This is a genomic window from Kitasatospora sp. MAP12-44, from assembly GCF_029892095.1.
Lineage (GTDB): Bacteria > Actinomycetota > Actinomycetes > Streptomycetales > Streptomycetaceae > Kitasatospora.
In genome coordinates this window covers 7,252,353-7,310,023 of sequence record NZ_JARZAE010000004.1, presented here as the reverse complement: position 1 = coordinate 7,310,023, position 57,671 = coordinate 7,252,353, and the positions used below count along the sequence as shown (strand labels likewise).

Genomic DNA, 57,671 nt, shown 5'->3' with positions numbered 1-57,671 from the left:
TGGAACCCCACCGCGCTGTTCGGTGACGGCGGGCAGGACGACGTACTCCCGCAGCTGCTCCCCCGGCTGACCGGCGAACTGCCCGCCGACGAGTACCGCCTCGCCGCCGTCCTGCACCCGAACATCTGGCTGGGCCACGGCCCGGGGCAGATACGGCTCTGGCTGGACCGCGCCGCCCGCTGCGGCCTGACCCTGGTCGATCCGCTGGACGGCTGGCGGCAGGCGCTGATCGCCGCCGATGCCGTCATCGGGGACTTCGGCTCGGTGTCCTACTACGCGGCGGCCCTGGGCACCCCGGTGCTGCTCGGCGCGGCGCCACTGGACGGACTCGACCCCGGCTCGCCGGTGGCCGCGTTCGTCCGGCAGGCGCCCCGGCTGGACCCGTTCGGCGCGCTGCTGCCGCAGATCGAGCGGGCTCTGGGCGAGCATCGGCCGCTGCCGGGCCCGGCGGAGCTGACCAGTTCGGACCCGGGGAAGTCCGCCGCGCTGCTGCGCGAGCTCTTCTACCGGCTGCTCGGCCTCCCCGAACCCGCCGGTCCGGCGCTGCTCGACCCGCTGCCGCTGCCGCCGCACCAGCCCGCGCGGATCGCCGCGCCACTGCGGGTCCTGACCCAACTGGCGCACGACGGCAGCGAGATCAGCGTCCGCCGGTACGCCGACCCGTGCTATGAGCCGGACGGCCCCGGCGAGAGCCTGCTGGCCGTGCCCGAGGACACCCTCGACCCGGGCGAACTGGCCCTGGCCGACCTCGTCTTCCGCCACGGCCCGGCCCACGACCCGCGGTTGGGCCGACCGCAGGAGTGGGCCGCCGAGGTGCTCGCCCGGCACCGCTCGTGCTCGCTGGCCGCCTATCTCACCGAGCCGGGCCGGTGCACCGCACTGCACCGCGACGGGACGCTGATCCGGCTGGCGGCCGACCGCGAGGCCGCCGACCCCGCCGCGCACGCCGCCGCGCTGCTCGCCTGGCTGGATGCCGGGCGGAGCATAACTCCCGGGCTGGTGCTGACCGTTCGCACCGGTGACAGCAGCGACCTGGTGCGGGTCACTGCTGTCCGGCGGCCAGGCAGCGCAGGCGCAGCCCGTCGAGGGTGATCAGGTGGGCCCGTGCCTTCTCCAGAGTGAGGATCGCCGCCGCCCGGTCGATCAGCGCCAGCGCGTCAGCGGGCCGGCCGGCCAGCAGGTGGGTCTCGGCGAGGTCGCTCATCACCCGGGCGGCGTTGTACCGCTCCCTGCCCCCGCCGTCCTCGAAGAACTCCAGTGCGCGGGTGAGCAGTTCGACGGCTCGCGCCGACTCGCCCAGCCCGCGCAGGGCCCGGCCGCGGTGGCGCTCCAGCAGCGCCCGGGCTCGTGGCAGGTCGGCGAAGCCCACCTCGCCCTCGCGGATGCCGTCGAGGATCCGGCCGGCCTCCTCGAAGCAGTCGAGAGCCGGCTGGAACCGCCACTGCCGCAGCCGCAGCAGTCCCAGCGTCTCGACGGCGGTGGCCCGGCCCCGGAGATGGCCGACCGTCCGCTCGGCCTCCGCGGCCGCGATCAGCTCGACCTCGGCCTCCTCGTAGTGCTGGAAGTCCATCAGCCCCAGGGCGAGTTGGGTGTGCATCCGGCCGGCCATCCGGGGGTCGAGGCCGCGCAGCTGCGAGGCCGCCCGGGCACCGGCCCGCAGGGCGGGGAGCAGGACGTCGGCCCGGCCGACTTTCAGCTGCCAGGCCCAGAGCGCCTCGACCAACTGGCAGACGAAGTCCGGCTCACCGAGCCCCTCGGCGGTGCGCACGGCTTCGAGCAGGTTGCCGATCTCCTCGCCGAGCGCGGCCAGCGCCCGGCCGACGCCCTCGTCCGGGGCGGGGCCCTGCTCCCGGTACGGCGCGTAGAGCGGGCCGAGCTGCCAACGCCCGCTCAGGGCCGCGTAGTCGTGGCGAACAGCGAAGCGCAGATACCACCCGACCAGCTCGGCGGTCGCGGCGTCGCAGGCCGCCTTGCCGTCCACCCTGGCGGCTGCCGCCTCGGCATGGCGCCGCACGGCCGGCCGATAGCGGTAGCGGCCGGCCGCGGTCTGTTCGAGCAGGCCCCGATCGGCGAGTTCGGCGAGCAGTCGCGCCGCCTCCCCCGCGCCCGTGCCGGCGACCACCGCGGCCGAATCGGCGCTGATGGCGGGCCAGGGGCGCAGCGCGCAGAGCCGGTAGAGCGCGGCGGCCTCGGTGTCGAGGTCCTGGTAGAGGTCCTCGATCGCGTCGGCCACCGGATCGGCCGCACCGGCGCCGCCACGCGGCGCGAGCCCGGTCGTGAGGCGTTGGGCCGCGGCCTGCAGCGCGAACGGTGAACCGGCGCAGCGGGCCAGCACGGAGGGCAGCGCGGCTCGGGCCGCCGTGACGGCCTGCTTGCCGGCCAGGTCGATCAGCAGGCGCTTGGCGTCCTTCTCGGGCAGCGGCCCGACCGGGACGCGCACCGCGTCGAGGCCGGTCAGTGGACGGCGCGCGACGACCACCGTGAAGACCCCGGGGGCGGTGGTGATCAGCGGCAGGACCTGGGCGGCGGACTGGGCGTGGTCGAGCACCACCAGCAGGCGCCGGTCGGCGAGCAGGGTCCGGTAGAGGTCGGTCCGGTCCGCCGGGCCGGGCGGGATCTCCTCGTCGGGCACGCCGAGCCGGCTGAGGAAGTACCGCAGCACGGTGGCCGGTTCGGGCGCGGAGCCCACCGACCCGCCGCGCAGGTCTACATAGAGCTGTCCGTCCGGGAACCTGGCGGCCTCACGGTGCCCGAAGTACAGCGCGAGCGCGGTGGTGCCGATCAACTCGGGCCCGGCCAGCACCGCGAGGCGGGTGCGCCCGTCCGCCTTGCGCGCGGCCTCCTTCTGCAGGGCGGCCAGCTGATCGGCCCGGTCGGTGAAGAACCGCGCCGAGGGCGGCAGCAGCGCCGGCACGCGGTGGGCGAGACCCGGCGCCGCGCCCTGGGTGGCCAGCCAGGCCGCCAAGGCCCTTGCCCGCTCCGGCTCCTGACCGGCCAGCTCGACCAACTGGGCTGCCAGGGCCGCCCGTTCCTCGGCCCCGCGGGGCGCCGGCACCTCCCGGCCGAACACCCGGCGCACCGCTCCGCCGAACGACTCGAAGGCCAACTTGCCCGCCTCCGTGGCCATGCTGGCGCTCATCGCACTCATGACTCCCGTGACCGCCGTGACCGACAGCGGATCCACCACGCCATACCCCCTGGTCCGGCGGCGCAGCCGACTGCCGCCGCTTCCGGCTCCCACCGTAGTCTTCCCGTCCGCCGGTGTCCGGCAACCGGCGCTTGTCACCCGTGCGGCCGGGCGCGCGCGCAGCCGTGCGCGCGCCGGCTCAGGGCACCGGCTCAGGGCACCGGCTCAGGGCACCGGCTCAGGGCACCGGCTCAGGGTGCCAGGTCGCGGCGGGCCAGCAGCGGCAGGGCAGCGGCGATCCCGGCCGCTCCGACGGCGAGCAGCACCACCGCCGGGAACCAGGCGAGGGTGCCGTGGGCGAGGGCGTCGCCGGGCGTGTAGTAGTGGAACGGGCTGACGAAGCGCAGCGGCGCCGCCGGACTCCAGGCCAGCGCGATGAAGTTGACGGCGAACCCGACCGCGCCGAACGCGATGGTGGCGCCGATCACCTGGGAGCGGTGCCGGGCGGCGGCCGAGACGGCCAAGGCCGGCCCGGCCAGGCAGATGCTGAAGCACCAGCCCAGCACCCCGGCCGCGAACACCCCGCGCAGCGGCACCGCGTGGTGCAGCTGCGGCGAGAGCGCGATCCCGGCGGCCGTCGTCAGAGTGGCGGCGGCGTTGAGCACCAGCGTGGCGGCCAGCAGGGCCGCCGTGCGCTCGGCCAGCAGCCGGATCCGGGTCACCGGGCGGACCATCAGGAGTTCGATGGTGCCGCCCTCCACGTCGGCCGCGACCGCCGCGCCGGCCAGCGATCCGATGGCGGTGAGCTGCATCGCGATCCAGAACGGGTGGACCAGACCGGCGCCGAGCAGCCCGGGGTAGCTGGCCAGCGAGACGTCCCCGGTCGAGCCGGAGAACGCCTTGAGCGCGCCGGCCGGCCCACCGCCCGTGCCGCCGAACAGCTGCGTCGGCGGCACGGCGTGCGTGACCAGCACCATCAGCGCCTCGAAGAGGACCATGCCCACGGTGAGGAAGACCAGCATGCGCCGGCGCCGGGTCAGCGCGAGGCGGAACAACGGGAACCGGGTGCTGCTCACTGCTGGGCCTCCGTCCTGCGGTAGAGCGCGAGAAACGCCTCGTCCAGTCCGGCTTCCTCCACCGCCAGGTCGGCGACGGGCAGCGTGGCCAGCAGCTCCCGCAGGCCGTCGACGATCTCCTCCGGTGGGACCAGCAGCCGCAGTTCGGCGCCGTTCCAGACCGGCGACCAGGCCTCGGCCCGCCCCAGGGAGCGCGGCCCGAGCCCGTCGGCGAGGACGAGCCGGACCCGGCGGGCGCGGGTCTCGCGCAGTTCGGCCACCGCCTGGACGGTGACCAGGCGCCCGTCCCGCACGATCGCCACCCGCCCGCAGGTGCGCTGGACCTCGGGCAGCACATGGCTGGAGAGCAGCACGGTGTGCCCGGCCGCGGCCGTCTCGGCCAGCAGGACGAAGAAGCTCTCCTGCACCAGCGGGTCGAGCCCCTCGCTGGGTTCGTCCAGCACGAGCAGCTCCGGGTCGTGCTGAAAGGCCTGCACCAGGCCGAGTTTCTGCTTCATGCCACGCGAGTACGCGCGCACCGGCCGGGCGAGGTCGGCGGCCAGCAGGCCCAGGCGCTCGCAGAGTTCGGCCCGGCGCGGCGTCGGGACGCCCTGCAGGTCGCCCAGCAGGCGCAGCGTCTGGTGTCCGGTCAGCTCCGGGTAGAGGCGCAGCTCGCCGGGGAGGTAGCCGAGCCGCGGGGCGAGCCGGCGGTGGTCGGCGACCGGGTCGAGGCCGAGCACCGTGACCCGGCCTCCGGTCGGGCGCAGCAGGCCGACCAGGCAGCGGATGGTGGTGGTCTTGCCGGCGCCGTTCGGCCCCAGGAAGCCGAAGACCTCGCCGCGCTGGACGGTGAGGTCCAGCCGGTCGATGCCGAGCTTGCGTCCGTAGCTCTTGGTCAGCGCTTCCAGTTCGATCGCTGCCGCAGTCTGGTTCAACCATGCCTCCCCGGCCCAGCGGTGCTGTGCAGGGTCCAGCATGGGACCGTTTCGGCGCCGGGAACAGGGGTCGGGCGGGACCGTCGCCCTCGGGGTCTGCGATGCGCGGACGGCCGCGAGCGGTGGGCGGACGGTCTACCCGGCTTCGGCGGCCACCCGTCCGGTCCGGATGGCGTCGAGCAGCGCCTGGTGGTCGCGCTCGTTCTGGTCGGCGTAGCTCTCGGCGAACCGCACCAGCGCCCGGTCGAACGTGTCGCCGCGGCCCAGGTAGGCCGCGATGGCGATCCGGTCGCCGGATCTGGCGTGCGCGCGGGCGAGCGTGGCACCGCACAGCTCGCCGAAGAGCGTCAGGCCGCGGGGCACCATCAGCGAGGGATCGGCGATGCCCTTCCAGTCGCGCAGCTGGCGCACGTAGAAGTCCCGGTCGACGCCGTCGGGCGCGTGGACGCGCTCCCAGCCGAGGAAGATGTCGCTGGCGGCCTGCATCAACCGCTGTCCGGCGACCACGCGTTCGCCCTGGGTCGAGAACCGGCTGGCCCCGACGTAGGTGGCGAGCACCGAGGTGTCGGCCTCCTTGGCCTGCAGGAAGAGCGGGTCCTCACCGTCCTTGCCGAGCAGGAGCACGATCCAGCAGCGGGTGCCGACGCTGCCGACGCCCACCACCTTGCGCGCCATGTCCACCAGGGTGAACTGGCTGAGCAGCTGGCGCCGGTCCGACTGGAGGCTCTTCCCGTAGCGGGAGATCAGGTCGCGGAGCGTGTCCTGGATCGCCGCGGCCGGGATCGCCCCGCTCCCGGCGCCGGGCAGCAGGTCGGCGGCCCGGATGATCCCGGGCGGCTGGGAGACGATCCGCCGCTCGCCGTCGACCAGTTCGGTGAGCTTCTCGAAGGCCTGCAGGCTGTCGCGGGTCCGCGCCTTTTCCAGGGCCTTGCTCAGCTGGGTGCGGCCACGCTTGTGCAGGCGGCCGGACGCGACGGCCTGCAGTTGCGCGGCGTCGGACTTCGCGTACCAGACGTCGAGGTTGCCCATCCCGGCGAAGCCGCGCATCCGTTCGCGGTAGGAGCGCACGGTCGACTGCACGATCACGGCGCGCTCCGCATCGGTGAAGCCGTTCTCGCGTCCCGCGATGACCATGCTGGCGGCCAGCCGTTTGACGTCCCACTCCCAGGGGCCGGGCAGCGTCTCGTCGAAGTCGTTGATGTCGAAGAGCAGGTTGCGCTCCGGCGAGGCCAGCAACCGGAAGTTCAACAGGTGTGCGTCACCGCACAGTTGGGCACGCAGGCCGCTGTTGGGGGTGGTCGCCAGATCGCCGGCCATGATGGCGGCGGCGCCCCGGTAGAAGCGGAACGGCGACTCCGACATCCGTCCGTAGCGGATCGGCACGAGCTCCCGCACCCTGGTGGCGGACTGCTTCTCGATCACGTCCACCGGGTCCATCCGGTGCGGGCCCGGCTCGTACTCGGCGTGGCCGGAGCGTGGCGTGTGCGCGCGGGCCGCCCTACCGTAATCGGCGCGCTCCCGAGCGGAACGCCAGGACGTACCGCGTGCGGCGATGGCGGAACTCCGAGTCATCACAACCTCCGGGTGTGTACGGCCGGGCTCACGACCGCGGCCTCCCCTTCCATGCTGCTCGCACCCGACGTGATCCGCACGGCCCCGGCCGCGCCCGGCCGCACCCCGGCCGCACTCTGGCTCACCCGAGGTGCGGAGCCGCCCCCGCAGCCCGAGGCTGGGATCGACTCCGGGCATGCCCGCCCGCACGTGCATCGCACATGTCATATTTTTCAGTCACTGAACACCGAGGGGACAACGAGCTGGAGATCGCGGTCACGCCCGGCAACCCCAAGAAGGTCACCACGCTGCAGGACCTGAGCAACCCGGGCACCAAGGTCGTCCTGTGCGCCAAGGAGGTGCCGTGCGGAGCAGCCGCCGCCACCGCCCTCGCGGCCGGCCACGTGAACCTCACCCCGGTCAGCTACGAAGCGGACGTCAAGAGCGCGCTCACCAAGGTCGAGCTCAACGAGGCCGACGCGGCACTCGTCTACCAGACGGACGTGAAGGCCGCCGCGGGCAAGGTCGACGGCGTCAACTTCCCCGAGGCCGCGTCAGCCATCAACGACTACCCCATCGCCCCGCTGACCCACGCCCCGAACCCCAACGGTGCCCAGGCGTTCGTGGCGCTGGTCCAGTCCCCCACCGGCCAGCAGGTGATGACCGCCGCGGGCTTCCAGAAGCCCTGAGCCTGATTCAGTAGCCGCCGCCCGACGTGCTGCTCGGCGTGGTGGCTGCGGCGGAGGGCGGGCTGGTGATCGCATTGCCGCTGGGGCTGACGACGTACCACTTCCCGCCGAACGCCGTGACGCCCTGCCCGTTGACGTCACCGGCCTTGGAGTCGTCGACGAAGGTGTACAGCGGGTGGCCCTTGTAGGTGACCTGGGTCGTGTGGTCCGCTCGCATGCTCGTGCCGACCAGCGACGCCGTGAGTCCGCTGGAGTTCGGCGTTCCGGTCGTGGTGAGCGGTGGCCACGCCGCAGCGCACGCGCCGTTGCAGGTCGAGGTCGAGGTGGTGTCCGACGCGAACACGTACAGGGTCCGGCCGGACCCGTCGACCAGGATCTGCCCGTCGGCCGAGTTGGCGGTCTTCAGCGAGGCAACTCCGCTGGCCGGCGCGGCCGATGCGCTCGTCGAAGGCGCGGACGCGGACGCGGAGCTCGACGTGGCGGCGGCACTCGACCTGGACGTGGAGCTGGAACTGGAGCTGGATCCTGGGCTGCTGGAACAGCCGACCACCAGGGCCGCCAGGGCAGCCGCACCCGCAGTTGCTGCGATAACAGGCTTCATGACGGACTTCTTCCGCTGGAATCATCTGGAATCATCGCAGCGCCTGACGCGCCGCGGCCGGTCCACCGGCCCACCTAGGGCGGGTCCCGAGGGTGGGTCCGCAAACGCCACCTCAGCGGGCAGGCCGACAGCGGTCCACCCACGGCGAGGGGCACACGACCAGTGTCCGCGCCCGCACCCGCGCCCACCACCCGGGCCGAGCTGCGGACCCGGCCGGGCTGTCAGTGCCCGTCGGAGAAGATCTCCCTGACCTCACGCACCGCGTAGTAGACGAGCACGTACCCGGCCAGCGGGTCGGCCCACCAGAGGCCGGCGAGTGAGTTGAGGACCAGGCCGATCAGCACGGCGGCGGCCAGCAGGCCGTCGATCAGGGTCACCCGGCCCTCGGTCTTCAGCACCGGGTTGTCCAGGGCCGCGCCGGTGCGGGCCTTGCCCGCAGCGAGGGCGAACATCACTGCGGCGGTGACGGCGGTCCAGGCGATGCCCAGCGGCGAGTGGTGCGGGCGGAAACCGGCGGCCAGCACCCAGGTGGACTGCACCAGCAGGTAGAGGGCCAGCAGCGCGAAGCCGACGCCGATGAGCTTGAGCGCGCGCTTCTGGCGCGCCTCGCCGCTGCCGGACAGCTCCCAGACGACCACCGTGGAGGCACCGATCTCGATCAGCGAGTCCAGACCGAACCCGGCCAGCGCCACCGACCTCGCCGAGATCGCGGCGACGGCGAGCACCACGATGCCGACCACGTTCCAGCCGAGCGTGGCGTACTCCAGCGCGAAGCCGCAGCGGAGCAGGGTCTTGCGGGCGGTGTCATCGGTACTGTTCACCGCGCGATTCTCCCAGACTGCCTGCCGCACCGGCGCCCGGCAGGTGCGGCAGGCCCTCATGGGGCGGCGTGGTTCACGAGGCGTTGAGTGCGGTGTCGTCGATGACGAAGCTGGTCTGCAGGGACGCGTTCTCGGTGCCGGTGAACTTCAGGGTGACGGTCTGCCCGGCGTAGCCGGACAGGTCGAAGGAGTGCAGCTGGTAGCCGGCAGCCGCGTTGAGGTTCGAGTAGGTGGCCAGGGTGCCGAGCACGGTGCCGCCGCTGTTCAGGACCTGGACCTTGAGGGTGTCGTGGGCCGCGGTCGTGGTGGTCTCGGCGGTGTCGATGTGCAGATAGAAGCTGAAGGCGGCGCTGCACCCGGCCGGGATGGTCACCGCCTGGGAGAGGGTGTCGGTGTGGGTGCTGCCGTAGCCGTCGAGCCACGCGTCCCAGTTACCGGAGTGGGACGGCTCGGAGACCAGGTCGCTGTTGAGCACGCCCGCGGTCGCTTTCCAGGGCGAAGCGCTGCCGGTCTCGAAGCCGGGGTTGCCGAGTTTCTGGCCGGGGCTGGGGCAGCCGCCGCCACCGGTGGGGTTGACGGTCCAGGTGAAGGACGCCTGGCCAGAGGCGGTGCCGGAGGAGGCGGTGACCGTGACGTTCGAGCTGCCGGCGGTGGTCGGGGTGCCGGAGATCTGACCCGAGGTGGAGATCGACAGGCCGGCCGGCAGACCGGTGGCGGAGTAGGTGAGGCCGGCGCCACCGGAGTCGGTGCCACTGATCTGCAGGGAGACCGCAGTGCCGGCGGTGCCGGTCTGGTTGCCCGGGTTGGTCACGGTGACGGTGTCGCCCGTTGCCTGGCCGATGGGCAGGCCGCCGGTCGGTGCGTACATCGCCACGTCGAACGTGCTGCCGCTGGGGGCGTGGGCGACCGGGATCACGGGGACGGCGTTGCCGCCGGCCAGGACGGAGGTGGCGATGTAGTCGCCGAACATCCGGCCCTGGCTGGTGTTCGGCAGCCAGGCCAGCGTCATCGGGCCGGCCAGCTGGACGGGTGCGGTCCAGGTGGCCCCGCCGTCGGCGGAGGAGACGTAGCCCGCATCCAGCTGGCAGGTCGTGTCCGTGCACGAGGCATTCGGGTAGTAGTAGTACGTCAGACCGAGGCGGGTGGTGCTCCCCGAGCTGCTCGGGTCCACGCCGATGCCCGGCGTGAAGTGGTCCACCGTACTGGTGGCCGCGTCGATCGGCACCCGCACCGGCGTGCTCCACGACGTGCCGTTCGTGGAGGTCGACATGATGATGTCGTTGCTCGTGCAGCCGCTGCGGAAGCGGCAGTCGGACCAGACCGCGTAGACCGTGCCCGCGGCGTCGATCTCGGCCGACGGCAGCGAGCTCTCGCGCAGGGTGTCGTGCGGGGTGCGCGTGGCCGTGGCGGCAGCGGCGTCGTCCTCCAGCCCGGAGACCGTGTGGTGCGAGACGGTGGCGATCTGCACACTGGAGCCCCAGCTCGCACCGCCGTTGGTGGACGTGAAGGCGTCCTCGGCGCTCTGGGTGCCCGAGGAGAACGGCACGACGACGGTGCCGTTGGGCTGCACGACCGGCTGGCCGCCCAGCCCGCTGGGGCTGTCGGCCGGGCTCTCCTCGGCTCCCCAGCTCGCGCCGCCGTCGGTGGACGTGCGCATGTGCTCGGCGTCGCCGGAGTTGGCGTCGTCGTACTCGGTGTAGCAGTGGCCGTAGTACGGGCTGGCGGCGTGGTCGTCGCAGACCGTCCAGTTCTTGTCGTCGAACGTGCCGGTGGAGACGCCGACCGGGCTGCTCCAGGTGTGTCCGCCGTCCGTGGAGCGGCTGAGCTCCACGTCGACCTCGCTGCCGGCGGTGATGCCCAGCCAGGAGACCATCCAGACGCCGTCCTTGGCGTCGTAGGCCACCGAGGCGTCGCTGGCCGAAGCGTACGGGCCACTGGTGTTCGCCGTGGAGGCGGGCATGAACCCGTGCGTCCAGCTCTGGCCGCCGTCGGTCGACGTCGCCCACCCGATGTTGGACGCGCCGCCGCCGGAGACCCGGCCGACCTGGAACGCGGAGACGACGGTGCTGCCGTAGCTGAAGGTGTCCGGCTCGACCTCGGTGGCGTGCTGGGCCTGCGCGTCGGAGTACGGATCACTGCTGACCTGGGCGAGGGCGAGGGCGGGGGCGGTGGCGGCGACTTGGGCGGTGGTGCCGAACGCGGGAGCGGTGAACGCCGTCGCAGCGGCCAGCACACCGGCAAGGAGGAAGGAGCCTTTTCTAGCCAGTCCGGACATGTCTCTCCTGACATACCGAGCGGTACCGGATGGGTGTCGGCTGTCACCGACACGGGGCAGACGGATGCTGGCGCCCCCACCGGCCGCGGGGAAGGCGAACAGCCTGGCGAGAACATGACATGTCACCTTCACGACAGGCCCGCCGCAAGGGTTGCGGCGGGCCCACGGGAGCTGCCTGTCCGGGCCCCTACAGCTGGCTCAGGATCGTCGGGTCCGTGATCTTCGTGTCGTCGGCCAGCATCATCGCCTTACTGAGGATCACGGCCAGCATGCGGTCGCCCTCGAAGGGGAGGTAACCAGCCTGCGGCGCGGCCGGGTCGGACTTCGGGACGATGCACAGGTACCGGTCGTCCGGCGTCATCAGGATGTTCCCCGAGCCGAGGTGGATCTTGTACGTGTGGCGCTCACCCTTCACGTGCAGGAAGCGGCCTTCGATGGTGCAGCGGTCGGCGATCGCCAGCCGGGGTACGAGCCGCTCCAGCAACACGCGGCGCGTCTCAGCGCTCTGGTTGAGCTCCCCGAAGCCGTAGGACGTCCAGTACTCCCCGAAGCGGCCCTCGGGTCCGCCGTCCTGCCAGGTCGGGTCGTTGCCGACGCTGGCCACGCCCACGAACAGGTCGACGTCGCGCAGGACTTCGGACAGCACCAGCGGCGGGACATCGGCGATCGGGACGGGCTCCACCGGGTCGGCACCGGCCCTCAGCCACATGCCGTACTCACCGCCGTAGCAGCTTGCCGAGTTCTCCGGCGCGCCGATCGGGTAGAAGCGGACCTGGTCGGTGGTCAGGCGCAGATAACTGCCGGACTCGGTGGTGTCGACGCCGTAGTCGTCGCCCTCCCCCTGGATCCAGTACTCGGCGCGCAGCCCCCACTGCGGCATCCCCCGGGTGGCGGGCGGGGCCGTGTCGTCGACCATCAAGCGCAGCTTGTTGCGCCAACCCCGGATCGCAGCAAGGGAGTTGAACTGGTGCTGGCGCAGGATGTGCGCGGCGAAACGGTTGGAGTACGTTCCCGTCGCGCGCTCGGCGTCGGTCAGCAGATACACCTCGCGGTGGGCCTGCTTGAACGGCTGCGTGATCCCGTGCCGCTCCAGCCAGTCGCGCCAGGCCACGATCTCGGCGCTCTCGTGGCCCACCGGGTGCCAGAGCCGGACCTCAACCCCTTCGCGCGCCGGGTCGTCGGTGAGGGTGCGCAGCTCGCCGTCGGCGAATCCGACGGTCGTGCCGTCGACCGTCCACAACAAGCGGCGGGCCAGGGTGCCGACCAGGGGATGGTCGAGATACCGCTCGCGCCAGGTGGTGTAGGACCAGCTGCGGCGGGCGAGGAACTGCCGGTCCAGGCGCTCGCTCTGGGCGGAGAGCATCTTGTCGATGTCCTTGACCGCCGCCTTGAGGTCCTTGAGCTCCTCGGCGTGGTCGCGCTTGACGGCGGCGGGCACGCTCTTGACCGCCTTGCCCGCGGAGTTGCGCCAGCCGAGGACCACCTTGGTGCCCCGGACCTCCAGGACTGCGGTGACCTCGCCCAGTTGCTGCTCGGCGCGGCCGACCTCGGTCAGTCCGTAGGCGGGGACGGCGAGTTCCTCGATCTCCTCGCGGGACAGGCCCAGCGCCGCGGCCCGGGTCTGCAGCGCGGTGTCGAGCAGCTTGAGCGTGCCCTTGTAGGTCACGCGGGTGGCCAGGCGGGCGAGTTCGGCGAGGGCGGGTTCGCCGTCGATGCGGGAGAGCGCGCCGACAGCGGCGTTGGCGACCTTGGGGTTGCGCGGGCCGAGCCCGGAGACCTTCCTGAGCGACGTCTCGACCAGCGTGCCGAGGGCGCGGGCGGTGTCCGGGTGGGCGGGCAGCAGGGCGAGCGCCCAGGTCAGTCCGCGCAGGGCGTTGGCGTTGTAGGGGTCGTAGCTGCTGTTGACGTCGGGCTCGTACGTCTGGCGGTCCAACTCGAAGGTGCGGCGGCCGACGAGGGCGAGCCAGGGCAGCAGGGTGGTCCGGACGCGGTCGGCGCCGAGGGGGTGGATCAGGATGCGGGCCCGCTGCTCCCACTGGCGGGTGGGCTTGGCGGTCGTGGCGGTCGTCGCGTGCCGGAGGAGGGCCTGCCAGTCGGGGCTGTCCTGGGCGTCCCGCAGGGCTTGCTCGGCCCACTCCTCGCCGACGTTCAGGACGGGCTCGGTGAGCTTGTCGGCGAGCGCGGGGAGCGACTCGTCGCGGTAGGCCTGCAGGGCCGAGCGCCGGAAGACGGCCACGACCTCGGGTGCGAGGGGGCGGCCGGCGTCGAGTTCGGCCTCGGCGAGGACCTCGTGACGCTCGCCGTACCACAAGGTGTACCGGCGGCTGAGTTCGTCGAGCCGCCTCAGGCGCTCCACCGAGAGCCGGTCCCCGGGCAGGCCGCGCGCGATGACACCGATCAGGGTCAGCGCGTTGCCTCGGGCGACCGCGCCCGCCTCGGCCGCGTGGTACTGCGTCACCAGGGCGTCGGCGAGCGCGGTGCGGGTCTCCGACGGCAGCGCGCGCACCTCGGCGAGCATGCCGTCCCACGGCCTGGTCCAGTTGCCCCGGTTGCCGGCCGCCAGCTTCAGCAGTTCGACGGCGAGTTCATCCGCCTCCCCTGCGGCGGCTGCGCGCTGCCGGAGCAGCTCCTTGATCCTCTGGATGTCCGTCATCGTCATCCCCCCACCAGCGGCACGAGCTTCAGGAACGTGACCTCGGTACCGAGCACGAGCTCGATCTCCTCACCCGGGTCGGTGACCTGGCGGTCCCCCACCAGGACGAGGAAGCCGTTGCCCGCGAAGGCCTTGAGCGCCAGCTCGGTCTGCGCCTCGGGGTCGATCCGGCGGGGGGTGCGCAGCGCGTACCCGTTCAGCACGCGCTCGGTGTCCTGCGGCTGTATGAGCCCCTGGAACACCTGCGGTGTGCGCGCGTTGTACTCGGCGACCTCCTGGAAGACCCGGCGCCGGATCAGCTCACGCACGGTGAGCCTCTCCTCGGCGATCTCCAGGCCCCACCCGTCGCTCCGGTCCCCCGCCGTCGTCTCGTCGACGAACATCACGATTGCCATGCCGTGGACAGTACGGGCCACCACTGACACCGAGACCGCAGGGGGCATCGCCACCGAGCCGGCCGGACGGGCACAGCGGGCCGGCGAACAAAGCCGGCTGACAGATCGTCCGCGCAGTGGCTACGATGCGGGCGATGAAGAACTTCTCCTCGTACCGAATGGGGGAATCGTTCACGCAAGGTGAGTGCTGATGGCACTTCACCTCATGAACGAGTTTCCGACCCACCTGTTGATGTGGCAGCGCGTGCGCGAGTACGCCGTGCCACCGTCCATGATCGAGACCGCGACGGCACGGCGTGCCCGGGGCGACTGGGCGGGGGCGTGCGCCGCCGCCCGGATCGACGTAGATCTCGATCTGCGCGCCGTGCGGCACCGCCACGGCGCCGATCTCGCCACCCGCCTCCGGACGGATCTGCGCCTGCTCGCGCCGGACCTGCTCCGCTGGCACCTGCCCCGGGTCGCCCCTGACGGCCGGCTCCGGCCCGGCCTCACCATCTCGCTGGCCCGCTACGGGTCCGGCGACACCGCAGCGCCACCGCACCTGGTGGTGCGGACACCGCCGGCCTGGGCGGATGCCGGACAGCGCGTCTCGCTCGCCCTGTGGGAGGGGCCGGGGAGCGGCGCTCCCCGGCACCACCCGCATCCGCATCCCGACCGGCGCTTCCGGCTCGACCTGCACCGCCACCTCTGGGATGCCGGTCGGAGCGGTGAACTGGCCGGCCGGAGCGGTGAACTGGCCGGTCGCCATGGTGCGGACGGGCCGCCGCCGGATCGGTCGCGCCCGCTGGAGCGAGCTGATCCGCGCGCCGTCCACGAGTCCTGGTGGACGGCGCGGTGGGCCGCCGAGGCGGAGTTGCTGTTGCGGGCGGAGGGACGCTCGCGCGGCGGCTTCACCGTGCGGCTCGGCAGGCGCGACCACGCCGTGTTCGAGCTCGTCGCCCCCGACGACAGCCATGCCCCGACGGTCCGGCCGCTGCGGGAGGCGCTGGGGCCGCAGGACATCGCGGCGCTTCCCGCCCTCCCGGAGGCGGCGATCCGGATCCCGCCGGATCTGGAGCTGCTGCGGGCCGGCCTGGTCACGGTCGAGCGGTTGCACCCACTCGTCGCCGCAGCACTGGCTGGAGCCGGCCCGACCGCGGCAGCCGCCCGCACACACCGGCCCGGTGATCCCCACCGGGTGGAGTGCCGCGGCGAGGTCCACCGGATCGCGCTGCGGAACGGGGTGCTGACGGCTATCGATCACGACCTGGCCCAACTGCGCCGGGAAGAGCTGCTGGTGGCACTCGGCGGCCCGGCCCTGCCCTGTCTGCGGGCGATCGACGCGGTGCACCGCAGTCCAGCGGCCCTGCCTGCGGTCCGGGAGCGGCTCACCCACGGGGACTTCGCCGGAGCGCTCACCGTGGTCGAGGGGCTGCTCGGCCCCAAGGCGGTCCTGCGTGACGGACCGCTCCGGGACGAGCTGGAGTCGGCCGTGGCCGGCCGCATCGACCACGGGGTCTTCCGTGCGGGGCTGATCGCCGTCCACCCCGCCGCCGGCGCGGCCGAGGGCGGGGGCAGGGCCGGGGGCAGGAACGACCCGGGCGAGCGGCACGCCGAGTCGGGACATCGCCCCCGTCTCGACCGCCGCACGCCGCTCGTCCTACGCCGCAAGCGGAGCAGCCGGCCCAGGCCCCGCACCGGCCTGGCCTCCTGACCGGTTCCGGTTCCGGTTCCGGTTCCGGTTCCGCACCGACGACTTTCCAGCGCGGCGCCCACCATCCGGCGCACCCACAACCTCCGGGACGGGCTGCCCCGTCCCCCTACCCCCCTCCAGGTGATACCCATGACCTCCACCGCCCTCCTGCCGGCTCCGGCCGCCGTCACGCCGTTGTCCAGTCCGTCGTTGTCCAGTCCGTCGTTGTCCAGTCCGTCGTTGTCCAGTCCGTCGTTGTCCAGTCCGTCCGAGGCTGCCGGCACCGACACCCAACTCACCCTCGCCGACGACCTCTTGACCTTGCTGCGGACGACCACGACCGAAGCGCGCCCCGACGAGCAGCTCGAAGCGCTCACCCTGGCCGTCGCCGCCGACCTGCCAGTCCTGATCTGGGGCGAGCCGGGCATCGGCAAGACTGCGGCCCTGACCCAGCTCGCCGCCTCCCTCGATCTGCCGCTGACGACCGTCATCGCCAGCGTCCACGAACCGTCCGACTTCTCCGGGCTGCCCATCGTGGGCGACGACCCGGCCGTGCAGGGGGTGCCGATGGCACCGCCGCAGTGGGCTGTGCAGCTCGTGCGGGCCGGGCGGGGGCTGCTCTTCCTGGACGAACTCTCCACCGCCACCCCGGCCGTCCAGGCCGCGCTGCTCCGGGTCGTCCTGGAGCGGCGGGTCGGTGCACTGCAACTGCCCGCTGGGGTACGGATCGTGGCCGCCGCCAACCCCCGCGCGTCGGCAGCGGACGGCTGGGAGCTGAGCCCGCCGCTGGCCAACCGCTTCGTGCATCTGTACTGGGTGCACGACCGTGAGGTGGTGGTGCGCGGCCTCGGCGGAGTCTGGCCCCGGGCCGAGCTGCCCCGGCTGGTGCCCGGCCGGCTGCCGGAGGCGGTGGCCTTCGCCCGGCACGCGGTCTGCGGGTTTCTGAAGGCCCGGCCGACCCTGATCCACCGGCTGCCGACCACGGAGACACGGCGCGGCGGCGCCTGGCCCTCGCCCCGGAGCTGGGAGGCCGCGCTCACCCTGCTGGCCTTCGGCACGGCGGCCCGCGTCTCCCGCGAGGTGCTGGCACTGCTGGTGCGGGGCGCGGTGGGGGACGGTCCGGGGTTCGAACTCCTCGCCCATCTGGACCGGATGGACCTGCCCGACCCGGAGGCGCTGCTGGCCGACCCGGCCGCCGCCGAGCTGCCGGAACGCGGCGATCTGCGTCAGGCGACGCTGGAGGCGGTGGTGGCCGCGATCGGGGCACGGCCGGAGCGAGCGCGGTGGGAGGCGGGCTGGGCGGTGCTGGTACGGGCGCTGGAGACCGGCACCCCGGACCTGCTGGTCGCCCCGGCAACGGCGTTGGCCGCGTTGCGGCGCGACGACTGGGAGGTGCCGGACGCGGTGGAGCGACTGGTCGGGGTGGTCGGTCTCGCCCGACGGGCGGACCGGTCGGTGGCGCGGGTCGCGGCGGCGGGCGGCGGCGCGTCCGCGACGGGGACCCACCGATGACGGGGGCCCCGAAGCACCCCGCGCGGCGCCCCGAGCCGTACTCCGAGCCGTACTCCGAAGGGCGCTCCGAGCCGCGGCCGCTGCCGCGCCCGCTGCCGCGCCCGATGACCCGGCCCGCGCCGCCGCTTCCGGTGCGGGCGACGGTGCCGGGGCCACCGGTCGGCTCCGGCGCGCCGGTCGGCCGACCCGGCGCACCGCTGGACACGGAGAAGCTGTTCGCCGCCCGGCTCCATGCGGTGAAGGTCCGTCCCTACCTGGCCAGCGCGCTCTTCGCGCTGCACGTGGTCGAGGACCGCTCGGTGCCGACGATGGCGGTGGACACCCACTGGCGCTGCTACGTCTCCCCCGGCTTTGTGGCGCGCACCTCGCTGGAGGACCTGGCCGGCGTCTGGGTGCACGAGGTCTCCCACCTGCTGCGGGACCACCACGGGCGGGGCGAGCGGTATGCGCGGGAGCACGAGGAAGACGGGCCGGGCGAGAGGCTGCGGCGGAACGTCGCCGCCGACTTCGAGATCAACGACGACATCTACGGCGACGGTCTGCCCGTGCCGGCCGGGGCGGTTCTGCCGTCACTGCTGGCCTTGCCCGACGGGCTGCTGATGGAGGAGTACCTGCGCCGGGCGCCGATGTCCGGGCTCGCCGCGGACCTGGCCTGGCTGGACTGCGGCAGCGGTGCCGACGGGCAGGAACGGCCGTGGGAGCTGGGGCCCGGCGGCGCAGGGGGGCTGACCAGGCTGCAACGGGACGCGGTCCGCTTCCGGGTCGCCGAGGGGATCAAGGGCCGACCGGGCGACGCGCCCCACGGATGGCGCCGGTGGGCTGACGAGGCGTTCCAACCACCGCAACCGTGGCGGCAGTTGCTGGGCGCCGCGGTCCGCTCGGCGGCGAGCGCCCCGGGGCTCGGCGAGGACCACAGCTACCGGCGGCCGTCCCGGCGCTCGGCCAGCGTCCCCGGGGCACTGCTGCCGAGCCTGCGCCGGATGCCGCCCCGGGTCTGTGTCGTGATCGACACCTCCGGCTCGGTGAGCGATGCGGAACTCGGCAGCGCGCTCCTGGAGGTGGCGGCGATCTCCCGGGCCGTCGGCGGGCGGCGCGACCTGGTGTCGGTGATCTCCTGCGACGCGGCGGCCGGGATCGCCGTCCCGCTCTGCCGCGCCGAGAACATCGAACTCGTCGGCGGCGGCGGAACGGACCTGCGCTCCGGTTTCGCCCGGGCACTGCGTTCCCGGCCCCGCCCCGACGTCATCGTCGCCCTGACCGACGGTCAGACCCCGTGGCCCTCCACAGCACCACCCTGCCGCACCGTCGTCGGCCTCTTCCCCCGCCCCGCCCGCGCCGTGAACGAGGACGACCCCGACTACCTCCCGGACGCCCCGCCGTCCTGGGCACGTGTCGTCGCGATCAACTGAGCCGGCACTCCGCGAGGCCCGCGCAAAGGTCTGGGCGACGTTGCGTTGCCCGAACGGGCAGCACGGGGTCAACTTCCGGCAGCACCACCGGGATTCCCGCACGTCGAGGTGGGACCGCCGGTGCTCCAGGAGCTCTGGTGGGACACCGCAGCACCCCGGCCGGCTGTTCCGGCCGGGGTGCCCTGCGCGCACCTTCAGGTCATGGACCGGTCGGTCTGGCTCTAGCCGGCGAGGTTGGCCAGGAAGTCGTGCGTGCCGGTCGCGTCGGTTCCGTTTCCGGCGGCGATGACCTGCCCGTCAGGCGTGCCGACGAGGGAGTTGACGGTCGGGGTCGTGGTCAGCGGCCCGGGGTACGGCGCCCAGGACGAACCGTTCCAGTCCATGACCCCTTCGTTCTGGGTGTGCGAGACGCCGGCCAGCAGGTCCGTGCCGTGGAAGGCCAACCCGGTGACGGCGCTGTAGAAGCCGTCGGCCGAGATGTGCACCGGGAGGTAGGCCGTGGTCCAGCTCTGGCCGTCCCAGTGCTCGGCGAAGATGCGGTCCGGGTTGGTGCCGCCGTTGAGGTCCGTCTCCCGTCCCGCGATCCAGACCTGGCCGTTGCGACTGATCACTGCCTGGGGCAGAGCGCTGCGAGGTGTCAGCGACGGGACGGTCACCTGCGACCACTGGGTGCCGTCCCAGTGCGCCAGGTAGGGCTGGCACCGGTCGTTGCCGGTCGACGTGCACTGCGTCCCGGTGGCCCAGGCGTCACTGGCCGACGCCGCGGACACCGCGGTCAGCATGGTGTCCTCGCCGGCGATCTGCGGCAGCTTGGTGACGGTCCACGCGCTCCCGTCCCAGTGGCCGACACCGGCGACCTCGCTGCTGCCGTAGAAGACACCGGCCGAGAACGCGCTGGTGGGCGACACCGCGGCGGCGGCCTGGACGTAGTACCCCGACACCCCGGGGCTGTGGTCGACCCAGTTCTGACCGTCCCAGTGATAGACGATTCCGGCGGTGGTCGTTCCGCCGAGGAACCAGACGTCGGTGGCGCTGGTCCCGGTGATGGCAGCGGCGCCGAAGCCGGTGGGAAGGCTGAACTGGCTCCAGGCCTGACCGTTCAGCTGCCACAGCTGACCGCACGTGCTGCTCTCTCCGCACGGCTGGTAGGTCGTCCCGAAGGCCGACGTGGTGCTGAGGGCGGTGATGGAGTGCAGCGATCCCACGGACGGGATGGGGAGCTGGTTCCAGGACGGCGTGGCGGCCGTGGCCGGCGCGGCGCCCAGGGAGAGGGCGGCACCTAGTGCCGTGATCGTGGTGAGCAGGAACTGCCGAATGCTCTTTCGTCGGGTCATGGTTCCACGGTTGCCGCGACGCCTATAGCTGTCCTATATGCGGACGCCGGTGGGACGGAGCTCGAACGCCCGCTATCCCTGGCTGGCCGCCTCGCGGTAGCCGTCCAGGACCGATCGGCCACCTCCTGGCGCACCAGCTTCAGAGCTTCGCGAGCATTGACGGCCCCCGGCGCTCTCTGTACCGTCCATGTCACGTCATTCACACATCAGTTCAGTAAGCGTCCTCGGGGTCGGACCGTCACGTACGAGTACGAGTGGAGCCAGCCCATGTCATCCGCCGGGGCGTCGCAGCCTGCCCACCTCCTCCCGAGAGTCAAGCGCGAGCACCAGGCACTGCGGCGGGCCGACGGGACGATCCAGATCGGCGGCGACATCTACGGGATCGCTTCGGTGATCGACGACCCGGACGGTTCGCTCTGGCGGATCATCCGGCTGGTCGACGGCACGCGGTCGCCGGGGCGGCTCGGCGGCGAGTCCGGGCAGCCGGCCGAGACCGTGGCGGCGGTGCTCGACGCGCTGTACCACGGCGGGTTCCTGGAGGACGCCGCCGCCCAGGGCTCGCCCGTGCTCAGTGCGCAGGAGCGGGAGCGCTACTCGCGGAACCAGGCCTTCTACCGCTGGATCGACCTGGCGCCGCGCACCTCGGCGTGGAGCGCGCAGGAGCGGATCAAGGCGGCGACGGTCGTGGTGGTCGGGCTCGGCGGCGGCGGTTCGAGTGTGGCCCTGGCGCTGGCCGCCTCCGGCGTCGGCACGCTGCATCTGGTCGACCATGACCACGTCGAACTGTCCAACCTCACACGGCAGTTCCTGTACACCGAGGCCGATATCGGAGGCTCCAAGGTGGACGCGGCCGTGGCCCGGCTGCGGGCGCTCAACTCGACGATCAGCGTCACCGGCGAGGAGGCGAAGGTCGAGGGGGTCGCGGACCTGCGCCGCCTCGCGGCCCGCTGCGACGTGCTCGCGCTCTGCGCGGACCAGCCCCAGGAGATCGGGCACTGGGCCGACACCGCGTGCCGCGAGGTCGGCATTCCGTGGGTGACCGGTGGGTACGTCGGGCCCGTGACCGTGGCCCAGACCTTCTCCCGCGGCGAAGGCGCCTGCTTCGAATGCCTGCACCTGCGCAGCGGCGAACTGTCGGACGGCGCGCCGGCCGCCGCCGTCGCGCCGGACGACTTGGTACCGCTCGGCAACGACGACGTGGCCGCGAGCACCGCCGTCTCGGCGGGCCTGGGCGGCCTGATGGTGGCTCACGCGGTGCTGGCCCACATCACCGGGGCGCCGGACTTCGGCGGCCGCAGCTTCCAGTTCGGCCTGAACCTGGTCGCGCCGCACGAACAGCGCTACCTGACGACGGAGCGCCGCCCCGACTGCCCGGTCTGCGGCGGCCAGGACTGACCACGAGCTTCGAACTCACCGGCGCGCAGCAGCACTTGCCGCGCGCACGGTGCGGAAACCGTCGGAGGGAGAGGAGGTGACAGCCATGCAGATCCGCAAGCTTGAGAAGAGCGAGACGTCCCAGAAGACCTTCGTCCAGGGGGCCCGGTTCTGATCCGCCGGCGCGCCTGCGCCGACTGACGCCGCCCCCGGCGCGGTCTCACCCTTTCGAGGACCGAAGACCGAGGACTGAGACCGCGCCGGGGCTGCTGCGGGTCGGGGCGGAGTCGGGTTCGAAGCGTGAAAGCTGTTTGCAAGCCGGCGATTCCTAGCCTCGGGGTCTGAGCGAGTCCGCTCCACCGAGGAGGAACTGTGGAACTGCTGAGCAGATGGGTGATCCGGCACCGGTTGCTGGTGCTGGCGCTCTGGCTGGTCGTCACCGTGGCCGGCGTCGCCGTGGCGCCGACCGTCTCGAGCCGGCTGCTGCCGGGAACGCACACCAACGGCTCGGCCTACGCGGCCGATGCGCAGATCGCGGCGCAGTACGGCGGCGCCACTTCGGACCCGGGCGTGCTGGTGCTCGGGCTGCCGGCGGGCGAGAGCGTGACCGCGGCGGCTGCCGCGGATCAGCTCCGGGCGGTGGACGCGGCGATCGCCGAGGCCGCCCCTCGGCTTCGGTTGGTCTCGTACGCGTCGACCGGTGCCAAAGCGCTCGTGGGCAACGGCGGCAGCAGTACCGTCGTGCTCGCCTACCCGCCGCACGACGGCGATGACATGGCGACGGATCAGGTCGACGCGCTGACCACGGCGGCCAAGGCGGCGGCGCCGTCGCTGACTGTGAACGGCACGAGCGTGCGGGCACTTGAGGCCGGAAGCACCGGCTCGGGCGGAAACTCCACGGTCACCAGCGAGCTCATCTTCGGGGCGGTCGGCGCGCTGATCGTGCTGGCCTGGGTGTTCGGGTCGCTGCTGGCCGCCCTGCCGATCATCATGGCGCTGGTCTCCGTCCTGACGATGCAGCTGCTGATCTACGGGCTGACGTACCTGATGCCGTCGTCCTCGCCGCTGAACCCTGCGGTGCAGTACATCGTGGCGCTGCTCGGTCTCGGCCTCTCGATCGACTACTCGCTGCTGGTGGTCACCCGTTGGCGGGAGGAGCGCGCAGCGGGCAGGAGCAATGAGGAGGCCGTGCGGGCGGCGGTCAGGCGGGCCGGGCACTCGGTGTGGTTCAGCGGTCTCGTCGCCTCGCTCGGCCTGTTCGCGCTGATCGTCGTGCCGAACTCGGTGGTGCGCGGGATAGGCGTCTCCGGGTTGTTCATTCCGTCGACGGCGACGCTGGTCGCGCTGACGCTGCTGCCCGCGGTCCTGTCCAAGGCCGGCGCGCGGGTGGATTGGCCGCGGCGGCGCTCGGCGGGCGCGGCGAGCCGGTTCTGGAGCTGGTGGGCTGGCAGGGTGATCCGGTTCCGGGTGCTCGCGGCGGTGCTGGGCCTCGGGATTCTCGGCACGCTCGCCGGAGTCGCAGCGACGATCAACATCGGCCTGCCGACCACCGCCAACCTGGCCGCAGGCGGCGCCTACACCGCTGGCCTGCACGCGCTGGAGGCGGACGGGTTCCCCTCCGGAACGCTCACCACCGTCCCGGTGTACATGCCGCACACGGCGGACGCCGCCTCGGTCGCCGCCTCGTTGAACACGGTGGCGAGCGTGCACGGCGCCGTCGCCCCCGCCGGCGCGCCGTGGCAGCAGGACGGGAGCGCGATGGTGTTCGTCATCCCGCAGCACGAGGTGGGCACGTCGCTGGGCGGGAGCTCGCTCGCCGACATCCAGCACACGGTGCCGCGCGGCGTGCTGGTCGGCGGCGAGGGTGCGCTCAACATCGACCTGACCCGTTCCACGTACGGGGCGTTCCCGATCCTGTTCGCCATCGTCGCGCTCGTGACGTTCCTGCTGCTCGCGCGTGGCCTGCGCTCGATCCTGCTACCCGTGAAGGCGGTGCTGCTCAACATCCTGTCGGTCGCCGCGTCCTATGGTCTGCTGGTGCTCGTCTTCCAACACGGCTTCGGGATGCAGGCGTTCTGGGGCGCGCGCAGCTACGGCGCTGTCGGCACGCTCACCCCGGTGCTGATTTTCGGGTTCCTGTTCGGGGTCTCGATGGACTACGAGGTGTTCATCCTCGCCAGGGTCCGCGAGGGCTACGAGCGCACCGGCTCCACACGGGAGGGAATCGTCGAGGGGCTCTCGCGCACGGGCCGCCTGGTCACCAGTGCCGCGCTGATCCTCTTCCTCGCGCTCGCCTCGCTCTCCACGGCCAACGACATCACCGTGCGGCAGATCGCGGCGGGCCTGGCCTGCGGGGTGCTGCTGGACGCCGTGGTCGTGCGGATGCTGCTGCTACCCGCGCTGGTCTCGCTCCTCGGCGGGCTCAACTGGTGGATGCCGCGCGGCGCCGCCCGACTGCTGAGGATCAAGGACGAAACGCCCCGGCCGACAGCCGACGGCCGACCGGGAGAGCGTATTCCACTCTCGATCGGGGATGCTGGCTAAATGCGCGTGCTGGTGGTCGAGGATGAGCAGGACATGGCCGAGTCCCTGGCGTGGGGGCTTCAGGCCGAGGGTTACGTCGTGGATGTGGCGTCCGATGGTGTGGACGGGCTGTGGAAGGCCCGCGAGACCTCGCCCGACGTGATCATCCTGGACGTGATGCTGCCCGGCATGAACGGCTACCAGGTCTGCCGGACCCTGCGCGAGCAGGGCCGGTGGACCCCGATCCTGATGCTCACCGCCATGGACGAGGACCTCGACCACGCCGAGGGCCTCGACAGCGGCGCCGACGACTACCTGGCCAAGCCCTTCTCCTATCCGGTGCTTCTCGCGCACCTCCGCTCGCTGACCCGGCGCGCGCTGGGCGCCAGGCCGACAGTGCTCACCGCTGCCGGCCTGGCGCTGGACCCGGCCAGCCGGGCGGTGACGCGCGGCGGTGAGGCGCTGGATCTGACGGCCCGCGAGGTCGCGGTCGTCGAGCACCTGCTGCGCAACGCGGGACGGGTGGTGTCCAAGACCGAACTGCTCGAGCACTGTTGGGACGTCAACTTCGAGGGCGGTCCGTCCGTGGTCGAGGTCCACGTCCACCGGTTGCGGCGCAAGCTGGAGGCGGGCGGCGGGCCCGCGGTGATCGAGACGGTGCGCGGCCAGGGGTACCTGATCCAGCAGGACGAGCAGTGAGCGGTCAGGCGGTGAGCGGTCAGGCGGTCAGCGGGCGTCCCTTCGCCGGCGCGGGCAGCGTGCGCGCGCGGGTCACCGCCGTCGCCGGGCTCGCGCTGACGCTGGCCGTGGCGCTCGGACTCGTGCTGCTCTACCTGCTCCAGGTCGGCTCGGCGCACCGGACCGCCGACGACCAGCTGCGCACCTACGCCGCCCAGATCGAACAGGCCGGCCAGGACGGCAGCTGGCCGCGGCCACTGCCGGCGTTCGCGCTGGACGCGAACGCCCAGGCCCAGGTGCTCGCCCCGGACGGCACGGTTCTGGCGGCCACCCGCGCGCTCGAAGGAATGGGCGCTGTCTACTCCCTTCCCACGGATTCGGACACGCCGGTACGGCAGAAGGCCGGCGCGGCGTTTCCCGGCGAGCTGCGCGCCGTCGGCACCAGGGCCACCGTGGACGGCCGACCGGTGAGCGTCGTGACCCTCACCAGCACCGACCTGCTCAGCCAGGTCGACGAGACCTTCGCCCGCCTGCTGCTGATCGGTCTGCCGGCCATCCTGCTGCTGGCCTGCGGCACCGTCTGGCTGGTCGTCGGCAGGGCACTGCGACCCGTCGAGCGCATCCGCCGTTCGGTCACCGAGATCACCGCCGCCGACCTGTCCAGGCGGGTCCCCGAGCCGGCCAACCACGACGAGGTCGGCCAACTCGCGCGCACCATGAACGACATGCTCGCCCGCCTCGACGACTCGGCCACCAGGCAGCGGCGGTTCGTCGCCGACGCCTCGCACGAGCTGCGCAGCCCGCTCGCGGCGATCCGCACCACGCTCGAGGTCGGTCTCGCGCACCCGGCCACGGCACCGTGGCCGCAGATCGCGCAGCGCGCGGCCCGCCAGTCCAGTCGGTTGGAGACGCTCGTCCAGGAGTTGGTGGTGCTCGCCAAGAGCGACGACCGGCAGTTGGTGGCGCACCGGTCGGCGGTCGACCTCGGCGAGCTGGCCGAGGAGATCCGCGCGACGAGCCCGTCCCCGCTCGTCGCCGTCCAAACCGCACAACACGCCCCTGGGGAGGCGGTGGTACTCGGTGACCGGGAGCACCTGGGCCGGATGGTGCGCAACCTCGTCGACAACGCGGTCCGCTTCGCCCGTCACCGAGTCCTGATCACCGTGCTGGACCTACCGCCCGGAGAGGTCGGCATCGAGGTCAGCGACGACGGGCCGGGGATTCCGGCCGAAGAGCGCGAACGTGTTTTCGGCCGGTTCGTCCGCCTGGACACGAGCCGCGAGCGCGGGAGCGGATCGAGTGGCCTGGGCCTCGCGATCGCGAAGGAGATCGCCACGGCACACGGCGGGCGCATCAGCATTGCGCAGGCTCCCGGCGGCGGAGCGCTGCTCAGGATCACCCTGCCACGCGCCGCCGGTTGACGGCGAAGTCAGGATGACCGGTTGTGTTGCCTCGCCTGACGTACCTAACTGTCACCAACGTGTTCGTCAGATCGGTGTGGACAGAGTGAGGTTCACCGCCGAGGACCGTGCTTTCCTCGCGGCGCTCCTTGCTCCACTGCGGCGCGGAGTCCTGCGTCGCATACGGCTGTTGGTCCGACCGGACATCGTTCTGCGCTGGCATCGCGACCTGATGAAGCGGCGTCACCGCGCCCGGCTGTCCGCACTGCCGTTACCGGGCCGAGCCGCCCGATCGTCCACCGATTTCACGTCGTTCCAAGGAGCTTCGCCAAACCGGTTGACTGCCAAGGGATCGTGTTGATCCAATCACCCTCAGCACATGCTGGCTTCAAGGTGGGGAACAGACCGGGTGGCGCTCGACAGTCCCAAGCTCAAGGATGTCCTCGCGGACGTCGCGTCAGGCACGCTTCAGCTGCCCGACTTCCAACGTGAGTGGAAGTGGGACGACGACCGGATCCGAGCGATCATCGCAACGGTGACACTCGACTATCCGCTCGGTGTGGTGATGACGCTGGAGACGGGTGGAGCGTCTCCGTTCCGCGCACGCACGCTCACGGGCGCCGGACTGGAACAGAGCCGAGTACCCAGCCTTCTTCTTCTTGACGGGCAGCAGCGGCTCACCTCGCTCTTCCAAGCCCTGTACCTCGATGCTCCCGTGGAGACGGTCGACGCCCGCGGCAAGGCCATCAAGCGCTGGTACTACGTCGACATCGCCAAAGCGGTGCGGGCCTCTGCCGACCGGGACGAGGCGATCGTGTCCGTACCGGAGAACAAGGTCCTCCGGACCGACTTCTCCCGCACAGTCGTCCTCGACCTGAGCACCGTCGAGAACGAGTGCGCCGCCGGCCTCTTCCCGCTCCACTTCGTCTTCGACACCCAGCGCGTCAATTCCTGGAAGAAGGCATTCGTCAAGGCGGACGAAGACCGCAACTGGGACCTGTGGGGCGAGTTCGAGGAGCGGGTGCTGGAGCAGGTCCGGTCGTTTCAGGTGCCCATGATCCGACTCTCCGCCTCGACCTCGATGGACGCTGTCTGTGCGGTGTTCGAGCGGGTCAACACCGGCGGTGTACCGCTGAACGTCTTCGAGCTGCTCACCGCGACCTACGCGGGTGACCGCACCTTCACCGAGAACTCCGGCGACTACTACCAGTTGCCCACGGTCTGGCAGACGATCAAGCAGGACCTGGCCACGCGCTTCCCCGTCTTCGGCCGACTGGACCAGGGCGTCGAGGACGGTCTGAGCAGTAGCGACTTCCTGCAGGCTGTCGCGCTGGTGCGCACCTGGGAGCGCAAGCAGGCGCGCCCCGGCACCGCTGTGTCGTGCAAGCGACGTGACCTCTTGGAGCTTCCCCTCGCCGACTTCGACCGGCTGGCCCCGCGCTTGGCGGAGGCCTTCGGCTGGGTCGGGGACTTCCTCCAGCAGCAGTGCATCGTACGCGCGGCCGATCTGCCGTACCGGACACAGCTCGTCCCGCTGGCCGCAGTCCGGGCCGTTCTCGGCGACCGGACCGACAGCCTCGCCGCAGAGGAGATGATCACCCGCTGGTACTGGTGCGGTGTGCTGGGCGAGATGTACGGCGGGTCCACCGAGACCCGTTTCACCCGCGACGTGGAGCAGCTGATCGCCTGGATAGGCAACTCCGGTGAGATGCCCGACACGGTTGGCGACGCGTACTTCTTCCCGGACCGCCTGGACACCCTGACCACCCGCAACAGCGCCGCCTACAAGGGGATCTACGCACTGCTCATCAAGCAGGGCGCAGTGGACTGGCATTTCACCGGCGCACCGCTCAGCCCCAAGCGTCTCGACGAGCACTCGGTGGGGGTCCGGCAGATCTTCCCCAAGGCATGGATCGCCAAGCAGCTCGGGTCTGAGCTTCCAGCCAATTCCATCGTGAACAAGACGCCGCTCTCCTACCGTGCCAGTCAGGACATGGGCGGACCACCGGCGTCGTACCTCACCTCTCTGGTCGCGGCCTCGGACATGCGACCTGAGTGGTTCGACGACGTGATCGCGACCCACCTCATCGACCCGGACACCTTGCACGCGAACGATTACGAACGCTTCTACCGCGACCGGTCGAGGCAACTGGTGGATCTGGTCCAGGGAGCCATGGGCAAGCGCACCGCCCTGCGTGGCGTGGCGGACGGTGACGGCCAGCGATGACTGCAAAGCCGTCCCAGCACGAGTTGCTGGCACTCAAGGACACCCGGGTTCCCGTCCTGCGCGTCCTCGACCTGTTCGGCGTCCGGGTCCGCAACCACCAGACCGTGTATCTCATCTCCCAAGCGCTGGCGGATGTCGGGCTGGCCACCCTCCCGGACTTCGCGGTCTGTGACAAGCGCGACGACGTCGACGTCGTCGCACTGGCCGCCGCCGTGGCGGCGGGCGCGCCTGAGAACGACGGCGAGCCGGAGTCGCTGCCTTCACACGCGCTGCCGCAGCGGCTTCACATCGGCGAGCTGGCAGCTGCCCGAAACGGCGTGGTGGGCGTCGGCCTCGGCGCCTCCCTGGCCCAGGCGACTTACCTGATGCGCACCAAGGGACATCCGCAGATTCCCGTGACCACAGGCATGGCCGTGCTGCACGGTGTGGTCACCTGGCGTTCAGTGGCGAAGATGTACGAGACCGGGAAGGCACCCACGCTCGAGAACGCCATGCAGAAGGACTCGCTGCCCGTCGCCGATGCGCGTCAGGAGTTCTTCAGCTGCCTCCCCACGATCAAGGAGCACGGATATCTCCTGGTCCGCGGCGACGACGGCTGCCTGTCCGGCATCGTGACCGCCGCGGACGTCACCGAGCGCTTCGAAGGAGCCGCGAGGCCCTTCTTCCTGGTCGGCGAGATCGAATCACTGCTCCGACGGTGCCTCGGCACAACGCTCGACCAGGAGGCGATCCGCGCCGTTCAGACCAACAAGAAGGCCGAGCAGCGATCCGGGTTGATCTCGGATCTGATGTTCGGCGACTACATCAGGCTCCTGGACGGGACCCAGAACAAGCAGACCATGGCCGCGAACGCCGACACCAACTGGGCGAAGCTCGGCTGGACGGCTATGGACCGGACCCAGTTCGTCCGCCATCTGGAACGGGTGAAGGACATCCGGAACCGGATCGCCCACTTCGACGAGAAGCCACTGCCGAACGAGATGCTCGCGGAGCTGACAGCCTTCGCCAAGCTGCTGCGTGATTTCGTCTCCTGACCTGTGAGGGCGCACCGGCTACCGCCGGCCTCGATCCGGTCTCCGCACGAGTCCTACACGCACGGCTACCACCCGCTACGATCGTTCGGGTGATCGGGCTGCTGACCGGCGGCGAAACCACGAGGCAACGAAGAAACGGTGATGGCGCATGCTGGACGGCCGGTGGGTGACGGTCACCGACTCGGAGTTCCCGCACGAACGCCGCGGCTTGGAGGCTGTCCGGGAGCGTCTGCCCAACGCCGATCCGTGGCGCGCGTGGTCGAACTTCACCTTCACGGCCAACACCGGGCACGTCCGCGAGGTCGACCTGCTGGTCGTGGCGCCCGGCGGGGTGTATCTGATCGAGCTGAAGGACTGGCACGGCTCGGTCGAGTCCCGCAACGGAACCTGGCTGCAGACCCAACCCAACGGCCGCCAGGTCTCCCACGGCAATCCGCTCCATCTCGCGAACAAGAAGGCGAAGGAGCTGGCCGGGCTGCTCAGCCAGAACGGCCGACGGGTCTGGGTCTCGGAAGCGGTGTGCTTCACCGACGCCTCGCTGCGGCAACGACTCGCCCCCTCCGACCAGCACGGCGTCTACACCGTCGACGAGTTGGTCACGATGCTCCAGCAGCCGCCCCGCGAGGAGCGGCGGCGTGTGGACGCCGTCGCGTCCCGTGAGATCAAGGCAGCCCTGGAACGGATCGGGATCGCGCGCAGCGATGCGGAGTACAAGGTCGGCCCGTATCTGCTGAACCGCAAGGCCTTCGACTCCGGCCCGACCTGGGCCGACTACCTGGCCCGACACAGCGAGCTCCCGGAGGCGGCCCGAGTCCGTATCTACCTGCGCGAGCGCGGCTCCGACGCCGGCCTGCGGGCCTCGGTGGAGCGTGCCGCCCTGCGCGAGGCCGCGGTACTGCGCCGGTTCAAGCACCCCGGCGTGGTGCAGCTGCGCCAGTACGACTCGTCCGGGCACTCGGCGGGCCCCGCGCTGATCTTCGACTACGACCCGCGCACCCTGCGTCTGGACGAGTACCTGGTCCAGTACGGCGCCAAGCTGGACATCCTCACCAGGATGTCGCTGGTGCGCCAGCTCGCCGAGACGATGCGCTCCGGGCACAGCAACCGCATCTTCCACCGCACTCTCGCTGCCCGGGCCATCCACGTCATTCCGCGCGGGCGCGGCCGCGCGGCGGCCACCGACGGCGAGGACTCAGGCTGGCTCAACCCGCACCTGCAGATCTCCGATTGGCAGGTCGCCGTCCAGCGCTCCTCGGGCGACACCTCGGAGGGCGCCGCCCGACTGGCACCGACCGCGCTCTCCCAGGCGGGCGCGCATCTGGCCGAGGCAGCCGACCCCTACCTCGCCCCCGAGCTCACCGCGCTCAGCCCCGACCCGATCATGCTCGACGTCTACGGACTCGGGGTGCTCACCTACCTGCTCGCAACCCTCCAGCCGCCGGCCGCCAGCCAGGCCGAGCTGGTCGCCCGCCTGGAGGCCGGCGAGGGACTGCGGCCCAGCGCGGTGGTCGACGGGCTCTCGGAGGACATCGACGAGCTGGTCCAGGCCGCGACCGCCTACAAGCCCGAGCAGCGCCTCGCCTCGGTCGACGAGTTCCTGGAGATGCTGGAGTTCGTCGAGGAGACCCTGACGGCACCGACGACGGAGAGCACGGTTGCCTCCGGTCCGGCCGAGCGGACGGAGAAAGATCCGCTCGAGGCGGTTGCGGGTGACGTGCTCGCCGGCCGCTGGGAGGTGCGGCGACGATTGGGTACCGGCTCCACCAGCCGAGCCTTCCTGGTCCGCGATCTGGCCGCCGACGCGCAAGCCCCACGTTCCAAGGCGCTGTGCGTGCTCAAGGTCGCACTGAGCGACAGCCGCGGCGAGGTACTGGCCCATGAGGCCGAGATCATGGGACGGCTGCGCGCCGACTCCCGGATCATCCGGCTGGTCGAGCCGGAACCGCTGTCCATCGCCGGCCGGACCGTGCTCGTCCTCGAGTACGTCGGTGACGAACGCGAGGACGAGGGCACGACATCGGAGACCCGGACCCGGCGACGCGAGGAGACCGTCGCCCGCCAACTGCGAGAGAACGGGCGTCTGCTGGTCGACCAGCTGGAGCTCTACGGCGACTACCTCTTCGGCGCCGTGGACTTCCTCGAGGGCGAGGGCGTCTGGCACCGGGACATCAAGCCGGACAACATCGCGATCCGGGTCCGTCCCAACCGGACCCGCCAGCTGGTGCTGATCGACTTCTCGCTGGCCGGCTACCGCGTGCAGGACACCAGCGCCGGCACCGACGGCTACCTCGACCCGTTCATCGGAACGCTCACCCGCTCGGTGTACGACGCGCACGCCGAGCGGTACGCCGTTGCCGCGACCCTGCACGAGATGGCCTCGGGCGAGCTCCCGGTCTGGGGCGGCGGCCGGGTCTCCGCACGCCAGACCGACGCGGAGAAGGAGCCCTACCCGACGATCGCCGTCGAGGCGTTCGACTCTGCGGTGCGGGAGGGCCTCACCACCTTTTTCCGCAAGGCCCTCCACCGGGATGCCGCCCAGCGGTTCACCGATCTCAAGCCCATGCAGGACGCCTGGAAGAAGATCTTCCTTCAGCTGGACACAGCGAAGCCGAGTTCGGGGCGCAGTCGGCATCCCGCCACTGACAGCGCGGCCCCTGCCGAGCAGACGCCTGCGGACGCTGCGACGGACGATGCCACGCCCGGGATCGCGGATGCGGAGCCCGAGAACGCCGACCGGGACCGCGACCGAAAGGCTGCGGAGGCCAACCGGCAGACCGTCATCTCCGCCGCCGGCCTGAGCCCGGCTGCCGAGTCCTTCGTCTTCGGCCTGGGCGTCAACACCGTCGGCGAGCTGTTGGACCTGAGCCAGCGCCGACTGGTCAACGCCAAGGGGCTCGGCCCCAAAACGCGCGGCGAGGTGCTCCGCCGGATCAAGGAGTGGCGCCGACTCCTCGCCGAGCAGCCGGCAGGCCCGCTCACCCCAGAGGGCCGCAAGGCTGCGAAGGAAGAGCTGGACGAGCTGTCAGTGGTCGAGAAGGCCGTCGTCGATGCACTGACGACGACGGGCGACACGGCAGCTGGGCTGTCCACCCGAAGGCTACGTTCCGTCAGCTTGGACACGTTGGCGACCATCTTCGTGCCAGCACTTAAGAAGGATGGCTCCAACCAGAACGACTTCGACACTGTCCGGCTTCTGCTGCGCCTGCCCGACGAGAGCGGTGTCCTGCCGGAGATCGGTGTCTGGCCCAAGCAGAAGGACGTCGCGAACATTCTCGGCCTCCCCGCCGGACGCATTCCGCAGATCCTGAAGACGCAGCGCACCCGCTGGAGCAAGCACGCGGCGGTTCAGGTGCTGCGCGGCGAGATCCTTGAGCTGCTGCACACGTTGGGCCGGGTCGCCTCGGCGGCCGAGATCGCGGACGCGCTCGCCGTCCGGCGCGGCACCCGGCTCCAGGAGCGCGGGCACCGCCGGGCCTTGGCCCTCGCCGCGGTGCGGGCCGTCCTGGAGGTCGAGCAACTCGAGCCTGCGGCAGCCCAGTTCCGGCACGTCGCCAACCGCGACGCGGCGGACGAAGGCATGGGCGCCGGACTGCTGGCTCTGGAGTTCGGCGAGGACGACTCGCCTGACACGCCATCAGCTCCCGGCCTGCTGGACTACGCTCAGCGGCTCGGCCGGGTCGCCGACCGGCTGGCGAAGCTCGACACCCTGCCGACGGCGGCGACCGTGCTGGCCGAACTCGGTGCCGTCACCCCGCCGAACGGCGTGGTGGAGTGGGACGAACGGCGGACCGTGGTGCTCGCCGCAGCGGCCTCCCGCAACGCGGCCGCCACGCCACGACTGGAGATCTACCCGCGCGACCTGTCGCTGGTCCGAGCGCTGCGGCTCACCCAGGCCGGGCTGGTCCGGATCACGCCGGGCATTCCGGAGGCCCAGCAGCCTGGCCTGACCGCGGACGACGTGCACGAGCGCGTGAGCGCCCGGTTCCCCGAACTGCTGGACGGGCGCGGCGGGCACTCGCTGCCCACCGGTGGTCCGTTGACGAAGGCACTGCGGGACGCCGGCTTCGACCTGATCTTCGCGCTGCGCGAGGGCACCCGGATCATGCGCTACCTGCCGCGCCGGGTCGACGGCGGCTCCAGCTATCTGACCTCGGGAGCCGGCCGGCGCACCACTCGGATCACGCACATCACCCGCTACGACGACGACCCGCTGCTGGCCGGCGCCATGCAGGCGGAGGAGCGGCTGCTCTCGTCGGCGCGGCGCGACGGTTTCCGGGCGCTGACCGTCCGTACCGGCCTCGCCCGGGAGGCGGCCCGCGAGCTGACCGCGAGCGGTGCCGGCAGTGATACGGGGGGCAGCAGGTTCGGGGCCGAGGCGGTGTCGGTGGCCGAACTGCTCATCGCCGCGCTGCACGAACTGGTCGACCCCCGCCCCAAGCCCACCTGGGAGACCATCCTGCGCGCCGATGCAGCCGAGCCCGGCACCCCGGCGGCGATGCGCTTCGCCGAGTACGTGCGGACGGCGTGGGGCGCGGTCGAACCGAGGATCGGCAAGCTGATCGCGACGGGCGGGCCGGGGCGACCGGTGTTGCTGGTCGACGGTGGGGTGTTCGCCCGGTACGACGCGATGGGCGTGCTCGACCGGCTGGCCGGGCGCTCACGCGACGGTGGCCGCGGCCTCTGGTTGCTCTGCCCGCAGAGCGACCCGGCGCGCGACCCCCGACTGGGGGCGACGGCCGTGCCGTACCAGTCAGGGCTCGGAGAGTGGATCGAACTTCCGGACTCGTGGGTCAACAACGCCCACCGAGCCGGCGCAACTGGAAAGGCAACCAAGTGATCGACCGCAAGGCCCTGTTGACGGATCTGATCAAGCAGGTCAAGGCGGTCGAGATCGACCTCGGCGGCCAGGCCAAGGCCGTGGAGGAGGTGCGCGTCAAGCTGCGCGGCGAGTACGACCAGGCACGGAAGCTGGGGCGCACGGCCGCGACGTGGAACTCCTGGCTCGACGAGCGCATCACGCAGGTCGCGGTGGCGTGGGTCCTGGGCACGGTCTTCGTGCGGTTCTGCGAGGACAACGAGCTGATCCCCGAGCCGTACCTGACGGGTGCGTCCGATGAGCGGCGGGACCTCGCGCTGGAGCGGTACGCGGCGTATGTCGACGAGGACGCCGATCCCACGTATCGCGGTTGGCTGGAGCGGGCGTTCGCGGAGCTGGGTGCCGGGCAGGCCGGGAAGCTGCTGTTCGACCGGCGACACAACCCGCTGTTCCAGATCCCGCTGTCGCACGACGGTGCGCGGGCGCTGGTCGAGTTCTGGCGCTATCGGGACGAGGCGGGTGTCCTGGTTCACGACTTCACGGACAAGCTGAACGAGGACGGGACCGAGGGCTGGGACACTCGCTTCCTGGGTGACCTGTACCAGGACCTGTCGGAGGCGGCGCGGAAGACGTACGCGCTCTTGCAGACACCGGAGTTCGTAGAGGAGTTCATCCTCGACCGCGCGATGGACCCGGCGGTGCGGGAGTTCGGCTACGAGGGCCTGAAGATGATCGACCCCACCTGCGGGTCGGGCCACTTCGTGCTGGGCGCGTTCCGCCGGCTGGTGAAGCTGTGGGGGGACGGTCAGCCCGGGCGGGACCGCTGGGAGCGGGTGCGGGCGGCGCTGGACTCGGTGCACGGGGTGGACATCAACCCGTTCGCGGTCGCGATCGCGCGGTTCCGGCTGCTGGTGGCAGCGATGGCAGCGGCGCAGGTGCGGACGCTGGCGGACGCGGGCAAGTACGACTGGCCGATCCACCTGGCGGTGGGCGACTCGCTGATCAAGGCGCGGCAGCTCGAACTCACGCTGCTGGGCGAGGACTCGGGCGACGAGCTGGCGGAGTTCGCGTACGCCACGGAGGACGTGCATGCGTATCCCGGGATCCTGGAGGAGGGGCGCTACCACGTGGTGGTGGGGAATCCTCCGTATATCCAAGTCCAAGACAAGAGCCTCAGCGAATTGTATCGGGATCTATATGGATCTTGCTATGGATTGTACGGACTCTCCGTACCTTTCGCAGAACGATTCTTCGAGCTTGCACGTACCGACAGCCGCGGCAAAGGGGAATACGGCTACGTAGGACAAATTACAGCCAATTCCTTCATGAAGCGCAAGTTTGGCAAGCAGCTAATCGAAGACTACTTTGCCCTTCATGTTGAGTTGACAGACATCATTGACGCTTCCGGCGCGTACATTCCCGGCCACGGCACACCGACGGTAATCCTCATTGGGCGACCCCGCAGTGGAAACGATCGCAGCGCCACCGTACGCACAATTCTCGGAATTCAGAGCGAGCCGACAACCCCACCCAACCCCGCGCAAGGGTGGGTATGGCAAGCGATCCTCAATCAAATTGACAGCCCGAGCAGCGAAACGAGGTGGGTAAGCTCCCAGGACTTTCCACGCGATCGATTCTCAACTCACCCATGGACCTTGACAGGGGGCGGAGCCCCGGAGGTCCAGGATACGATTGAGTCGGCCAGCACGACACGCTTGAAGAATTACGGAATTTTGCGCATCGGGTTCGATGGCGACACGCATGCCGATGAAGCCTTTACGCTCCCCTCGAACAGGTCCACAACGGCCAGCACATCAGATCTTCATGCTCGAGAAAGCCACAGAGGAGATCAGACGCGCGACTGGGAATTCCTGGGCCGCGACCTAATGGCGACACCATACGACGAACGGCGAAACCTCCTTAAGGCAAACCAGCTCAATTCTGGATTCATCCGCCATTTCTGGCCCATGAGATCCCTCCTTTGGTCGCGTTCCGCCGCCAGTGGGGATTCCTATGCTGCGGATGGCCGATTCTGGTGGGAGTGGCACCAGTTTCCTAAGGACGAGGGGGCTCATAGGTGGGCCATCGCTTACGGGGAGATCGCCTCCCACAATCACTTCGTCTTGAGTCGCGGCGGCCAGCTCTTCAATCGCACAGCACCTATCATCAAGCTGAAATCATCGGCTACGCCCGAAGATTACTTCAATATTCTGGCAATTCTGAACAGTTCAACTGCATGCTTCTGGCTGAAAATGAGCTGCCACAACAAGGGTGGGAGCGGTCTCGGCCGAGGATTTCAGGATGAAGCATGGGAGGATCGCTATCAGTATAACGGCGCAAATGTGGAAAAATTTCCACTCCCCACAAGCTATCCAACATCTCTGGCCACCACCCTTGATAGCTTGACTCAGGACCTTAACAATTTCAGCCCATCCGCGCTGACTACCACCCATTCGCCAACCCCAAGTGCCGCCACTCTACGCAAAGCCAAGCAAGTATGGGAAAAAACCCGCGCACGGATGATCGCACTCCAGGAAGAGCTCGATTGGCAGATCTACCATCTGTACGGCCTTCATCATGAGGATCTTCGCGCACCCCTTTCTGACGTTCCCGAAATTGCTTTCGGCGAACGATCCTTTGAGATCTCACTTGCACGCCGGATTGATCGAGGCGAAGCATCTAGCACATGGTTTCGGCGCCACAACTCGAATCCTTCCACTAGTCTTCCCGGTCATTGGTCTGACAGCTACAAAAAAGTTGTTCGACGCCGCATTGAGATCATCGAAAACTCACGAGCCATCGGTATGGTCGAGCGCCCGGAATACAAGCGCCGCTGGGAAACCGGCGGCTGGGACTTCCTCCAGCAGCAGGCGCTGCGCTCATGGCTACTGAACCGAGTCGAGGATCGCGAACATTGGTTTCAGGATGAACAACCCGTCCTCCTCACTCGGGCACAGCTCACCGATACACTCTCACGCGACCAAGACTTTGTCTCTGTCTCAGAGATCTACGCACCGCGCAAGGAACTCGCCACAGTCGTTGCCGACCTTCTCGCCGACGAGCACGTGCCCTTCCTCCCTGCTCTCCGTTACAAGCCCGCCGGCCTCAATAAGCGCGCCGACTGGGAACACGTCTGGGACCTCCAGCGTCAAGAAGATGCAGCCCCCGACGAGCTGGCCAAGCGAAAGATCAGGGACTCGATCCCCGTCCCCCCGAAGTACGCCTCGGCCGACTTCCTCAAGCCCTCCTACTGGAAGGCCCGGGGCAAGCTCGACGTGCCCAAGGAGCGGTTCATCTCCTACTCGACGACCACCTCCGGCACCCCCGACGTCTTCGGCTGGGCCGGCTGGGATCACCGCGAGCAGGCGCAGGCGCTCACCACGTACTTCACCAACAACGACTTCACCACCGAGGAACTGACTCCGTTCCTCGCGGGCCTGCTGGAGCTCCAGCCCTGGCTGAGCCAGTGGCACGGTGAGTTCGATGCGATGTACGGCAGTTCCCCCGCCGACTTCTTCGCCGGGTATCGCGCGCAGATCCAGGACGAGCACGGCCTCACCGACGACGACTTGCGGGCCTGGCGCCCTTCGCCCGCCCGACGCGGTCGCGCCGCCAAGAGCTGACACCAAGTCACATGTGGCGCAACGGCCTCCGCCCGGGCATCCGCGCGGAGGCCGTTGCATGAGTCAAAGCCGATCAGCAGTCGGCGGAGAAGCCCCCAAGCTTGATCCCAGCAACGAAGGCCGACCACGCCCCACTCGAGAAGACCAGCGCGGGGCCCGTGGGGTTCTTGGAGTCACGCACCGCCGCGTGCGCCGGCACGTTGATCGCCACCTCGACGCACTCCCCCTGCGAACCGCTATAGCTGCTCTTGTAGAAGTCGAACATTCTGCGATTGCTCACCGATACTCCTTGATCAAATTGCTTACCAGTGCGCGGGAGTCCTCAGGGGACAGTGCGGATCGTCGCACGCCATCGAACATGCCACGATGCCGGCTTGCGTCTTGGTCGCGCTCCAACCAGAGAGTTGAGCTGGCGGTCTCCAGGTACACCACATCCAGCGAGGCTGGCTCCTCAAAGCCAACGATCACGAAGGTGCCGTTCATCGACGCGTGAGCCCCCACGGCGAACGGCAGCACCTGAATCTTGACGTTCGACATAGCTGTGGCCTCGAAAATGTGCTCAAGCTGCTCCAGCATGCCGTCTCGGCCACCAACCTGCTGGCGAAGCACCGCTTCCGACAGTACGGCCCACAGCTCCAATGGCCTGCTGTCCGTCAGTCGCGCTTGTCGAGCAAGCCTCGCCTGAACGAACTGCTCGATCTCATCCGGATCCTGCCAGGCGTCGTCAGCCACAGCGATTGCACGGGCGTACTGCGGCGTTTGCAGAAGCCCTGGGACCAGCTGGTTCTGGTAGGTCCGGATCGACGCTGCGCCGTCTTCAAGCTGGATGTACTCGACCAGGTCGCCCAACTCGGTGTACTCCCGCCACCACCCCGAAGCCCGTCGACGCTCACGATCGGCTTGCGCAAGTCCCAGGAGACGGCTACGTAGCGGGTCTGTGCGCCCAACCTCGTAGAGATCGCAGAGTGCATGAATGTCCGGATCTCGAACGGGCGAGAACCCGCGCTCTATCTTGACGATCTTCGTCTGAGTAGCCGTCAACGCCGCAGCTGCCTGAGGCTGCGTCAGCCCCTTGGCGTCCCGAAGCTCCAGCAACATGCCACCCAGCTTGCGCCCGAGGACCGTGGACTTGCGCCCAGATGATTCTTGCCGAACGGCCACGCCGAGCCTCCTTGGAAGTCACACCAGTCTGCCTGTGTGCACGCGGACCATGCAAGGAGATCATTTAACCCTTGGGAATTAATTCCCTGGACCTACTTGCACCAGACCTCGGAAGCTGTCACCGTGAGTATGCAGCCGCTTACGCAATGGACCATCCCCCACGCGCAGCGGACCATCCAGCCATGCAGGGAGGCAGCCTCGCCATGCCCGAAACGCACAACGAACCCCCTACCCTCACCCCCACCACCGCCCACTGCTGGCTCCCCAACAGCCGGCGCTCCCCCGGGCTTGCGCGTCGCAAGCTGCGCGAGTTGCTGGCCAGAGTCGAGGGCGGCGCCCGCTTCACCGATGTCGGTGAACTGCTCGTCAGCGAGCTGGTCACCAACGCCTGGCAGCACGGCACCGCGCCCGGCCAGCGGATCTGGGCCGGGTTCGAAGTCGACCAGGACCGGCTCTACATCGCCGTCGAGGACGCCGGCTGCGCCAAGCCTCTCCTCCGGCCGATGACGGTCGGTCAGGAGTCAGGCCGTGGCCTCCTGATGGTCGAACAGCTCGCCCGCGAGTGGGGTTGCGGACCGCGCAATGGTGTCGGCAAACGCGTCTGGGCCGTCGTCGGCCCGATGCCCGAGGATGCGGATGTCTGCTCGTGACCACCAATCCACCCACGCCCACACCCGAAACCGAACCCGGCCCGGTCATCGTGGAGTTGACCGGTATCATGCCCCCCGCCACCTTCCCCCGCCTGCCCGAGGCTCTCGCCGCGCTCTGGCAGTCGATGCGGACGCTGCCGCTCAGCGATCTCCAGCACGACTGGTTCGGCTACTACCTCACCCGCCCCGACGCCGTCGAGCACGTCTCTCGGACCCTGGAGTGCGACGGCAAGCTCACGCTCTCCTTCTCCCTCCGCGACTCCCCCGAGCAGCACCTGCTGCGTGTGCGCCTCGCACCGCCCCGCACGCCACCCCTCCCCACCACGACCAGCTGACATCCCGAGGAAGGAAGTGCAGCCGCTCCGGGCCGGGTTGACGTCACCCGTCCAGGGCCGACCGAGCCACCTCCCTCCCCTCCGACGCCCACCCCAATGCCGCGCCTCAGCACCCAACGCCAGCTTCCTCAACCGGCCTCCGCACCTCACCGAACGCCAGTAGCATCGCTAGCCTCAACTTCCAAACCTCCCAAGGCCGGCAAGCCACCCCCCTCCAGCAGAAGCAGCGAGATGTCCACCCCGCGCGACCTCTCCCCCGCCTCCCCGATCGGCCCGTACCTGCCGCTGCACCAGATCGGCGCCGGCGGCATGGGGACCGTCTACTTCGCCTACCACCCGGCGACCGGCGACCCCATGGCAGTCAAGGTGTTGCACGCCGACCACGCTCAGGATCGCGCCTGGCGAGCCCGGTTCGCTCGCGAGGTCACTGTGTTGCAGAAGGTGCGCGGCCCCTACCTGGTTCCGCTGCTCGACGCCGACACCCAGGCAGAGACCCCGTGGCTGGCCATGCCGTACGTCGCAGGCAACACGCTGCGCACGTACGTCACCGACCACGGCCCACTCCAAGCGGAGAACCTCACCACCTTCGCTGCCGCGGTCGCCGACGCGCTGTCCTGCATTCACGCGGCCGATGTGGCGCACCGGGATCTCAAGCCGGACAACGTGATCCTCGCAGCCGACGGCCCGCGTGTGGTGGACTTCGGCATCGCGCACCACCTCGACGCGACGGCCGTCACCACCACCTCGCTGAACACCGGCACGCCGGCCTGGATGGCCCCCGAGCAGTTCACCCAGGGCACCACCACCCCGGCCTGCGACGTCTTCGCCTGGGGGTTGCTCGTCGCCTATGCCGCCGGCGGTCGGCATCCGTTCGGTGCACCTACCGGCATCGAGTACCGGATCGTCAGCGCCAAGCCCGACCTGGTCGCCGTGCCGCCGCGGCTGCGGCGGTTCGTCGAGGCCGCCCTCGCCAAGGACCCCGCCGCACGACCGTCCGCCGGGCACCTCTGTGAGCAGACCGCCGCCCTCTTCGGACCGCAGGGCACATTGGTGTTCCCGACCGTCGCCTTCACCAGAGTCACCGATCGGCAGGCGCTGACGGTACCGCTCCAGCGCTCGCACTGGGACATACCTCCTCCGCTACTCGACCTGACGCTGACCATCCCTCGCGAAACTCAGACCCCTGGGCGGGCCGCCTCGGCCGGTCCGACCTCGATGCCGCCCCCGCTCCATCGCGAACAACGCGACCAGGACACCGACTCCCTGACTGGACCGGCTGCTCAGGACCTGCTCGACCGCTGCCGAATGACCGCAGAGCAGGGATATCAGCTGATCCGCCAAGCCGAACGGCTCGGCCTGAACGTGCAGTTCGCACGTGCGGCTGTCGACGAAGTCCTCGGCAAGCTGACGGTTGCTGAGGCCGCCTTCGCGGCCGGCCACGACGTGGACGGCTTCGACCTGGCGCGCAGTGTTGAGCACGCCGCCGCCGCACTGCAGCACTTGTCCATCGCCCTTCCCCCCGCTCAGCCGCACCCGGGCGGCACTCGCTCCCGCCGTCCGGACCGCGTTCTCCAGGGCTTCCTCTGGTCACTCCCGGTCTGCGGCCTGGCCTTCTCCGTGATCGCGGCGGTCACGAACGGGACAGCCAGCCACGCCGACTCGGCTCCCCCACCCGCAGCCACAGCAACGACGACGCCCCCGGCACCCGCCACCACCCCGCCCGCTCCCCTCCTCACCAACCAAGCACTCGGCGCCGCAGCCCCACCAACGCCCCCAGCCTCTGCACCGTCCCCGACTACCACCACGGCCACGGCCAGCCCGACACCCCCACCCGGCTACGTCACAGCGCCACCCACCGACACGCAGAATCCGGCATCGCCGGGATACGACGGTCAGCAGGCGTACCAGGGTATGAACTGCATTCCGGACGAGACCGACACCCAGAGCTGCTTCCCGATGGTCATGAACTCCGACAGCAGGACCCACACCTACTACGTCACGGCCACCTGCTACTGGTACAACCAGCTCAAGCCGGGTCTGCCCTGGGAGTCCTGCGGCACCTGGCACTGGACCTACACGCTCGCGCCGAACGCGGAGCAGCCCCAGACGCGCACCACAGTCTCCTCCGACTACGGCGTCTCCTCATGGCAGGACATATCGGTCCGCTGGACGTGACTCGAACGCACAACCTCGCCCGCATCAACACCACGCCGAGAAGGTGCAGCAGCCCCAGGCATCCCGCACACCGCCCCCGTCACTCCGTGCGACCTGGTGGCACCGCGTGGTGCCACCGACATACCATGGCTGATCGTCGCCCGGCACGACCGCCGAGGACTCCCGCCACGTCATCACCGGCCCCGTGCGGCTGCGAACGACCAGCAGGGCGCCCTCGCCGCCGCGCCATCGACGCGGCCCGGCGACCGATCCCCGCCTTGGGCCATCGCAGGACGATGTAGACGGAAACGACGGAACGGACGAAAGCAGACCATGGCCCCGACGCCGGCCCAGCCTCCCCTCCTCCGCGATGTCATCGACATCAAGCCGTCCATCTCCACCTCCGACTACGTCCTGAAGCTCGCCGAGGCGGTCACCGACGAGGGCGCCGCAGCCGCACTCAAGGACTACGTCCTCACCGACCGCCTGCTGGAGAACTTCGACGAGGCCCTCGGCCTGATCAAGGCGGCCCTCGACGGGCACACCTCCAAGGCTGCCTACCTGCACGGCTCCTTCGGTTCCGGTAAGTCGCACTTCATGGCCGTCCTGCACACCCTGCTCCGTGGCAACCCGGCGGCGCTGCAGCGCGGTGAGTTCGACAAGACGCTCGCCAAGCACGCCTGGCTGGGCGTCGAGCGCAAGAAGTTCCTCCTGGTGCCGTACCACATGCTCGGCGCCAAGTCCCTGGAGCAGCGCGTCCTCGGCGGCTACGTCTCGCACGTCAAGGCGCTGCACCCGGACGCACCGATCCCGCAGGTGTACCGCACCGACGCGCTCTTCGAGGACATCCGGCGCCTGCGCAGCAAGATCGGCGACGAGCAGTTCATCGCAGGCCTCGCCGGCGACAACGGCGACGGGGCCGGCGCCGACGTGACCAACGAGTGGGGCGAGGGCTTCGCCTGGGCACCTGCTCTGCTCGACTCCGCGCTCTCGGCGGAGCAGCAGGACATCTCGGACGAGTCCGAGAAAAAAATGGACCTCGTGAACCCGTCCACCCCCGCCGAGCTGCGGGCCAAGCTCGTCCAGGAGGCCATCGCCAACTGGTTCCCCGGCTTCGCGCAGAACGCGAAGGAGGACGAGTTCGGCTTCATCTCCCTCGACGCCGGCCTCTCCGTCATCGCGGCGCACGCCAAGTCGCTCGGCTACGACGGCCTGATCCTCTTCATGGACGAGCTGATCCTGTGGCTCGCCAACCGCATCCACGACCAGAAGTTTGTCTCCCGCGAGGCCGACAAGATCACCAACTTCGTGGAGGGCGCCGACTCCCGCCGGGCCGTCCCGGTGGTGTCGTTCATCGCCCGCCAGCGCGACCTGCGCGAGCTGGTCGGCGAGGAGGTGTCGGGTGCGGGCGAGACCGCGATCCAGGACAGCCTCAACCTGGCCTCCGGCCGGTTCGACAAGATCACCCTGGAGGACCGCAACCTCCCGCAGATCGCCCATACTCGCCTGCTCAAGCCGATTGACGACGAGGCCGCCGAGAAGCTGAACGCGGCGTTCGCCAAGGCCAAGCGGGTGGGACCGCAGGTCTGGGATGTCCTGCTCGGCTCGGAGGAGGGCACCACCACCGGGGCGGACGAGGCGTCCTTCCGCCTCACCTACCCCTTCTCCCCCGCCTTCATGGACACCCTCGTCCACATCTCCTCCGCCCTGCAGCGCTCGCGCACCGGTCTGAAGCTGATGGGCCAGCTGCTCGCCGACCACCGCGACGATGCCCGGCTGGAGCAGTTGATCCCGCTCGGCGACCTCTACCCGGTGATCGCGGATGGCGGTGACAAGCCGTTCGTCGACAGCCTGAAGGTCGAGTTCCAGGCAGCCGACAAGCTCTACCGCACCAAGCTGCGTCCCTACCTGCTCGGCGAGAGCGAGATCACCGAGGAGGACATCGAGCGCTACCGGACCCAGCCGGAGACCATCACCGACCCGCAACTCGCCCAGCGCTGCCGTAACTTCATCGGTGACAACCGATTGATGTGCACCCTGTTGCTGTCCGCGCTGGCGCCGAGCGTGCCCGCCCTGCGCGATCTGACGATCCGCCGCCTGGGCGCTCTCAACCACGGCTCGGTCGTCTCCCCGATCCCGGGTGCCGAGATCGGCGTCATCAGGAACAAGGTCGCCGCTTGGGCCGCCCGGTTCGCCGAGATCAAGGAGACCGGTACCCAGGCCAACGCGGGTGTGCGGCTCGAACTCGCCGGCGTGGACGTGGACTCCGTCATCGCCAACGCCAACGTCAACGACAACCCGGGCAACCGGCGCGTGTTGGCCCGTCGGCTGCTGGCCGAGGAGCTGGGCGTCGAGACGCACGACGGCCGGCTCGACGCCGACGAGCTGAAGTTCCTCTGGCGCGGTTCCCACCGCTCGGTGGAGGTCGTCTTCGGCAACATCGCCAACACGGACTCCATGCCCGACCACGAGTTCACCCCCAGCTTCGAGAACAGCTGGCGCTTTGTCATCGACCTCCCCTTCAACGAGACCGAGTTCGGTCCGGTCGAGGACGCCAACCGGGTGCGTGACCTGCGCGCCCGATCCGGCGAGCAACCCGCCAGGACGGTCGCCTGGATCCCCACCCACCTGTCGACCGCGCGCTTCCAGGACTTCCGCCGCCTGGTCACCATCGACTACGCACTCAGCGACCAGCGCCGTTTCGACACCCAGTACGCGGGGCACCTGAACGCGGACAACCGGGCCCGGGCCAGGGACCTGCTGAAGGGCCAGCACGAGTCGCTGACCAAGACGGTGAAGGCCGCCCTCAAGCAGGCGTACGGGCTGGCCGAGAAGAAGAGCTCCGACGTGGAGCTCGGCTTCGACGACCACTTCGAGCCGCTGCCGGACGTCCCGGACCTGCGGCCGGGCATCGGGCAGTCCCTGCACGACGCAATTCGGCACGTGGCCGGCCGACTGCTCGCCCACCAGTACCCGGCCCACCCCTTCTTCGACCGGGACGCCCCGGGTACCGCCGTCAAGCCGGCCGATGCCAGGACCGTCTTCGCCCACATCCGGGCCGCCGGTGAGGCCAGCGACCGGCGGGTCGAGATCATCGCCAAGGACCGCCCGCTGATGAAGCGGATCGCTGGTGAACTCGGCCTCGGCCAGCAGAAGGAGGCGTACTTCGAGCTCTCCACCCGGTGGGCCGAACACTTCCGCCGCGAGGCCCGCACCGAGGGGGTCACCGGCGACCTGACCGTCGTGCGCCTCACCGACTGGCTGGACCGGCCCGAACCGATGGGCCTGGATCCGTTCCTCGCCAACCTGGTCATCGCCTCCTTCGCCGAGCTGGACGACCGGGTCTGGGTGCGCGGCGGCGGCCTGCTCGATCCCGCACCCGAGCCGGCCGCGATCAAGCCGGGTGATGCCCTGCGCACCCAGCCACTGCCCGACGAGGCTTCCTGGGAGGAGGCCGGTCGCCGCTACCAGCACATCTTCGGTGCCAAGCCGAAGACCCTGCGCCGCAGCCGGATCGTCAGCCACTTCGCCGCCGAACTCCTGGCTGCTGCCCGCACCTATCAACCGCACGCCACCAGCCTCGTCGAGCAGCTCGACAAGCGCGCCGACCTCCTGGGCCTCGATGACACGGACGGCACCGACCGGCTCACCATCGCCAGGCGCTCCCTCGATCTGCTCGACGCACTCGTCGCCGCCGACAAGGGCCCGGCGGCCGGATCTGGCTCGGCCAAGCAGGTCATCGGCGTCCTCGCCGCCTTCGACCTCGGCACTGTGTCGCCCGAGGGGTACGCAGCGTCCATCAAGCAGGCGGAGGCCGTCGCCTCAGCGCTGGCCGGGGCCGCCTGGGACATGCTCAAGCTCGCGCCCAACTACGGTCCGGCCGGCCAGGCCGTCCTGGACGAACTGCGCAGTGCCGCCCGGGCAGAGCAGAAAACCAAGGACCTGCCCAAGGCACTGAAGGACGCGCGACGCGACATCGTCGATGTCATCGAACGCAGCCGGGCCGCCGCCACTCCCCCGCCTGCACCCGTCGCCCCCGTTCCCCCGCCTGCGCCCGCTCCCCGCGCTGACGACACCGACCTGACCACCCCCACCAGTGACCCCAGGGTGCCCACCGAGCCCGTCGAGCCGACCACCCGCAACCGCGGGCGCCGCTCGGGCGGCGGCCGCACCACCGCGGCTCACGCCATCGCCGAACTCCGCGCCGAGCTGGACGAACTGGCCGCGCGGGAGCCCGACGCCACCGTCGAGATCACCTGGCGGGTGGTGGAATGAGCACCCCGGTCACCACCAGCGCGGTCCGGCTGAACACCGGCACCGTCACCCAGTACCTGGCCTCGCAGTCGGGGCTCGCCGCCGGCCGGCGCAAGGCCGTCCTGTTGCGTGCCGCCGCCGAATGGGACGGCGCCGCTGAACTCGGCTGGGGCGAACAACGGCGGGCCAAGGTGGCGGCGGCACCGTCCCCGCTCGCGGTGTACGAGCTGGTGCTGGCACACCTGGCCGCCGGCGCGTCGGGCCCGGAGGTCCTGGTCGTACTGACAGACCGGGAGGAGTCGGAGCTGGGCCCCGACCTGCTGGCCCAGGTGTACCGGCAGCGGGTCAACGCCGTCGACACCTGGGACGTGGTCCGGCAGGCCTTCGGCGCAGCCAGCGCCGACAACCGTCTGCTCAAGGACAACTGGGCCGCGGAATCCCTGCTCGACGCGACCCCGCCGGCCGGCTGGCCGCAGCTCGGCGGTGGAGTGCTGGCCCGCCCAGGTGCCCTGAGCTCCCTCACGCTGCGGCGGCTCGGGATCGGCCGTTTCGATCCGGACCGGATGGACCAGGCCACACCCGACACCGGCTTGGATGTCCCCGCTCTCCTGCGCTGGTCGCTGACGCCCGGTGGGCCGGACCGCTTCCTCGCCCTGCGCGCGCCTGAACGGGCAGGGCTGGCAGAGTTCCTGGGTGAGGAGGACCAGGCCGGTCTCACCGGGCGGGCCCTGCTGGCCCTGGTCGGCGCCGACCACGGCCCGGACGCGGTCGCGTTCGGTCTGCTCTGCGCGGCCCTGTGGGTGCACGCGGACGCGACATCGGCGAGTGCTGAGGACTACCGGGCGCGCGGACGCGCCGAGCGGTGGTTCGGTGAGGAACCGCCCGCCCACGGCGAGGCACTCGACGCACTGGCAACCGCCTTCGGACGCAGCTGCGAGGAGTTCGTCTCCGTCCTCCTGCTGACGGGCCGTTCAGGCTTCGACGACGAGGCCGCCGCCGCCCGGCGGCTGACCGGCGCCGTCCTGGACCGGGCGGACGCGCTGGTCGAGCAGTTCGGCGCCCGAGCGGCCGCCGAGGCCAGCCCGGTCCTGGCAGCCGGACTCGAGGCCCGCTTCACCGCGGTCGGCCGAGCCCTCGGGACGAGTGATCTGCCGCGCCTCGCGCAGGCGGTGCTTGCGGCGGGCGATCACCACCTGGCCTCGGGAGACGCGGCCAGGCCCCGGGTGGAGCGGGCCCGGATGGCCCAGCGGCTCGCCCAGTGGCTGGCCACCGACCCTTCGGTGGAGATCCCGACGGTGGCGGCCGGCATCAGCCGCCATGTCGCCGAGACCGGCTGGGTCGACCTGGCGCTCGAGCACATCGAGGCCGGGGGCGACAGTGATGACGTGCTGAAGTCCGCCTACGACCAGCTCTGTTCCTCGGTCCGCACCCGGCGGCGGGAGATCGACCGCCACTTCGCCATGACCCTGGCCACCTGGACAACGGCGGGGACGGACCCGGGCAGCATGCTCACCGTCGAGACCTTCCTGCCGAGGGTCGTCGGCCCGGTGGTGAAGGCCGGCGAGCGCCGGGTGCTGCTCGTGGTCATCGACGGGATGAGCGCCGCCATAGCCACTGAACTGGGCGCGGAACTGCGCGAGCACTGGGCTGAGTACGATCCGACGCCCCGGGCCGCCGGAAGCGCAGCTGCTGCCGACCTGTCAGGTGCTCCCAAGCGCCGGGCCGTCGCCGCCGCTCTGCCGACCGTGACCGCCGTCTCCCGGACCTCGCTCTTCGCCGCGCGACTGATGACGGGCACGCAGGCGGACGAGTCGCGGATCCTCCCCACCCACCGGTTCTGGGGTAGCGAGAAGGTGGCCGTCTTCCACAAGGACGACCTGCGCAGCGAGACCAGCGGCGCGATCTTCGGCTCCGCCCTCTCCGAGGCGTTGGCCGGCGACACGCACGTCGCAGTGGTGCTCAACACGGTCGACGACCGGCTCGCCAAGGAGCAGAAGCTCGGCGACGGTTCGTGGCGGCTGTCGCACATAGGAGGGCTGCAGGACCTGTTGCGTTTTGCCGCCGCCCAGGGACGTGCAGTCATCCTCACCAGTGACCACGGACACGTGGTCGACCGCCGCGGGATCAAGGTGGAGCGCGACGGTGCGGCCTCGGCCCGGCACCGCGCACCCGGCGGGGCGCTCGGTGAAACCGAGATCGCCCTTGCCGGGCCGCGGGTGGTCTCACCGCAGACAGGTGGCGAGATCGTTGCGCTCTGGGACGCCGACTCCCGCTACACCGCCCTCAAGGCGGGCTATCACGGCGGCGCTTCGCTCGCCGAGGTCGCCATCCCCCTGCTCGCCCTCCTCCCCTTCGGGGCCACCCCGCCCAAGGGCTGGCGTGAGCTCGGCAACCCCGAGCCCTCCTGGTGGGCTCTCACTCCGGGCACCTCCCAGCCTCGGCCGGTCCCAGCGGCCCCCCCGAAGAAGCCTGCCAAGACGACTCGGCCCGCCAAGCCCGCGGCGCCGGGCCACGACGTCCTCTTCGAGGTCGCCCTTGAGCCCTCGGCGGGCGGCGAAGACACGCTCCTGACACCCGCCCTGATCTCTCCCCAGGACGCCATGGTCGAGAATCTGCTGGGCTCCCAGATCTTCAAAGATCAGGTGGAGCTGCTCGCCCGCAAGCCTGACCTGGTCAAGGTCGAGAAGGCCCTGCGGGCGCTGCTGGACGCAGGCGGCACCCTGCCCGTGACCGCTCTGGCCCAGCGGATCGGTCTGCTTGCCGTCCGCGCGGACGGTTTCGCCGCCGTGCTGAGGCAACTGCTCAACTACGACAGTGTCCAGGTCCTGGAGACCCTTCCGGACGGCCGTACTCTGCGGCTCGACACGGGACTGCTGCGCACCCAGTTCGACCTGCGCTGATCCGGCGCCGGGGCGGGTCGCTGCCCCGGCGCCATGTCCGGGGCCGAGCCCGCTCGGCTCCGGGTGGAAATTCACCCGACCGCAGAGACGAGGGCACCCGTGATCACGGTCGCCCAGTGATGGGAGACTTGCCGGGTGAGTGCCGAAGGAACCTCCCGATCCTCGACCGTCAGCGCAGCCCGCCGCCGGGACGTGATCGACGCACTGCGTCGCGGTGCGGTGCCCGAGAACGGTCTCGATCTGCTCGCCACCGGTCTCGGCCGGTTCGAATCCGCACTCGATGCGGAGCTGAACGCCGTCGTCTCCGGGTCATCAGTGTTCAAGGCAGTACGTGGTGAGTACGGATCAGGCAAGACGTTCTTCACCCGGTGGCTCGGCGAACGCGCCAAACGCCGGAACTTCGCCGTCGCCGAGATCCAGATCTCGGAGACCGAGACCCCGCTGCACAAACTGGAAACCGTCTACCGGCGGCTGACCGAACGGCTCGGCACCTCGAGCTTCCCGCCGAGCGCGCTGCGGCCCGTGGTGGACGCCTGGTTCTACGCACTGGAGGAGGACGCCCTGGCCGCCGGGTCCTCCGAGGAGCAGCTCCCCGAGGAGGTGGAGCGGCTGCTCACCGCCCGGCTGAGCGAAGTGTCCCGACATGCCCCGTCGTTCGCAGCGGCTCTACGCGGCTACCGGACCGCCCTCGCCTCGGGTGACGAAGGCACGGCAGCCGCGGTGCTCGCCTGGCTCGGCGGGCAGCCGAACGTGGCCGCCGCCGCGCGACGGTCGGCCGGGGTACGCGGCGACCTCGACCATTTCGGCGCGCTCGGGTTCCTCCAGGGCCTGCTCACCGTGCTCCGGGATTCCGGACACGCCGGGCTGTTCCTCGTCCTCGACGAGGTCGAGACGCTCCAGCGGGTTCGCTCCGACGCCCGCGACAAGGCGCTCAACGCACTGCGCCAGCTGATCGACGAGGTCCACTCCGGCCGCTTCCCCGGCCTCTACCTGGTGATCACCGGCACGCCCGCCTTCTACGACGGCCAGCAGGGCGTCCAGCGCCTTCCCCCACTCGCCCAACGCCTGGCGACCGACTTCACCACCGACCCACGCTTCGACAACCCGCGTGCCGTCCAGCTGCGGCTGCCCGGCTTCACCCGCGACTCGCTCATCGGCCTCGGGGTAACGATCCGTGATCTCTACATGGAGGGTGCCGAGTCCGCCGACCGGATCAAGGCACTCGCAGACGACGCCTACATCGCCGACCTGGCCGACGCCGTCGGTGGCGCCCTGGGCGGCAAGGTGGGCGTGGCTCCGAGGCTGTTCCTGAAGAAGCTGGTGGGCGACGTGCTCGACCGGATCGACCAGTTCGACGACTTCGACCCGCGCCGGCACTACCGGTTGACCGTCTCCGACCATGAACTCACCACCACGGAGCGGAATCTGGCCGCCGCCGGATCAGCGGACGACATCGAACTGGACCTTTGATGGCCGTCCCCGACGAGTCCGAGACCCACGCCCCGGGCACTACCGACTCGGCCAACCCCCTCGACCGGCTTGACCCGGTCGTCCTGCACCACATCGTGAACACTCTGGGATGGCCCGACCTGCGCCCTCTTCAGCGCGCCTCGATCGGCCCGCTCATGGACGGCGAGGACGCGGTGCTGCTGGCCCCGACCGCCGGCGGCAAGACCGAGGCGGCATGCTTTCCCGTGCTCTCAGCGATGGCACAGCAGCGTTGGACCGGCGTCTCGGTGCTCTACCTGTGCCCGCTCAAGGCTCTGCTCAACAACCTCATCACACGCGTCGATTCCTACGCACAGTGGCTCGGTCGGCGCGCCGAGCTCTGGCACGGTGACACCACGGAGTCGCATCGGCGGCGAATCCGCGCCGATCCGCCCGACGTTCTCCTCACCACCCCCGAGTCGCTCGAGGCCATGCTGATCGGAATCAAAACCGACCACGCCCAGCTCCTCTCGTCCATCCGTGCGGTCGTCGTGGACGAAGTTCACGCTTTCGCGGGAGACGACCGCGGCTGGCACCTCCTGGCCGTTCTGGAGAGGCTCGAGCGCATCACCGGCCGTCCCATCCAGCGCATCGGTCTCTCGGCGACGGTCGGGAACCCGCACCAGTTGCTCACCTGGCTCCAGGGCTCAGGCGCGAGCAACCGCTCCGGTCAGGTCGTCGCACCCGATCTCGCGGCAACTCCCGCCGGCGCCCGGCCGACCGGCGAGGTCGAACTGGACTACGTCGGTTCGCTGGACAACGCCGCGAAACTCATCGCTTCCCTCCACCACGGCGAGAAGCGACTGGTCTTCTGCGACTCCCGCAGGCAGGTGGAGCAGCTCGGTGCCGCTCTGAGAGCCCGTGACGTCACCACCTTCCTGTCCCATGCCTCGCTGTCGGCCGAAGAACGGGCCCGCTCGGAGCAGGCCTTCGCAGAAGCTCGCGACTGCGTCATCGTCTCCACCTCCACCCTGGAACTGGGCATCGACGTCGGGGACCTGGACCGCGTCATCCAGATCGACGCTCCCCGCACCGTCGCCTCCTTCCTCCAACGCATCGGCCGAACCGGCCGGCGCGCCGGGAGCCTGCGCAACTGTCTCTTCCTGGCCACCGAGGAGGAAACCCTGCTCCAGGCAGCGGGCTTGCTGCTGCTGTGGGGACGGGGCTGGGTCGAAGCCGTCACTCCGCCGCCCGAACCTCGGCATCTGGTCGCCCAACAGCTCCTTGCCGTGACCCTCCAGGAACAGACGCTTGGGACCCACCTGTGGAGCCTTGAGTGGAACGGCCTGGCCCCGTTCGACCGCTCCGGCGAACCGATCCTGAGATACCTGGTGGGTGAGGGCTTCCTCGACGACGACAACGGCCTGCTCTTCATCGGCCCGGAGGCTGAACAACGCTTCGGCCGGCGCCACTTCATCGAACTGACCGCATCGTTCACGGCCCCTCCCCAGTTCACCGTCCTGTCCGGACGCACCGAGATCGGACAGATCGACCCCTCGGTCCTCACAGAGGAACGGCCCGGGCCTCGCAGACTCCTGCTCGGTGGGCGGAGCTGGCAGGTCACCTTCATCGACTGGTCCAGACGCCGGGCGTTCGTGGAGCCTGCCGACGGCGGAGGCATCGCCAAATGGTCCGGCCACGGGATCGCGGGCCTCTCGTACGAGCTGACCCGGTCCATGCGCGACGTGCTGTTGGGTTCCGATCCACCGGTCTCACTTACCCGGCGTGCACAGGCCCGCCTCCAGCAACTGCGCGAGGAGGAGGCCCCTGGCAGCGTGCACCCCGCCGGGAGCCTCGTCACGCGATTCGGAAACGACGTGCGGTGGTGGACGTGGGCCGGCTTTCGAGCCAACGCCACGCTTGCTGCCACCCTGTCGTCCATCGCGGACCCCGTGCAGCGCCCTACCGACTGCTACGTGCGGCTTCGCGAGGACCTGACGGCCCAGATGTGGCAGAGTGCCCGAACAAGTGCCGGCGATGGCCTGGTCTTCCCGGACGTCGACCGGCGGGCCGTCAAGGGGCTCAAGTTCTCGATCGCGCTGCCTGAACGACTCGCGATGGCAACCGTCGCGGCTCGCTTGGCCGACTTTCCGGGGGCCTCTGCTGCTCTTGCGGAACCGGTACGGCTTCACGTCATGCTGACCTGACGCAACGTGACGTGCCCAGGGACAGGAAGCTGCACCCCCAAGAGCGATATCTGTCAGATCTTCCTACTAATGTTCCGGCCATGGGCCTTGAGGATCTGACACGTGCAGGAATACAGGCTGCGGTTCGGGAGCACGATCTTCTCGGCCGCGTCGCCTTCCGCAGCTGGCACAGCTGCGACCGAACCTCGACGTACGAGTTGACGGTGGGCGGCAAGCGCTACGACGCGACTGTCATTGCTGCAGTGGGACACCTGTATGCCACCGGCGCCCTGCTGACGGCTGAGGATGTCCAGGGCAGCCAGCAAGCAGAGGTACACCGCCTACGCACGCTGGGTTTCACCGTCGAGGAAGGTGGCTCGACCGAGGAGCAGCTGAACGCACCCGAGAAGCCGCAACTGATTCTGCAGCCGCGAGGTGGCCCCAAGGATCACGGCCCGCAGCACTTCGCCAGGTCGATGCGGCAAGGCATTCGAGTCTCGGACCTTCGACAGGCAGTCGGTTCAGAGGCTGATGTGCTCGCTGGCCTGTACCCGGACGGTATCGCCCGATTGTGGGGCTCGACCCCGACCTCGCACCCCAACAACGAGAAGGTACGGGCGCTGAGCGGTCGCCGGGTCGGTGACCACGTCCTCTTCTACGCCGGGTGGAAGTTCCTCGCACGCGCGAGAGTCCTGGGACTCTTTACCAGCTCCGCAGTGGCCCGCGCAGTCTGGGGAACCGACGAAGACAGCGCGACCTGGGAGCACATCATGGCCCTGGACGATTTCGAAGAGTTCCCCCAAGCGGTCCCTGCTCCGGAGATTCTGGAGGCGCTAAAGGTGCCGCGTCCCCTGCGCATGCTCACGCTGCGATCAGCCGACGACTACGCACGCGTCTCCCACTTTCTCCCGCCGCAAGGCTCATCGCAGTCCAGGGCGGCCGTGCCCTCTCAGTCGTCCGCCTCCCTGACGAGCGCGGAGTTGCTGGCGCAGCTCGACGCACTCAAGACCCATCGGAACTCCATGAACGGGGCAGCAAGCCGCCATCAGCCACTCGCGTTGCTCTGGACGATCGCCCGGATCGCCGCAGGCAAGCCGCGCCTGGCGCCGTGGTCGCTCTTCCGCGCGGAGGTCGGAGCGCTCCTGTCCGAGTTCGGGGTGCCAGGTTCCAAAATCACCCCCGAGTATCCCTTCTGGCACCTTCAGGGAAGCGGTGTGTGGGAGGTGCACGGAGTACCCGAGCCCGCCGACGCCATGCCCCAGATCAAGGTGTTTAACACTGCTCAGCCGGTTGCAGGCATGTCCCACGAGGCAGCCAAGCTCATGCAGAACCCTGTCACCCGCCTCGACGCCTTGGTCCGGCTGCGTAACCGCTATCTCCAGGACGTCGACCAACGCGCCCTGCTCGGCAAACTGAGGCTGGCCGGGTACACCACGGCGGACGGTCTCCTCGACGAATCCGCGGACGGACGAGAGAGGAAAAGCACTAACGTGGTGCGCTCGACCGGCGGCGCCGAGCGACGGGAATCCATCGGCTCCCGCATCGTGCGAAACACAGCGCTCGCAACCTTGGTGAAGGAAATACACGGCCACAAGTGCCAGGTCTGCGAAACCAGGCTGCAGTACAAGCTGAAGCCCTACAGCGAAGCTGCCCATGTCCGCGGGCTGGGGTCACCCCATGACGGTCCGGACGAGCTGCACAACATGCTATGTCTGTGCCCCAACCACCACGTCCTTTTTGACGGCCTGGAGATCTACGTCGATGCTGACGACGTGGTGCGGCAGACCCATAGCGACAAGCCGTTGGGCCGACTCCGCCGGCACGTCGATCACCCCATCGACGAGAAGCACCTCAGTTATCACCGGACGCTGTGCGAACTAAACAGTTGAACCAAAGCCAAAATGGTTGCGTCCAAGGAAGTGGTGTACGGGTTCCACGATGGCGTCCCTCTGTGTGGTGTAGCGATCACGCGTGAGATGTGCGCGGGATCGCTCCCGGGGCGCACACCCACGAGGGGCTCACACTCCCTGAGCATGGGTCAGCCACCGTGCAACTCTCCGAAGTGAACGGCCGGTTCAACGAAGGAGACGCACGGTGACCCTGTCCCAGTCTCCCCAACCCTCTATTTGAGCCCCTGATCCGACATCAGTAAAGGGATCGTCAAAATTTTAATGACGCATGTCGCAGATCGGGCCATTTCCCCACATCCTCTCCATCGGCACGGGCCCTGAACTCCATGGCTCGGCGATACTCGCGCGGGGTGATCAACATCCCGGCACCGAGCCCAGAGGACCGAACAAGCAATGGAAATAAGACAACGTCAGCGTGCATCGAGCGGGGCCATGGCGGCACTGCTTGCCGGTGCGCTCGCCGCGGCAATGCTCAGCGGTGCGCCAACCGCCGCAGCCGCGCCGACGGCCGCGCCGAACGCAGCTCCTAAGGCGGCGGCAGGCATGCTGTCGGCGAAGGACGCCGCCACGCAGGCGAAGACGACCGGCAAGCCGGTCGTAGCCACCGTGCTGATCACCGAGACCTCGCAGACCACCGCGAACCCGAACGGCACCATGACGCTCAGCCAGAGTGCCGTACCGACACGCACGTTTCGCAACGGCGCCTGGATCGACCTGGACGCGACGCTCAAGACCAACCCCGACGGAACGATCTCACCTGCGGTAACACCGAACAGCGTGGTCCTGTCCGGTGGCGGCAACGGCCCGCTCGCCTCGTTCCACACCGGCGGCCAGGGCATGACCCTCACCCTCCCGGTCACGCTGCCCCACCCGACGCTCAACGGCCCCAGCGCGATCTACGCGGACGTGCTGCCCGGCGTCGACCTCACCGTCACCGTCCGCACCACCGGCGCGATCAGCGACGTCTTCACCGTCAAGAACAAGGAAGCAGCGCACACCCCCAGACTCGCCGACCTCCTCAACGCCAAGACCAGCACCACCCACGGCCTCAAGGTCACAGCCGACAACGACGGCAACATCGCCGTCGCTGATCCGGCCGGCCACCATCTCTACACCGCTCCCCCCCCACGCCTGGGACTCCGCAACCCAACCGGCGCCGGCGATCGAGAGCCGGGCTGCCATTCGCACCGAGTCGGCCGTCGGAGCTCCCGGACGCGCCGCGCATACCGCGAAGTTGCAGGTGAGCGCCGAGCCTGAGGCGATCTCGTTGACACCACCCAGTGATCTGCTGGACGCGTCCGATACCGTCTATCCGGTCTACGTCGACCCGACCTACTCCCCCAACTACGGCAACAACGCCTGGTCCAGCCCCAGCGCCGCCTACCCGAACACCAATTACTGGAACAACACCGTCGACCCCACCGCCGGAATCAGCCAGATCGGCAACAGCGGCATCGGCGAGTCGATGAGCCTGTTCAACTTCACTTTCGGCTCACTCAGCGGCGCCACCATCTACGGCGCCTACTTCGGTATCACCGAAACCCACTCCTGGTCCTGCCAGAACCGGGCCGTCGACCTGTACGCCCCTTCGGCGGCGCTCAACTCCTCCAACGCCACCTGGAACTCCTGGGCCGGCAACCTCGGCAGCGCCATCGGCTCGCAGTCCTTCGCCTACGGCTACACCGGCTGCCCCGCCTCAGCGATCCCCCCGTTCAACGTCACCGGCACCATCGCCAATGACGTGTCAAACGGCAAGAGTACTCAGACCCTGGCGATGCGCTCCGACAACAGCTCCGACAACTACGCGTTCAAGGAGTTCCAGGCCAACACCGCCAACCTCACCATCACCTACGACAAGACTCCCAACACCCCGGGCGGGCTCTACACCTCCCCCGCCACCAACTGTCAGAACACCACCCTCGGCGACACCGCGGTCTCCCTCTACGCCCCCGTCTCCACCCCCACCAACAGCTCCCTCACCACCACCTTCGACCTCTACAAGTCCTCCGACAGCTCCCGGAGCAACCTGCTCACCTCCACCAACGGCATCAACTCCGACGCCTATACGGGAGCCTCCGGCCAGGCCGCTGTCCTACCCGTCCCCGAGTCCCTCTTCAAGGGCGCGGCTAACGGCGCCGTCACTTCCTTCACCTGGCAGGTCCAGGCATCCGACGGCAACCTCACCTCTGGCTGGTCCAGCACCTGCACTTTCAACTGGGACCCGACCCGACCGGGTGCACCGACCATCACCGTCAACTCACAGCCCCCGAGCGGTGCCGTCGCCTGTGCCACCGTCAACGACACCACGGACACCGTTCAGCAGGTGGGCAGCACCTGTTCGTTCAGCCTGACCCCGCCCAACGGCGCCGTCGTCTCGGGCTACCAGTACCAGCTGAACCAGTCCCCCCCGGTGACCATCAGTGCGACCGGTGCGACAAGCATCAGCGTTCCGCTGCCCTCTCTCGTCAACTCCCTGACCGTCAACGCCCTGTCCGCCGGTGGCAACCTCGGCTCGGCGACCACCGTCTGGTTCGACGGTGCCAAGCTCAATCCGCCCGCCAAGGACGGTGACCTCACCCTTGACGGCACCCCGGACCTGATTGTCCCCGGGAACACCACCGGCGTCCTCCCGTCTGGCCTGTGGCTCATGAAGGGCAACTCCGACGGCACCGTCTCCCAGAACCCCGTTAACATCGGCAGCAGCGGTCTGGCCATCAACACCGGCACCAACGCGGCTGACTGGAACGGCGCCCAAGCCGTCACCGGAAGCCTGTGCGGCTACGGCGCGCAGGACGTTCTGGCGTACTTCCCCAGCGGCAACAACGCCGGCGGCGCAGACATCGCCTGCAGCGACGGCAGCACTGGACCCCTGCACCTCGGCAGCCCCACCAGTATCGGCAACACCTCCGCCCCCCTGCGGATCCCAGCTGGTTCCTTCCAGGACGCCAACGGCAACAACGCCACCCAGCTCGCCAACGCCGGCAACACC

The 57,671-nt window shown here is 70.0% G+C and carries 34 protein-coding genes and 1 pseudogene (2 of these 35 cut by a window edge); 23 read left to right on the top strand and 12 right to left on the bottom strand.

The genetic code is table 11. The annotated features are described in order from the left end of the window. Positions 1-1,092, top strand: the 3' portion of a protein-coding gene (locus P3T34_RS33310; RefSeq protein ID WP_280669765.1) for a hypothetical protein. Its footprint begins 246 nt before the window's first position; 1,092 of the gene's 1,338 nt are visible here — the last part of the coding sequence; its start codon lies off the left edge, out of view; it ends in the stop codon at positions 1,090-1,092. Here P3T34_RS33310 and P3T34_RS33305 read toward each other — a convergent pair. The 4 genes from P3T34_RS33305 to P3T34_RS33290 all read right to left on the bottom strand — a co-directional run bounded on the left by P3T34_RS33305 (position 1,043) and on the right by P3T34_RS33290 (position 6,689). Then, complete coding sequence (locus P3T34_RS33305) at positions 1,043-3,139, bottom strand: tetratricopeptide repeat protein (RefSeq protein ID WP_280669764.1); 2,097 nt, start codon at positions 3,137-3,139, stop codon at positions 1,043-1,045. The two genes, P3T34_RS33310 and P3T34_RS33305, sit on opposite strands and share 50 nt — an antisense overlap. A 239-nt stretch (positions 3,140-3,378) precedes the next feature. Next, on the bottom strand, positions 3,379-4,203 hold the full coding sequence (locus P3T34_RS33300; protein ID WP_280669763.1) for an ABC transporter permease subunit: 825 nt from the start codon (positions 4,201-4,203) through the stop codon (positions 3,379-3,381). Further along, on the bottom strand, positions 4,200-5,117 hold the full coding sequence (locus P3T34_RS33295) for an ABC transporter ATP-binding protein (RefSeq protein WP_280669762.1): 918 nt from the start codon (positions 5,115-5,117) through the stop codon (positions 4,200-4,202). The genes P3T34_RS33300 and P3T34_RS33295 overlap by 4 nt, the downstream gene beginning before the upstream one ends. Before the next feature lie 135 nt (positions 5,118-5,252). Then, positions 5,253-6,689: a DUF2252 domain-containing protein gene (locus P3T34_RS33290; RefSeq protein ID WP_280669761.1), complete on the bottom strand. Its 1,437-nt coding sequence runs from the start codon at positions 6,687-6,689 to the stop codon at positions 5,253-5,255. Positions 6,690-6,925: 236 nt separating this feature from the next. On the opposite strand from P3T34_RS33290, the pseudogene P3T34_RS33285 reads away from it, so the two are divergent. Next, a pseudogene (locus P3T34_RS33285) lies at positions 6,926-7,357 on the top strand (extracellular solute-binding protein); the annotation flags it as partial. 7 nt (positions 7,358-7,364) lie between these two features. Here P3T34_RS33285 and P3T34_RS33280 read toward each other — a convergent pair. The 5 genes from P3T34_RS33280 to P3T34_RS33260 form a co-directional block, all read right to left on the bottom strand. Then, positions 7,365-7,958: a hypothetical protein gene (locus P3T34_RS33280; protein ID WP_280669760.1), complete on the bottom strand. Its 594-nt coding sequence runs from the start codon at positions 7,956-7,958 to the stop codon at positions 7,365-7,367. 221 nt (positions 7,959-8,179) lie between these two features. Beyond that, positions 8,180-8,779, bottom strand: coding sequence for a cation transporter (locus P3T34_RS33275; RefSeq protein ID WP_280669759.1), 600 nt, complete (start codon positions 8,777-8,779; stop codon positions 8,180-8,182). A 73-nt stretch (positions 8,780-8,852) separates the two neighbouring features. Continuing rightward, positions 8,853-11,054, bottom strand: a complete 2,202-nt coding sequence (locus tag P3T34_RS33270; protein ID WP_280669758.1) for an exo-alpha-sialidase — start codon at positions 11,052-11,054, stop codon at positions 8,853-8,855. 187 nt (positions 11,055-11,241) lie between these two features. Continuing rightward, positions 11,242-13,707, bottom strand: coding sequence for a DUF4132 domain-containing protein (locus P3T34_RS33265; RefSeq protein WP_348534719.1), 2,466 nt, complete (start codon positions 13,705-13,707; stop codon positions 11,242-11,244). Positions 13,708-13,709: 2 nt separating this feature from the next. Continuing rightward, the gene (locus tag P3T34_RS33260; RefSeq protein WP_280669756.1) at positions 13,710-14,102 is read right to left on the bottom strand and encodes a hypothetical protein; all 393 of its coding nucleotides are present in this window, start codon (positions 14,100-14,102) and stop codon (positions 13,710-13,712) included. Between the two features lie 190 nt (positions 14,103-14,292). Between P3T34_RS33260 and P3T34_RS33255 the strand changes: the two genes are divergently transcribed. The 3 genes from P3T34_RS33255 (at position 14,293) to P3T34_RS33245 (ending at position 18,695) form a co-directional block, all read left to right on the top strand. Further along, on the top strand, positions 14,293-15,795 hold the full coding sequence (locus P3T34_RS33255) for a hypothetical protein (RefSeq protein ID WP_280669755.1): 1,503 nt from the start codon (positions 14,293-14,295) through the stop codon (positions 15,793-15,795). Positions 15,796-16,029: 234 nt separating this feature from the next. Further along, a complete protein-coding gene (locus P3T34_RS33250; RefSeq protein WP_280669754.1) occupies positions 16,030-17,286 on the top strand; it encodes a sigma 54-interacting transcriptional regulator in 1,257 nt (418 codons plus the stop codon). 104 nt (positions 17,287-17,390) lie between these two features. Then, on the top strand, positions 17,391-18,695 hold the full coding sequence (locus tag P3T34_RS33245) for a VWA-like domain-containing protein (protein WP_280672543.1): 1,305 nt from the start codon (positions 17,391-17,393) through the stop codon (positions 18,693-18,695). A gap of 221 nt (positions 18,696-18,916) precedes the next feature. On the opposite strand, the gene P3T34_RS33240 is transcribed toward P3T34_RS33245, so the two are convergent. After that, the gene (locus P3T34_RS33240; RefSeq protein WP_280669753.1) at positions 18,917-20,029 is read right to left on the bottom strand and encodes a hypothetical protein; all 1,113 of its coding nucleotides are present in this window, start codon (positions 20,027-20,029) and stop codon (positions 18,917-18,919) included. 267 nt (positions 20,030-20,296) lie between these two features. On the opposite strand from P3T34_RS33240, the gene P3T34_RS33235 reads away from it, so the two are divergent. From P3T34_RS33235 to pglX, 8 genes are all read left to right on the top strand, one after another. Next, positions 20,297-21,424, top strand: coding sequence for a ThiF family adenylyltransferase (locus tag P3T34_RS33235; protein WP_280669752.1), 1,128 nt, complete (start codon positions 20,297-20,299; stop codon positions 21,422-21,424). A 351-nt stretch (positions 21,425-21,775) separates the two neighbouring features. Then, a complete protein-coding gene (locus P3T34_RS33230) occupies positions 21,776-23,947 on the top strand; it encodes an MMPL family transporter (protein WP_280669751.1) in 2,172 nt (723 codons plus the stop codon). Then, the gene (locus P3T34_RS33225; RefSeq protein ID WP_280669750.1) at positions 23,948-24,625 is read left to right on the top strand and encodes a response regulator transcription factor; all 678 of its coding nucleotides are present in this window, start codon (positions 23,948-23,950) and stop codon (positions 24,623-24,625) included. It begins immediately after the preceding gene. After that, a complete protein-coding gene (locus P3T34_RS33220; RefSeq protein ID WP_280669749.1) occupies positions 24,622-26,025 on the top strand; it encodes a HAMP domain-containing sensor histidine kinase in 1,404 nt (467 codons plus the stop codon). The genes P3T34_RS33225 and P3T34_RS33220 overlap by 4 nt, the downstream gene beginning before the upstream one ends. A gap of 358 nt (positions 26,026-26,383) precedes the next feature. Further along, positions 26,384-28,231 carry a DUF262 domain-containing protein gene (locus tag P3T34_RS33215; RefSeq protein ID WP_280669748.1) on the top strand — a complete coding sequence of 616 codons (1,848 nt, stop codon included), beginning with the start codon at positions 26,384-26,386 and terminating at the stop codon, positions 28,229-28,231. Then, complete coding sequence (locus P3T34_RS33210) at positions 28,228-29,265, top strand: CBS domain-containing protein (RefSeq protein ID WP_280669747.1); 1,038 nt, start codon at positions 28,228-28,230, stop codon at positions 29,263-29,265. Before P3T34_RS33215 ends, P3T34_RS33210 begins: the two co-directional genes overlap by 4 nt. 148 nt (positions 29,266-29,413) lie before the next feature. Then, complete coding sequence (gene pglW, locus P3T34_RS33205) at positions 29,414-34,102, top strand: BREX system serine/threonine kinase PglW (RefSeq protein ID WP_280669746.1); 4,689 nt, start codon at positions 29,414-29,416, stop codon at positions 34,100-34,102. Continuing rightward, on the top strand, positions 34,099-37,704 hold the full coding sequence (gene pglX / locus P3T34_RS33200; protein ID WP_280669745.1) for a BREX-2 system adenine-specific DNA-methyltransferase PglX: 3,606 nt from the start codon (positions 34,099-34,101) through the stop codon (positions 37,702-37,704). The genes pglW and pglX overlap by 4 nt, the downstream gene beginning before the upstream one ends. Positions 37,705-37,777: 73 nt before the next feature. Here the strand turns inward: pglX and P3T34_RS33195 are convergent, their stop codons facing one another. Both P3T34_RS33195 and P3T34_RS33190 read right to left on the bottom strand, forming a co-directional pair. After that, on the bottom strand, positions 37,778-37,984 hold the full coding sequence (locus P3T34_RS33195) for a DUF397 domain-containing protein (protein ID WP_280669744.1): 207 nt from the start codon (positions 37,982-37,984) through the stop codon (positions 37,778-37,780). Beyond that, positions 37,981-38,865 carry a DUF5753 domain-containing protein gene (locus tag P3T34_RS33190; protein WP_348534718.1) on the bottom strand — a complete coding sequence of 295 codons (885 nt, stop codon included), beginning with the start codon at positions 38,863-38,865 and terminating at the stop codon, positions 37,981-37,983. The genes P3T34_RS33195 and P3T34_RS33190 overlap by 4 nt, the downstream gene beginning before the upstream one ends. A gap of 203 nt (positions 38,866-39,068) precedes the next feature. On the opposite strand from P3T34_RS33190, the gene P3T34_RS33185 reads away from it, so the two are divergent. The 10 genes from P3T34_RS33185 to P3T34_RS33140 form a co-directional block, all read left to right on the top strand. Further along, positions 39,069-39,515 carry an ATP-binding protein gene (locus P3T34_RS33185; RefSeq protein ID WP_280669743.1) on the top strand — a complete coding sequence of 149 codons (447 nt, stop codon included), beginning with the start codon at positions 39,069-39,071 and terminating at the stop codon, positions 39,513-39,515. Next, complete coding sequence (locus P3T34_RS33180) at positions 39,512-39,850, top strand: hypothetical protein (RefSeq protein WP_280669742.1); 339 nt, start codon at positions 39,512-39,514, stop codon at positions 39,848-39,850. Before P3T34_RS33185 ends, P3T34_RS33180 begins: the two co-directional genes overlap by 4 nt. A 231-nt stretch (positions 39,851-40,081) precedes the next feature. Continuing rightward, positions 40,082-42,025, top strand: a complete 1,944-nt coding sequence (locus P3T34_RS33175; RefSeq protein ID WP_280669741.1) for a serine/threonine-protein kinase — start codon at positions 40,082-40,084, stop codon at positions 42,023-42,025. 312 nt (positions 42,026-42,337) lie between these two features. After that, on the top strand, positions 42,338-46,279 hold the full coding sequence (locus tag P3T34_RS33170; protein ID WP_280669740.1) for a phage resistance protein: 3,942 nt from the start codon (positions 42,338-42,340) through the stop codon (positions 46,277-46,279). Further along, on the top strand, positions 46,276-49,158 hold the full coding sequence (gene pglZ / locus P3T34_RS33165; RefSeq protein WP_280669739.1) for a BREX-2 system phosphatase PglZ: 2,883 nt from the start codon (positions 46,276-46,278) through the stop codon (positions 49,156-49,158). Before P3T34_RS33170 ends, pglZ begins: the two co-directional genes overlap by 4 nt. Positions 49,159-49,293: 135 nt before the next feature. Continuing rightward, positions 49,294-50,628, top strand: a complete 1,335-nt coding sequence (gene brxD / locus P3T34_RS33160) for a BREX system ATP-binding protein BrxD (protein WP_280669738.1) — start codon at positions 49,294-49,296, stop codon at positions 50,626-50,628. After that, positions 50,628-52,793, top strand: coding sequence for a DEAD/DEAH box helicase (locus P3T34_RS33155; RefSeq protein ID WP_280669737.1), 2,166 nt, complete (start codon positions 50,628-50,630; stop codon positions 52,791-52,793). The genes brxD and P3T34_RS33155 overlap by 1 nt, the downstream gene beginning before the upstream one ends. 80 nt (positions 52,794-52,873) lie before the next feature. After that, positions 52,874-54,661 carry an HNH endonuclease gene (locus tag P3T34_RS33150; protein ID WP_280669736.1) on the top strand — a complete coding sequence of 596 codons (1,788 nt, stop codon included), beginning with the start codon at positions 52,874-52,876 and terminating at the stop codon, positions 54,659-54,661. Positions 54,662-55,114: 453 nt separating this feature from the next. Then, positions 55,115-55,939 (top strand): hypothetical protein, encoded by an 825-nt coding sequence (locus tag P3T34_RS33145; RefSeq protein WP_280669735.1) that lies wholly within the window; start codon positions 55,115-55,117, stop codon positions 55,937-55,939. After that, on the top strand, positions 55,923-57,671 hold the 5' portion of the coding sequence (locus P3T34_RS33140) for a hypothetical protein (protein WP_280669734.1). The gene runs 1,530 nt beyond the window's last position; 1,749 of the gene's 3,279 nt are visible here — the first part of the coding sequence; it begins with the start codon at positions 55,923-55,925; the stop codon falls past the right edge of the window. The genes P3T34_RS33145 and P3T34_RS33140 overlap by 17 nt, the downstream gene beginning before the upstream one ends.

Bases quoted from the DNA above. Each gene is read 5' to 3' on its own strand.
- pglW (WP_280669746.1), top strand. From the start codon at position 29,414: ATGCTGGACGGCCGGTGGGTGACGGTCACCGACTCGGAGTTCCCGCAC.
- P3T34_RS33305 (WP_280669764.1), bottom strand. From the start codon at position 3,139: ATGAGCGCCAGCATGGCCACGGAGGCGGGCAAGTTGGCCTTCGAGTCG.
- P3T34_RS33175 (WP_280669741.1), top strand. From the start codon at position 40,082: ATGTCCACCCCGCGCGACCTCTCCCCCGCCTCCCCGATCGGCCCGTAC.
- P3T34_RS33225 (WP_280669750.1), top strand. From the start codon at position 23,948: ATGCGCGTGCTGGTGGTCGAGGATGAGCAGGACATGGCCGAGTCCCTG.
- P3T34_RS33170 (WP_280669740.1), top strand. From the start codon at position 42,338: ATGGCCCCGACGCCGGCCCAGCCTCCCCTCCTCCGCGATGTCATCGAC.
- P3T34_RS33240 (WP_280669753.1), bottom strand. From the start codon at position 20,029: ATGACCCGACGAAAGAGCATTCGGCAGTTCCTGCTCACCACGATCACG.
- P3T34_RS33150 (WP_280669736.1), top strand. From the start codon at position 52,874: ATGGGCCTTGAGGATCTGACACGTGCAGGAATACAGGCTGCGGTTCGG.
- P3T34_RS33280 (WP_280669760.1), bottom strand. From the start codon at position 7,958: ATGAAGCCTGTTATCGCAGCAACTGCGGGTGCGGCTGCCCTGGCGGCC.
- P3T34_RS33145 (WP_280669735.1), top strand. From the start codon at position 55,115: ATGGCGGCACTGCTTGCCGGTGCGCTCGCCGCGGCAATGCTCAGCGGT.
- P3T34_RS33270 (WP_280669758.1), bottom strand. From the start codon at position 11,054: ATGTCCGGACTGGCTAGAAAAGGCTCCTTCCTCCTTGCCGGTGTGCTG.
- P3T34_RS33260 (WP_280669756.1), bottom strand. From the start codon at position 14,102: ATGGCAATCGTGATGTTCGTCGACGAGACGACGGCGGGGGACCGGAGC.
- P3T34_RS33235 (WP_280669752.1), top strand. From the start codon at position 20,297: ATGTCATCCGCCGGGGCGTCGCAGCCTGCCCACCTCCTCCCGAGAGTC.
- P3T34_RS33155 (WP_280669737.1), top strand. From the start codon at position 50,628: ATGGCCGTCCCCGACGAGTCCGAGACCCACGCCCCGGGCACTACCGAC.
- P3T34_RS33290 (WP_280669761.1), bottom strand. From the start codon at position 6,689: ATGACTCGGAGTTCCGCCATCGCCGCACGCGGTACGTCCTGGCGTTCC.
- P3T34_RS33265 (WP_348534719.1), bottom strand. From the start codon at position 13,707: ATGACGGACATCCAGAGGATCAAGGAGCTGCTCCGGCAGCGCGCAGCC.
- P3T34_RS33215 (WP_280669748.1), top strand. From the start codon at position 26,384: ATGCTGGCTTCAAGGTGGGGAACAGACCGGGTGGCGCTCGACAGTCCC.
- pglZ (WP_280669739.1), top strand. From the start codon at position 46,276: ATGAGCACCCCGGTCACCACCAGCGCGGTCCGGCTGAACACCGGCACC.
- P3T34_RS33255 (WP_280669755.1), top strand. From the start codon at position 14,293: ATGGCACTTCACCTCATGAACGAGTTTCCGACCCACCTGTTGATGTGG.
- P3T34_RS33210 (WP_280669747.1), top strand. From the start codon at position 28,228: ATGACTGCAAAGCCGTCCCAGCACGAGTTGCTGGCACTCAAGGACACC.
- P3T34_RS33245 (WP_280672543.1), top strand. From the start codon at position 17,391: ATGACCCGGCCCGCGCCGCCGCTTCCGGTGCGGGCGACGGTGCCGGGG.
- P3T34_RS33185 (WP_280669743.1), top strand. From the start codon at position 39,069: ATGCCCGAAACGCACAACGAACCCCCTACCCTCACCCCCACCACCGCC.